We start from the raw sequence: 55,942 nt of genomic DNA, 5'->3' as shown, positions 1-55,942 counted from the left end.
AGGCCTCGAAGCGCTACAAGGTCGGCGATTTCGTGTCCGTGAAGATCACGGGCGCCGACGGCCACGATCTGTGGGGCGAGGTGTAAGCGGTGGCCGCCGTATTCCCGGAGATCCTCGCGCTCGGCGAAGCGATGATCGAATTCAACCAGTCGCAGCCGGGCCGGCCTGAATTCCTGCAGGGCTTCGGCGGCGACACGTCGAACTTCTGCATCGCGGCGGCGCGCCAGGGCGCGTCGACGGGCTTCGTGTCGGCGATCGGTGACGATCCGTTCGGCCGGCTGCTGGCCGACATGTGGCGCGCGGAACGCGTCGACACGACGTACGTGCGGATCGATCGCACGGCGCCGACCGGCGTGTATTTCGTCACGCACGGCGCCGACGGCCACCAGTTCGACTATCTGCGTGCGGGCTCGGCGGCGAGCCGCTATGCGGCGGGCGACCTGCCGCTCGACGCACTGGCCGCCGCGAAGGCCGTGCACCTGTCGGGCATCAGCCTCGCGATCAGCACGGCTGCGTGCGACGCCGCGTTCGCGGCGATCGACCACGCGCGCCGCAACGGTGCGAAGGTCAGCTTCGACACGAACCTGCGCCTGAAGCTGTGGCCGCTGCCGCGCGCCCGCGCGGTGATGCGCGAGGCGCTGCGCCAGACGGATATCTGCCTGCCCAGCTGGGACGACGTGACGGCGATCACGGGCGCGAACGATCGCGACGCGATCGTCGACGCGATGCTCGAACACGGGCCGCAGGTCGTTGCGCTGAAGCTCGGCAAGGAAGGTGCCTACGTGGCGACGCCGAACGAGCGGCGCGTCGTGCCGGGCTTCGCGGTCGAAGCCGTCGACGCGACGGGCGCGGGCGACTGCTTCGGCGGTGCCTTCGTCGCACGGATCGTCGCGGGCGACGATCCGTTCGCGGCGGCGCGTTATGCGAACGCCGCGGCGGCATTGTCGACGACGGGCTACGGCGCGGTCGCGCCGATTCCGCAGCGCGAGGCGGTGGAGCGCCTGATGCAAGGCTGATGCGCAATACGCGCGCCGGCCGCGGCCTGTGTGACGGCCAGCGCATCGCCGCAATTTACGAGCGAATCTGAAGCAAGGAGCAACACAAGGTGGGTCGATATTCGCAATGGCAACGGGCGCTCGTCGTCGCGGGCGCGCTGGCGGCGGGCATGGCGATTCCGGGCGTGGTCGCGGCGCAGGCTGTCGCGCCGGGCGTGCAGCAGGACGAACCGGCACCGGCGCGGCCGCTGAAGCCGAATCCGGAGTTTGCCCGCCTGCCGCGCTACGAAGGCACGCTCGGCGACCGCCCGATCGTCGTGCATCTCGGCCCGAAGACGGACGAGGAAGGCGTGCACGGCGAATACCAGTTCGCCGATACGGGTGAGGTCGTGCTGCTCGCGGGCGATCGCGACGGCGACACGCTGGAAATCGAGGAATCGAACGACGGCACGAACATCACGGGCGTGTGGATCGGCCGCTTCGACGCGACGGGCACCCTGAAGGCCGACCGGATGAATTCGGACGAGTCGGATCCGCAACCCGTCGTGCTGCGTCTCGCGCCGGGCAAGCGCGCGGCGCTGCAGGTGCGCGACGGCCGCGTGCAGGAAATCGAGACGGTGGGCGGCGTCGTCAATCTGCGCACCGACAACTGAACCCGCGCTGGCTCGGCGCGCGCGGCGCGCATTGTACCGGGCCAATCGTGCCGATTTTGGCTAATCTGGCGACTTATTCCGCAACCGAACGGCCTCGTGCCCGGCTTCCTGTCATGACTGCATCCACTCCCAAGCGCGCGCTGCAAACCCGCATCGTTCAACCCGACGACGTGATCCCGGAAGGTTTCCGTTCGTTCGTGCCGCCGGTCGCGCGCGCGTCGACGGTCGTGTTTCCCGATCTCGCGACGATGCGTGCGCTCGTCTGGCACAACGACAACCAGTGGCGCTACGGGCTGCATTCGACGCCGACGTCGCTCGCGCTCGCGCAGCGGCTTGCCGAGATCGAGGGCGGCACGCATGCGCTGCTGCAGCCGTCGGGCCTCGCGGCGATCATGAACGTCTATTTCGGGATCGTGAAAGCCGGCGACGACGTGCTGATTCCGCACAACGTGTACGGGCCGAACGCCGATTTCGGCAACTGGCTCGCGAAGGATTTTGGCATCACCGCGCGCTACTACGATCCGCTCGTCGGTGCCGGCATCGCCGACCTGATCCAGCCGAACACGCGGCTGATCTGGATCGAGGCGCCCGGCTCGGTGACGATGGAAGTGCCCGACGTGCAGGCGATCACGGCGGCCGCGAAGGCGCGCGGCATCGTCACCGCGATCGACAACACCTTTTCGGCCGGGCTCGCGTTCAAGCCGTTCGAGCACGGCGTCGACATCTCGGTGCAGGCGCTGACCAAGTACCAGTCGGGCGGCAGCGACGTGCTGATGGGCGCGACGATCACCGCGAGCGCCGACCTGCAGGCGAAGCTGAAGCTCGCGCGGATGCGCTGCGGGATCGGCGTGTCGGTCGACGATTGCTCGCTCGTGCTGCGCAGCCTGCCGAGCATGCAGGTGCGCTTCGACGCGCACGGCAAGAGCGCGCTCGCGCTGGCGCAATGGCTGAAGGCGCGGCCGGAGATTGCGTCGGTATTGCATCCGCAGATGGCCGATTGCCCGGGGCACGCGTCGTTCATGCGCGATTTCACCGGTGCGGGCGGGTTGTTCTCGGTGGTGTTCGACGAACGCTACAGCGCGGAGCAGGTCGACCGCTTCGTCGAGTCGCTCGAACTGTTCGCGATCGGCTGGAGCTGGGGCGGCGCATGCAGCCTTGCGATGCCTTACGACGTCGCGTCGATGCGTCCGGACTGGCCGCATCGCGGCACGCTGGTGCGTTTCTATGTCGGCCTGGAAGACGAAGCCGACCTGCGCGCGGACATCGAACGCGCGATGCAGGCCGCACTCGGCTGATCGCCGGCCGGTCAGGTTCCCCGGCACGACAAAACGCCGGCGCGATGCAACATCGCGCCGGCGTTTTTCATTTGACGCGCGGCAGGATCAGAACAGCCGCAGCAGCCCGTCGAGGCCGACGTGATCGAACGCGACCGTCGCCGCGTCGCGCACGACGGGTTTCGCGTGGTACGCGACCGACAGCCCGGCTTCGGCCATCATCTTCAGGTCGTTCGACCCGTCGCCCATCGCGATCGCGCGGCTCGGCTCGAGGCCGAGCGACGCGCACGTCTCGCGCAGCAGGCGCGCCTTCACGTCGGCGTTGACGATCTCGCCGAGCACCTTGCCGGTCAGCTTGCCGTCGACGATCTCGAGCGTGTTCGCATGCGCGTAGTCGAGGCCGAGGCGCGCCTTCAGCCGCTCGGTGAAGAACGTGAAGCCGCCCGACACGAGCAGCGTCTTCATGCCGGCGGCCTTCACGCCGGCGAGCATCGTCTCGGCGCCCGGCGTCAATTGCAGCCGTTCCTCGTACACGCGTTCGAGCGCGTGCGCGTCGAGCCCGGCCAGCAGCGCGACGCGGCGCGTGAGGCTTTCGTTGAAGTCGCGGATCTCGCCGCGCATCGACGCTTCGGTGATCTCGGCGACCTGCGTTTTCAACCCGCAAAAATCGGCGATCTCGTCGATGCATTCGATCGTGATCAGCGTCGAATCCATGTCCATCACGGCGAGCCCGAAATCGGCGAGCGTGCGGCCGGCCTCGACGAACGCGAAGTCGAGCGCGTGCGTGCCGCAGTACGCGTCAATGTCGATGCGCTGTGCCGGGCTCGCGTCTTCGATGCGCAGCGCATGATCGTCGGTCTGCACGATGCGGGTGCCGCGCGACAGCGCGAGCAGCGGTTTGTGATGGGCGTCCGACAGCGGCGCAAGGCTCTGGATGACGAGGTTGTGGGTCATGACGGGATGGTTGGGAGACGTATGAAAAGCGTGCGCGGCCAATGGGCGGCCGTCTGCGTGCGCGGCCCCGTTCGACTGCGGGCCATTGCGTCGCGAACGCGCCATTGTAGCCGGTTGGCCGGGCCGGGCGGTCGCGGCAGGGACGAATCCCGAGGCCCGACTCGAACCGGTACGCCCGCGGCGCGAGCCGAATGAAGGCGCCTATCGCCCGTCCGCGCGATCCCAGTACGGTGGATCGCCGAAATGCTCGGCCAGGAACGCGATGAACGCGAGCGTCTTCAGCGGCACGTGTGTGCGGCTCGGGTAGACGGCCCAGATCGCGACGTCGTCGGCGAACGGATAGTCGTCGAGTATCGTGACGAGCGTGCCGCTCGCGAGCAGCGGGCCGACGTCCCAGGTCGACTTGATCGCGATCCCGAAGCCGTCGACGAGCGCTTCGCGGATGGCCTCGCCATTGCTCGCGACGAGCCGGCCGCCGACCCGCACGGTCAGCGGGCCTTGCGGCGTCGTGAACGACCAGTCGCGCTGGTCGCCGAGGATCACGCATTCGTGCTGCGTCAGGTCGGCCGGATGGCGCGGCGTGCCGTGGCCGGCGAGATACGCGGGCGAGCAGCACAGCACGCGGCGGTTGGCGGCAAGCTTGCGCGCGACGAGCGTCGAATCCTTCAGCGCGCCGAGGCGGATCGCGACGTCGTAGCCGTCGTCGACCAGATCGACGATCTCGTCCGACAGTCGCAGGTCGAGCGACACGGACGGATAGCGGCGCAGGAATGCGGGAATCACCGGCGCGACATGCTGCCGGCCGAACGACGACGACATCGACACCTTCAGCCGCCCGTACGGCTCGGTGCGGCCGTGGCCGACCGACGCGCGCGCGGCGTCGGCGGCCGACAGCAGCGTGTCGGCGTGCGCCATGAATACCTCGCCGTCCTGCGTGAGGCTGATACGGCGCGTGGTGCGGTGCAGCAGCCGTGCGCCGAGCTGACGCTCGAGTTGCGCGATGCGCGCGCTCGCGACCGCGGCCGACACGCCGAATTCGCGCCCGGCCGCGGTGACGTTCGCGAGCAGGGCCGCGCGAACGAACAGCGCGACATCGAGCAGGTCGAGCGGCTTGTCGGGGGCCGGAATCGGATCGGAGGCCATTATTCTGAATTTCCTGAAAATGTTTCAGGAAATATAGCGGTTTTCTCGAATGATCGGGTTGCCTACGATGACGTTCATGGGGCTGCGCCGCGGCCCCCAGGTTTCCAGAAGGAGTTTCGTGATGAAGGCCGTTGGACTGACCCGTTATCTGCCGATCGACGATCCGCAAGCCTTGCTCGACGTGGAGCTGCCGCAGCCCGTGCCGGGCCCGCGCGACCTGCTCGTGAAGGTCGAGGCGATTTCCGTGAACCCGGTGGACACCAAGGTGCGCGCGCCGAAGCCGCAGGTCGAGGACACGCCGCGCGTGCTCGGCTGGGATGCGGCCGGCACGGTGGTCGCGGTCGGTGCCGACGTCACGTTGTTCCGGCCCGGCGACGAAGTGTTCTATGCGGGCAGCATCACGCGGCCCGGCGCGAACAGCGAATTCCATACGGTCGACGAGCGGATCGCCGCGCTGAAGCCGCGTACGCTCGATTTCGCCGCGGCGGCCGCGCTGCCGCTCACCGCACTGACCGCATGGGAGGCGCTGTTCGACCGGCTGCGCGTATCGCCGCAGGGTGCGGACGCCGGCAAATCGGTGCTGATCATCGGCGGCGCGGGTGGCGTGGGCTCGATCGCGATCCAGCTCGCGAAGGCGCTCGGCAAGCTGCACGTGATCGCGACCGCGTCGCGGCCGGCATCGGCCGAATGGGTGCGTGCGCTGGGTGCGGATGCGGTGGTCGACCATTTCGGCGACTTGCCTGCGCAGTTGCGCGAGGCCGGGCATCCGAGCGTCGACTACGTGCTGATTTTCAACGATACGGATCGTCATTTCCCCGCCGCTGCGGAGGTAATCCGGCCGCAGGGCGGTATTTGCACGATCGTCGAGAACGACAAGCCGGTGCCGGTCGAACTGCTGAAGGCGAAAAGTGCGGCGTTTCACTGGGAGTTCATGTTCACGCGTGCGATGTTCGAGACGCCGGACATGATCGAGCAGCACCGGATCCTCGGCGAAGTCGCGCGGCTCGTCGACGGCGGCACGCTGCGCACCACGCTCGGCGAACAGCTCGGCACGATCAATGCCGCGAACGTGCGGCGCGCGCACCAGCTGCTCGAGGCCGGGCGCGCGATCGGCAAGCTCGTGCTGAGCGGCTTCTGAGCCGGCATCTCGCGTAAGGTTGCGGCGCCGCGAACGCAAGCGGGGTAACACCCGATGCGTTTGCGGCGCACGGCATGCCGCTTGGCGGTAGACTGGCAGCGCATCATGCATCGAAAACCGCGCGGCACGCGCGTGCCGCCGCATACCAAGGAGGTCAGCATGAGCCAACGCAGCTTGTCAGTCGCCGCATCGTGGTCGGTCGTGTTCGCGGCGGCGTGCGTCAGCGCGAGCGTATTCGCGGCGCCGCCGGTCAAGGGCAGCCTGAAGGGCGGCGGCACCGGACAGCTCGAATACACCGTCAAGGTCGACTCGAAGACCTTCGGCAACACGCAGGAGACCCGCAAGATCCGCTCGGGCGAGACGGACGACTTCAACTGGAAGTCGGTGCCGCCGAGCGGTGCGGTCGCGATGCCGGACGGTTGCCCGAACGCCGACAGCCTGCCGCGCGACGCGAACGGCGCGATGGTCCGCCAGACCCAGGTGCGGCTCGCGCCGTCGATCGACGCGAAGGGCGTCGCCAACGTGCAGATGAGCTTCCAGGCGGCCGCGCCGAAGGGCACGCGCAACGTGACGGTCGGCGGCAAGTCGCTGCAATGCCCGGACGTCGCGTCTGTGAGCCAGGTGAAGTGGGTGTCGATCCCGACCAACGGCGGTTCGAAGTCCGTCACGATGAGCGACGGCACGAAGGTGACGGTGTCGATCAAGCGCTGAACGGCACGCGCGGGCCGCTGCCGGAACCGGTGCGCGCGCAACGGATTCGGCGCACGGGCGGGCCCGGCGGCGCGTGAGCGTTTCGTGTCGCCGTCACGGTGCTTTCCCGCGACCTGCTCGCGGTACCGTGCTGCTGCAACGGTATGGCAGCAGCACGGCGTGCGCCGGCGTTGCGTGTCGACCAGCGTGACGTCATGCGAATGTCACGCTATGCTCGCCCGCATCATCCACTTCCCGTAACGACATCCCGATGAAATGCCGAATCCGCGCATTGCTGTGCGCCATTGCGTTCGCCGCCATGCACGCGCACGCGGCCGACGATTGCGGTTTCGTGAAAAAGGTCGGGCTGCCGTCCCGGCAGCAGGTGGCCGTCGTGTCGAGCGGCGCGCTCGAGCCGTGCTCGACCGGCAGCTACGCGGTGCGGGTGTATTCGACCGCGCATGCCGCCGCCGGCTTCGATACCGACGACTACGTGACGGGCGCGCTGCACGCGCGTGACGGTACGGTCACCGATGCGTTCACGGCCGACCTCGGCGCGCGGGCGCCGCAGGCGCTCGTCGTGACGACACGCTCGGCCGGCAGCGGCGGCTATGTCGGCGCGCAGGCCTATGTGACGACGCCGCGCGCGGTGCGGCTCGTTGCGTCGGTCGACGGGCTCGCAGCGGACGCGGACATCGTGGCCGCATTGCGGCAGGCGATCGGCAAGCGTCGCGGCGCGCGCTGACCGGCGAACCGCGCGAACGCATCGCGCGGCGACTTCCGCGTGTCAGTGCGTGCGTTCCTCGAGCCGCGATGCGAGAAAGCGGTGATCGGCCGAGAACAGCCGGCGATAGGTCATCAGCACCGCGCCGACGGTGCCGAGCGCGGAAGCCGCGGCGATCAGGAACATGATCACGATCTGGTAGCGCACGGCCTGCAGCGGCGACTGGCCGGCCAGCACCTGGCCCGTCATCATTCCCGGCAGGCTCACGACGCCGACGACGGCCATCTGGTTCAGCGTCGGCAGCATGCCTGCGCGCACGGCCTGGCGCGCGGCGTCCTGCGTGGCTTCCCAGCGCGTCGCGCCGAGCGCGAGTGCGGTTTCGACGCGGTCGCGGCGCGCCGTGAGCTCCTCCATCATCCGCTCGACGCCGAGCGACACGCCCGTGAGCGTATTGCCGAGAATCATCCCGAGGATCGGAATCGCGTATTGCGGTGCGTACCACGGATGGATGCGGATCACGACGAACAGGCCGACCGCCGCGACGAACCAGCTGCTGAACCAGATCGACGCGATGCTGTCGATGCGCTGGCCGCGGTAGGTGCGCTTGCCGCGCCCCGCGCCGGCGAACCCTGCGATCAAGGTCATCAGCGCGGTGAGCGGCAGCACGATGTACCAGTGAGGATGACCGAATACCCAGCCGAGCACGTAGCCGATCGCGAGCAACTGCACGACGGTGCGCACGGCCGCGAGCGCGAGCTTGCGGCCGAGGCCGAGCGACAGTGCCATCGAGATCGCGCCGTTGACCGCGACGAGCGCGGCGGCGATGCCGACGTCGACGAGGCTCAGGTCCTGCAGTGCGGGGCTCATTGGGTTGCCTCCGTCGGGTTGGCAACGTGTATCACGCCGGCCTGCATCACGAGCCGCATCGTGCCGATCCGTGCGGCCTGGGCCGGATCGTGCGAAATCCACATGTACGCGCGGGCGTCGGGCGCCGCGTCGAACCATGCGCCGACGAGCGACTCGATCGCGCGCGCCGATTCGGGGTCGAGCGCGGAGGTCGGCTCGTCGAGCAGCAGCACGTCGGGATCGAGCTGCAGCACGCGCAGCAGCGCGGCGATCTGGGCTTCGCCGCCCGACAGGTCGCTCGCGCGCTTGTCGAGAAAGTCGGGGCCGCGGCCGGCCTGCGCGGCGAGCGCTTCGGCGCGCGCGCGATCGAACGCGACGTCGCGATAGATCGCGAGCGAATACGGATAGCGCAACTGCGATTCGACGGTGCCGTCCATTTGCGCGGGGCGCTGGCGTACATAGGCGACGCTGCGCCGGTAACGCGGGATCGCGCTGCGCCGGATCCGTTTGCCGCGCCACAGGATGTGGCCGCCGTCGAGCGGATCGAGTAGCGCGAGCGCGCGCAGCAGCACGCTCTTGCCCGACCCGGACGGTCCCGTGACAGCAATTCGCGATCCCGCTGCGAGGCTTAAATCGGTCGGGGCGAGCAGGGTCTTGCCGCTGCTGGCGTCGCGCCGCGTGATGTGCTGCGCATCGATGAGGCCGGTGGGGGCTGTCATGTCACAAATGAAAAAAAGCGTTAATGGCGCCGAAACGTCACCATGGCGTGCGTCATAATACCGACTGAAAAGCCGCGGGTGTCGCGCGCCGTTCGTCCACGCAAGCGGCCCGGCATGGCGCGGCGACATTTCAGAACAACAACGGAACCGCCATGACGCTTACCCGAGCCATCGGCAAATCGGCTGCATGGATCGTCGGTATCGTCGCGGTGCTCATCGCGGCGGCCGGCGTCTTTCTCTTTACATTCGACTGGAACCGCGCGAAGCCGTGGGTCAACGAACAGGTGAGTGCCGCACTCGGCCGCCCGTTCGCGATCAACGGCGATCTCAAGGTCGGCTGGCGCCGCCCCGACGGCGAAACCGGCTGGCGTGCCTGGGTGCCCTGGCCGAGCTTTTCGGCCACGCAACTCGAGATCGGCAACCCCGACTGGGCGAAGACGCCCAAGTTCGTCACGCTCGATGCCGCGCACTTCGACCTCGCGATCCTGCCGCTGCTCGCGCATGAAATCGTCATTCCGTCGATCGACGTCGTGAATCCGGCCGTCGACCTCGAGCGCCTCGCCGACGGCCGCAACACGTGGACCTTCCAGTTCAAGCAATCGTCACAGCCGTCGCCGTGGAAAGTGCGGCTCGACAGCTTCGGCTTCGCGAAGGGCACCGTCACGTATCGCGACGCGATCACGAAGGCCGACCTGACCGTCGCGATCGATACGCTCGGGCAGCCGATTCCGCTCGGCGATGTGCTGAAGGAGCAGGAGCAGACGTCGCGCGCGGCATCCGCGCAGCGTGTCGGCAAGCGCGGCGCCGCGCAACTGAGCGCGAAGGCCAACGCGGAAGCCGCATCGGGCGCGTCCGCCGCGCAGGCCGCGAGTGCGGCGTCGGGGGTGGGGGCTTCGGCTGCATCTGCGGCGGTATCGGCTTCGTCGTCGTCCGCTTCATCGGCGTCGGTCGCCGCTTCCGCTTCTCCTGCAAGCGGCGCAAGCGGCGTCGCGGCGCCCGCGAAGCCGTCCGGCCCGACCTATGCGTTCGGGCTGAAGGTCGACGGCCGCTACAAGAACGTGCCGATCAGCGGTACCGGCAAGCTCGGCGGCGTGCTGGCGATCCAGGATGCGTCGCGGCCGTTCCCGCTGCAGGCCGACGTGAAGGCCGGCGACACGCGGCTCGCGATCGTCGGCACGCTGACCGATCCGATGCATCTCGCGGCGATCGACCTGCGGCTATGGCTGCAGGGCACGTCGATGTCGCACCTTTACCAGCTCACCGGCATCACGCTGCCCGACACGCCGCCTTACGCGACGGAAGGGCGGCTGATCGGCAACTTCAAGCGGCGCGCGAGCACGTTCCGCTACGAGAACTTCAACGGCCGCGTCGGCGGCAGCGATCTCGGCGGCACGCTGGTGTACGAGCAGCGCGAGCCGCGGCCGAAGCTGTCGGGCGAGCTCGTGTCGAACCTGCTGCAGTTCTCGGACCTCGCGCCGGTGATCGGCGCGGATACGGCCGCAAGCAAGGCCAGGCGCGGCGACACGACACGCCAGCCGCCGGGCCGCGTGCTGCCGGTCGAGACGTTCCGTACCGATCGTTGGCGCGAGATCGACGCGGACGTCAAGTTCACGGGCCGCAAGCTGATCAAGAGTTCGAACCTGCCGATCACGAACCTGTACACGCACATCGTGATGCAGGACGGCGTGCTGTCGCTCGAACCGCTGCAGTTCGGCGTCGCGGGCGGCACGCTCGCGACGACCGCGCACCTCGACGGCAGCGGCGCGCCGCTGAAGGGCCGCTTCACGGTGGCCGCGCGGCACCTGAAGCTCAAGCAGCTGTTCCCCACGCAGAAGGTGATGCAGTCGGCGCTCGGCGAGATCAACGGCGACGCGTCGCTGTCGGCGACCGGCAACTCGCCGGCCGCGCTGGCCGCGACGTCGACCGGCGAAGTGAAGGCGCTCGTCACGGACGGCCGCATCAGCCGCCTGCTGATGGAGGCGGCGGGGCTGAACGTCGCGAACGTCGTGTACGAGAAGCTGTTCGGCAACAATGACGTGAAGATCAACTGCGCGGCAGTCGACTTCGTCGCGACCAACGGGATGCTCGACCCGAAGGTGTTCGCGCTCGACACCGACGACGCGCTGATCAACGTCGACGGCCCGATCAGCCTGCGCGACGAAACGCTCGACCTGAAGATCCATCCGCATACGAAGGGTTTCCGGATCTTCTCGCTGCGCTCGCCGCTGTACGCGAAGGGCACGTTCAAGGATCCGAAGGTCGGCGTCGATGCGGGCGCGCTCGCGCTGCGCGCCGGCGCGATGGTCGGCCTCGGCCTGATCAACCCGTTCGCGGCCTTGATCCCGCTGATCGCGCCGAGCAACAACAAGGACGTGCCGTGCTCGGAGCTGTTCGGGCAGGTGAAGGCGACGGCGGCCCAGAAGGCCGCCGCGAAAGCCGGCAAGTGACGGATGTGCGGCCGATGCAACCACCCCGTGCGCGGCGCAGGCTTGCAACGACCTGCTGCCTGGCCGTATCGCCCCGTCGAACCGTGTCGACCGTTCGTGGCGTGTCAGCTACCCGCGCGCGCCCACAGCAGCACGGCGTCGACTTCCCGGCCGTCGATCCGCACGGGGCCGACGGTGCCGAGCTGCAGGCGATCGCCGTCGAGCCTGAAGACCCGCTGCTGCACGTTGCCGATCCAGTTGGGGAACAGGCTGACGTCCATTTCGTGGGTCAGCGTGCCGTCGTCGTCGAGATGAAAGGGGCCTGAATAGGCAATGTAGCCGCGTGCGGCGGCCGTGCACTCGCTCTCGGTGCCGCGGTGCAGATCGCCGCTCGCGTACGGCGGGCGGCCGGCAGCCATCAGTTGGGCCGACATGTAACCGTCCCGCGTATAGAGAATCCAGCCGCGCGCGTCGCGGCCGAGCGGATAGGTGACGGCGCTGCCGTCGCGCGGGCGGATTTCGTAGGACACGAGGCGCCACGCGCCGACGAGTTGTTCGCGAAGCTGGCTGGCAAGCATGCGGGATTCCTGTCAGGCGGCGGCGGGGCGCGTGCCGTCGTGTTGGCGGGCCGCCGGGCGGCCGTCCAGGGGGCTGGAATGCGCTGCCGGAACGGCGTGGTCGGCAGTTTCTCCGACACCTGCTAAAATACACGGTTTTCCGTCGATTTATCCTTTAACGGGACCTGCCGTGCTTTCTACTGCCAACATCACGATGCAATTCGGGCCAAAGCCCCTGTTCGAGAACATCTCGGTCAAATTCGGCGAGGGCAACCGCTATGGTCTGATCGGCGCGAACGGCTGCGGCAAGTCGACGTTCATGAAGATCCTGGGCGGCGACCTCGAGCCGAGCGCCGGCAACGTCGCGCTGGAGCCGAACGTGCGCCTGGGCAAGTTGCGCCAGGACCAGTTCGCGTATGAGGACGTGCGCGTGCTCGACGTCGTGATGATGGGCCACACCGAGATGTGGGCCGCGATGACCGAGCGCGACGCGATCTACGCGAACCCGGAAGCCACCGACGACGACTACATGCACGCCGCCGAGCTCGAAGGCAAGTTCGCCGAATACGGCGGCTACGATGCCGAGGCGCGCGCGGGCGCGCTGCTGCTCGGCATCGGCATCGAGGAGAAGTTCCACAACGGCACGATGAGCGACGTCGCACCGGGCTGGAAGCTGCGCGTGCTGCTCGCGCAGGCGCTGTTCTCGAAGCCGGACGTGCTGCTGCTCGACGAACCGACCAACAACCTCGACATCAACTCGATCCGTTGGCTCGAGCACACGCTCAACGAGTACAACTCGACGATGATCATCATCTCGCACGATCGTCACTTCCTGAACTCGGTGTGCACGCACATGGCCGACATGGACTACGGCACGCTGAAGGTCTGGCCGGGCAACTACGACGACTACATGCTCGCATCGGCACAGGCGCGCGAGCGCCAGGCCGCGGCGAACGCGCGCGCGAAGGAGCGCGTGGCCGAGCTGCAGGACTTCGTGCGCCGCTTCTCGGCGAACAAGTCGAAGGCCCGTCAGGCAACAAGCCGCGCGAAGCAGATCGACAAGATCAAGATCGAGGAATTCAAGCCGTCGTCGCGTCAGAACCCGTTCATCCGCTTCGAGTTCGAGAAGAAGCTGCACAACGTCGCGGTGGTCGCGGAAGACATCACGAAGAAGTACGAGCGCACGATCTTCCAGAACTTCAACCTGTCGGTGCAGCCGGGCGAGCGGATCGCGATCATCGGCGAGAACGGCGCGGGCAAGACGACGCTGCTGCGTTCGCTGCTCGGCGCGCTCCCGCTCGAGCACGGCACGGTGAAGTGGTCCGAGAACGCGAATGTCGGCTACATGCCGCAGGACACGTACGAGGAGTTCCCGAACGACATCACGCTGATGGACTGGATCGACCAGTACCGCAAGGACGGCGACGACGAAACGATGGTGCGCGGCACGCTGGGCCGCCTGCTGTTCTCGTCGGACGACATCAAGAAGTCGGTGAAGGTGCTGTCGGGCGGCGAGAAGGGCCGCATGATCTGGGGCAAGCTGATGCTCGGCCGCCACAACGTGCTGCTGATGGACGAGCCGACCAACCACATGGACATGGAATCGATCGAGTCGCTGCAGATCGCGCTCGAGCAGTTCGAAGGCACGCTGATCTTCGTGTCGCACGACCGCGAATTCGTGAGCGGGCTGGCGAACCGGATCATCGAAGTGCGTACGGACGGCACGCTGTTCGACTTCGGCGGGAATTACGAGGAGTTCCTGACGAGCCAGGGGCAGGAATAAGTGTCCTGAGGCTTCCTCCGGCCAAGTGCCGCGGCTGGACAGGCAAGCAGTGCCTCCAGCCGTCCCCACGGAGCGAACCGCCGGAAGTAAATCGGGCCCGCATCGACAGCGTTGTCGATGCGGGCTTTTTCATTTCCGCTTGCGGCGCGGCCCGGCAGCGTTTCTCATTCCGGTTTCCTCCCGCGAATCGACTTCGGGTAAATTACCCACCGAACGCCAATCATCATTCCCCATTTCGACCCGGAGCCGCCCCCGATGCCGGACCATCCTCTCCCGCTCGACCTGTCCGGCCTTGCGCAAAGCCTGTACGCGCAGGGCACCGAGGAGGGCATCCTGTCGCGCCTGATGGAGCGGATCGCGCCGGTCAACCGGTTCTGCGTCGATATCGGCGCCAGCGACGGCCTGCGCAACAGCAACACGGCCCGGTTGCTGCGCGAACAGGACTGGGCCGGTGTGCTGGTGGAAGGCAGCGCGTACCGGTTCGGCAAGCTGGCCGCGCACTACGCGGGTGCAGAGCGCATCCGCCTGCATCACGACCGCGTCCAGCCCGACACGGTCGATCATCTGCTCGCCGACGCGAACACGCCGACCGACTTCGACCTGCTGTCGATCGATATCGACGGCAACGACTACTGGGTCTGGCGCGGCCTGCGGGCGTTCAAGCCGCGCATCGTCGTGATCGAATACAACCCGTACTACACGCCGCCCGAGCGTTGGGTCATGTGCTTCAACCCGGATCACGAATGGGACGGCTCGACCTATTACGGCGCGAGCCTCGAATCGCTCGTGCACCTCGGCAGGCAGAAGGGTTATGAACTCGTCTGCTGCGACGACATGGGCAACAACGCATTCTTCGTGCGGCAGGACCTGTATCCGCTGCTCGGCATCGCGAACAACGATCCTTCGGTGCTGTTCCGGCCCGCGATGTACAAGCTGCGCTATGTCGGACACAACACGTTCCTGACCGGTCATCCGTATCGGCACGGGCCGGCCGAGCACATCTGAATGGGCCCGCTCGCCGCGACCTTCGACGAGATCCTGGAAGCCTGCGCGCTCGGCCGTAGCGGGCCGCCGCGCCAGGTCAGCGAACGCGTATGGCATCTGCCGACCGATGACGGCGGCGTAGCGGTCAAGCTCTACGCCGCCGGGCATCAGGCGCGTGCGGCCAGGGAAGCCGCTGTGCTCGCGCACTTCGAGACGCACGGCGATACACGTTTCCATGTGCAGGCGCTGAAACGCACGGCAGCCGGCGCACCGCTGTGGACGGGGGCGAACGCCCACGCGATGCTCACGCGCTGGGAAACCGGGCAGTTCAGAACCTACGACACGTTTTCGCCGGCCGAATGGGAGGCGCTGGGCTCGAGCCTGGCCGCGTTGCATCTGAGTCTCGAACGGCTTCAGCTGCCATCGCTCGACACGATCCGTGCGCGGTTGATCGCGATCGACGCGGATGCGGTGCGGCGCAGTTTGCTCGATGCGCTGAATCACGCACGCTCGAACGAGAACGCCGCGAACCTGCGCCGCTACGTCGATCTCGCGCTGCGCATGCTCGACCGCTGCTATCCGGGCAGCATCGACGCGTTTCCCGCCGACGATCCGCAGCACCCGATCCACAACGACTACAACCAGTTCAACTATCTGTTCACGGGCACGCTGCCGCCGTTGATCCTCGACTGGGAAGCGACGATCGGCGCGCCGCGCGAATATGAACTGGTGCGTTGCCTGAATCATTTGCCGCTGGAAGCGCCGCAGCTGGCGGAAGCGTTCGTGCGCGCATACCTGCGGGTGCGGCCGGTGGATCCTGCACGCATTGCCTGGGCGGTCGATGCCGCATGCCTGCAGCACGCGCTGAAGCTCTGGATTGTTCAAGGCTGGCTCGACGACCCGTCGCGTTTCGCGTCGCATTTGAGCGGCGCGGTGACGATGGCATCCGCGATGGTGGATGCCCGCGACCGCCTGGTCGATTTCTTTTCCCGTTGCATCGAAGCAGGACGCTGAAGTGAATTCGAACCTGAACCGGATGCCGCATCCGACGTCGCCGCCGGGCGAGCGGCAGCACGTATTTCCGCCGCCGCTGGATCGCGACTACCGTGTAGAAGACGGGCGCGTCCTGACGCGCTCGCTGGAAGCGCATATCGTCGACCACTGCAACCTGACGTGCGCGGAATGCTGCTCGCTGTCGCCGCTTCTGCCCGAGTGGTACGCGAGCCCGGCATCGCTCGAGGCCGATCTGCGCCGTGCGGCGAAGGTGCTGCGCCCGCGCGTGTTCAAGCTGGTCGGCGGCGAACCGCTGCTGCATCCGGCGCTCGTCGAGCTCGTCGGGCGCGTGCGCGCCACGGGTATCGCGCCCGTGATCTCCGTCACGACGAATGGCCTGAAGCTCGGCGAGATGACGGACGCGTTCTGGCAGGCGGTGGATGCGCTGACGATCTCGCGCTATCCGAAGCCGTCGCTTTCGGCCGACCTGGTCGCGCACATCGAGCACCAGGCCGCGCGCTTCGACGTGCGCCTGAACTGGAAGGTGCAGGACGTGTTCACGACGATGAACCGTGCACAGCCCGGCACCGACCGGGACGCCGCGCAGCGCCTCTATCACGATTGCTGGATTCGCGAGCGCTGCCATATGATTCGCGACGGCATGTTCTACACGTGCACGCGTCCGGCGCATTTCCACACGCTCTACAAGGGCGAGAAGGATTTTCGATCCGACGGCCTGCCGCTGCGCGACGACGCGGGCATGCTCGACGCGATGCTCGCCTATCTGCAACGCGAGGCGCCGCTCGAAGCGTGCCTGCATTGCCAGGGCGGCAGCGCGCCGGTGGCGCCGCATCGCATCCTCAAACGCATTGAAGTGGACTCCTTGAAGGCTCGTTATCCATGATCGTCGGCACGCGCGACCTGTTCGGCTTCGACCGGCTTCACTACCATCCGCGCAGCGGCACGGCGGCGTCCGGCATCCGGGCCGTCCTGCGCGCGTCGGCGCAACCGGCCGGCGAGCCGGACGCGGCGGCCATCGCGGGCTATCTGAGCGGCGAGCGCCTGGTCGGCCGCACCGTGCTGCGCGACGTGCGCGCGGTGCCGCCCGGCCATGCGCTGATCCGTTCGCCGCAAGGGCTGGCCGTTCAGCCGGCACCCGGGCGGCCGCAGCACGCGGATCTGGAAACCGTGCTGCGCGCGTCGCTGCAACGTGCGCTCGACAGCGGCAAGCGCGTTGCGCTGGCGTTGAGCGGCGGGCTCGATTCGGCGCTGCTGCTTGCGCTGCTGCGCGAACTCGGCGCGCAGCGGCACGTGACGTCCTACATCCTCGTGACCGACATGCCGGACTATTGCGAACGCGATGCGGCACTCGAACTGGCCGGGCAGATGCAGGCGAACGTGAAGCTCGTGCGCGTGAACGAGGCGGATTTCGTCGCGGCGCTGCCGAGAACGACCCATGCGGTCGAGGAGCCGATGTTCAACCTGCATCCGGTCGCGAAGCTGTTGCTGGCCGAGGCGATGGCCGCGGACGGCGTCGAGGTGGCCATCACCGGCGACGGCGCGGACCAGGTGCTGCGCCGCGACCAGTCGGCCAACTATCTGCCGCTGTGCCATGCGTTGTTCGACGCGGCGTCGGTCGACCTGCATCCGCCGTTCGTCGACGATGCCGTCGTCGCGCATCTGACCAGCATCGCCCCCGATCCGGACAAGCAATGCCTGCGCGATCTCGGTGCGCGCCTGAACCTGCCGGACCGGCTCGTGCATGGCCCCAAGCGCGGCCGGCTCGCCCCGGCGATGGATCTCGCGACGCTGCTCGATCGCGACCGCACGCGCGCGCTGGCCGACACGCTCGGTCTGGACGCGCCCACGCTGCAAACGGACAACGAACGCGTGCTGTGGACGACGCTGTCGCTGATCCTCGATCATTTCAACCGCCTCGACACTCCCCTCGATGCCGCGCATCGCCCAACCTGAGCCGCTCATGAAACGCATCCTGTTCTGCGTGGTGCCCGAGAAAGGGCACGTCAATCCGTGCATCGGCCCGGCCCAGCATCTGCGCGCCGCCGGTTGCGACGTCGCGTTCTATGCGCCGGCCGACATCAGCGCCCAGCTCGACGCCGCCGGCGGCTTCGCGTTCGTCGGGCCGCGCGAGACACCCGAGCGTCACGACCTGTCGCGCGGCGCGAGCTTTGCCGCGAACATCCGCGACGCGGACTGGCTGCGGCACTGGATCCGCACGCTGCTGATCGACCTGGCGCCCGCACAGGTGGACGGCATCCGCGCGGTGCTGCGCGACTGGCGGCCCGATGTGGTCGTGATCGATCCGCTGCTCTATGCGGCGGCGATCGCCGCCGAGCTGGAGGGGCTGCCGTGGGTGGCGATGTCGAATTCGCTGAATCCGGTGCTGCCGGACGATCTCGACTCCGAATTGCTGCGCACGGTGCGATGGCTGGCGCCGGAACGCACCCGGCTGTTCGCGCGCTACGGGCTCGATGCGCGCTTTCGCGGTTGCGACATCCTGTCGCCGCACCTGACGCTCGCGTTCACGACCGACGCGCTGGTCGGCGCGCCGCCGCCCGGTGTCGAACTGGTCGGCCCCGCGCTGCCGTCCGGCCCGCGTGGCGACGAGACGCCGTTCCCGTGGGAGCGCCTCGATGCCGATCGTCCGCTCGTCTACATGTCGCTCGGCAGCCAGCTTTATTACCATCCCGATGTGTTCGCGAAAGTCATCAAGGCGGCGCGCGCGACGCCGGCGCAACTGGTGTTGTCGGTGGGCGAGCTCGTCGATGCGGATCTGCTGCCGGCCGACGACGCGCGTGTCATCGCGGTGCGTTACGTGCCGCAACTGGCGCTGCTGCGACGCACGCACGCGTTCGTCAGCCATGGTGGCGCGAATTCGGTGATGGAGTCGCTCGCATGCGGCGTGCCGATGTTGCTGTCGCCGTTCTGCAACGACCAGTTTCATTCGGCGCACTTCGTCGGGCGGGCCGGCGCGGGGCGCGTGCTGGATCTGCAGCACGCCGGCGTGGCCGAGATCGCCGATGCGCTCGCGTGCCTGTTGCGTCCCGGTTCGTTGCGCGAGCAGGCGGCGCGGATCCGTGCGAGCTACGCGCGTGACGGCTCGGCGGAGGCCGCGCGCCTGATCAGCGAACTCGCTTCAGGAAACCGCCTGGCGACAGCGTCATGAGTACGCGGTCTTCGATGTCGTAGTCGACCTCGAACCGGTCGTCGCGGTCGAGATAGTCGCGCACGGCGGTGGCCGGGTTGTTGCCTTTGCCGTACGGCTTGCCGTCGAACATCGACGCGGGCAGGTATTCCATGACGGTATCCATCACGATCGCGTAGCTGCCCGGCGTCACGAGCGGCGCATAGCATTCGAGTTCGCGCAGCACGTGCGCGTGGGTATGCGTGAGGTCGAGGATCGCCATCACGCGCGCATCGTGCGGGATCTGCGCGCGTACCGATGCGAGCGTGTCGGCCGCGCACGATTCGCCTTCGATCAGCACCATGCGATCGGCGAGCCGATGCGACTGCAGGCGCTGCCTGACGTCGTCGCGCAGGCGCGGCTCGATCGCGACGACACGGCCGCGATCGCCGTTCAGCGCCAGCATCGACGCGGAGAACACGACGCCGCCGCCCGCCGCGATGCCGGTCTGCACGATGCAGTCGGGACGCTCGCGCCAGATCAGTTCCTGGAGCGCGAGCATGTCGCCGGGCAAGTGGAAGAAGCGCTCGCCGAGCCAGCGCGTCTGGAACAGGTGGTCGAATTCGGCGGCGCGCGTCAGCCATTCGATGTTGATGTCCCGCATGCGGGCCGAAGGACGCTCTGACATGGTCAATGCAACGAGTAGGAGTGACGTGAAAACGCTGGAACCGTGGCTTCACCGGTATTGGAACATCGGGCCTGCACGCATGCAGGCGCTGGCGTCGGGCCATACTAACAAAACGTATCTCGTCGAGTGCGATGCGGGACGCGCGGTGCTGCGCGTATCGTGGTCCGGCAAGCCGGTCGGACAGGTGGATCGCGAGGCGGCGATACTCGGTCATCTCGGTGATACGCGGACGGCGCCGCTGCTGCCGGCGCTACCGCGCCTGCGGCCGACCGTCGACGCGCAATCCGGCGTGCAACTGCCTGACGGAAGCTGGCTGCATCTGTTCGAGCATATCGACGGCAGCCCCGGCCTGCCGGACGAAGCGGAGGCGGGCGCGATCGACGCGATGCGTGCGCTCGCGCATCTGCATGCGGCGCTGGCGGCGATACCCGTGACCGAATCGGCGCCGCTGGCCTGGCTGTCGGCGCGGCACGCACGCGTTGCCGCGCGTGCCGCGCCGCCGTTGCCGGGAGACCTGAGCGACCGCTACGGGACGATGATCCGTCGGATCGGCGCGCATCTCGACGCTGCCGCACGCTGGCTGACGGGCACGGTGCACTGGCTGCACGGCGACTATCACGCGGGCAATCTGCTGTACCTAGGGGGCGCCGTGAACGGCGTGCTCGATTTCGACGACGTCGGGCAGGGCGCGCAGTGGCTCGAAGCGGCGTTTGCGCTGTTTGCGCTGTCGCGCGATGCGGGCCGGGACGATCGCTTCGTATTCGACGCGCGCCGCTGGGACGCCGGCCTGCGGGCCTATGCGGCGACGCGGCCCGATGCCGTGCCTGACTGGATGCATGACCGCCGCGACGCGCTGATGGCCCTGTTCTGCGCGGACCAGACGCTGATTCACCTGGAAGCCGCGCAGCGCGGCCTGTGGGTGCCGGGGCCCGGCATCGGTTTTCTCGGCGGCTGGCGGCAGTTGCTGGATGGCGCTGCGCCCTGACGCCGGCCGGATGCCACGTCAGCGCGGCCGATTCAGGAACAGGCGCACGGCTTCGACCGTGTTGGGCCGCGCCTCGCCGTGCCGCGATCCGTCGTGCATGCAGAACAGTACGTCGCGCCGCCGTGCCGTGCTGGCGTCGACATGGGCGCACATCGCGTCGAACAGCGCCTGCGGCGACGGCGCCGGCCGCTGCCAGTCGTCGAGGATCGCGGTCCAGCCGGTATGTTCGCGTTGCAGCCGTGCGAGCACGCGGGCGCGACTGTCCTGCGGCATCAGTCCATAAGGCAGGCGCAGCGGGATCGCATCCGGCGCGGGCACGCGGGCCTCGCGATAGGCATCGCGGATCAGCGCGTCGGTCGTCTCGATCTCGTCGATCAACGCGTCGTCCGACAGCGTGCCCGGCTTCGCGTGCGAACGGGTGTGATTGCCGAGCCGGTGGCCTTCGCGCGCCATGCGTGCGGCCACATCGAGCGCGCCTGCCAGATTCCGGCCGAGCAGGAAGAAGGTCGCGCGGCACGACGCGGCATGCAGGACGTCGAGCAGGAGGGGCGTCGACGGGCCGGGGCCGTCATCGAAACTGAGGCAAATGGGCATCGCAGGTGGGTGCGCCGTTCAAGGTGTACCGGGGGAACGATAGCGCAAGTCGCGGCGAGCGGCAGCCGTCGGCCGGCTACTCGCGCGGCTCGATGGCCAATGGACAGGTGCCGACCCGACGCAAGCGCGTACCGGTCCACTCGTAGAAGAACCGGGCCGCCTTCGCGTCGTTGTAGTCGCAATCGTCGTTGAAGCAGCCCGCGACGATCAGCAGCGTACTGCCGGGCCGGAAATCGACGCGTTCCTCGTCGTTGCCCATCACGCCTGCGATGGCCTGTACGCCGGGCATCGTGTACGTCGCGCCCGTGTACTTGTCGACGATCGCGAAATTCCGGCAATCCGTTCCGCAACCCCAGGTCGCGACGCGGTAGTGGCCGGCAAAGTTGGCCGGCTGCGTGAATTCGTCGCGAATGACGGTGCGGTAGAGGCGGGCTTCCCTGGTGGTCAGGCGTGGTGCCGCGGCGGGCTTGCGCGGTGCGCTTGCGGCGGGTGCCGGATAGCGCTCGAACGACGGCGAAGGGCACGCGGCGGCGGCCGTGGGCGTGGCCGCGCCGGCGGTGCCGCCGCCGCAACCCAGCGCGGCCGCTGCGCCGGCGAACAGCAGAAATCGATGGGCAAGCGTCACGCGAGTGTCCTTCATGTTCGGGATCGAGATCGGGCCGGAGGGTCCGGGCGGCCGGCGACGACGATTCTATGACGCTTCGCGCGCGCGGGCGACCCGGGGCGGGCGATCGCGCGCGGATGCAAAACCGGCATGTCCGCACGCGGCTCGCCGTCAAGCTTTGTCAAATCGTGGCGATATCACGATGCCTGACGTTTCAGGCCACCTCCGAAGGCTGTCATGCACGGGTTGATTGAGTATCCTTGGATTCGATTCGCGGTACTTACGCAGTCACAACCGGGAGGCTTCACATGAATGCACGTCTATACCGCGCGACCATTGCCGGTGCGCTGATCGGATTGCTCGCGCCGTTTTCGGTGGCGCATGCGCAGCTGGGCGATGTCCTGAAGCAGGTCGGCGGCGGGGGCGATTCGGGCGGCAGCGCGGGCGGTGCGCTCGGCAACCTCGGCGGCATCGGTGGCGCGTTGACGGGCGGTGGCGGTTCGTCGCTGATGCCGGGCAGCACCGGCAACGTCGCGGGCCTGCTGCAGTTCTGCATCCAGAACAACTATCTCGGCGGGGCATCCGGCAGTGCGTCGTCGGTGAAGGACGCGCTGATGGGCAAGCTCGGCGGCAACGCGTCGTCCGACAGCGGCTATACCAGCGGCGCGAGCGGTGTGCTCGACGCCGGCAATGGCAGCAAGCTCGACCTGAGCGGCGGCGGACTGAAGCAGCAGGTAACCAGGCAGATCTGCGACAAGGTGCTGACGCAGGCGAAATCGCTGCTGTAAGCGCGCCTCGCGGTTCGGGGTGCGGTGCGCGACGTACCGCACCCGTCAGTCTTTCAGGCTGACATTCCCGTCAACGACAGGAGCGCGATGCCGCGCCGCGCGTGCCGTCCCGATCGTCAATCGGCCAGCCGCTTGTCGGCGAGCGCCTTGCAGCAGTCTTCGTAGACCCATTGCACGAGTTTCGCCCGATAGTCGAGGTCGTCGGTATCGACGATTTCCTCGACCGCGTCGCGCGCCCACGACGCATCGACGAACCCGGCGTGCCGCTTGGCGATGTCCTGCGCGAGCGCCGCGAGCTTGGCGATCGCGAGCCAGTCGGCCTGACGGTGATGGCGGTCGAGCCAGCGGTGCGCGGCCTGGACCTGGAACGTGGCGTCCGGCCACGATTCGTTGAGGTAAAACGCGCCGAGGTTGCCGCAGGTGAGCCAGCAAAGCAGCTCGAGGCGGTCTTGCGAGCCGAGGGTATGGGGTGCGTCGGACATGGCAGCGCTCACGAAATACATGGATTCCGGGCGGCGCCGGTTGCAACGGGCCGGTGCCGATAGTAAAAACATAGCACGATGCGGGCCCGGCCGCGCACCCGGGCGGATGCTGACATGGCGGTGGCGAAACGGACGCCGCGCCGGCGCGGATGGCCGACGGAGGAATGAGGGAGCGGCGGGAACGAAAAGTGCGCGAGCGCGTGAGGAACGACACGGGAAGATGCGGCCGGGGAGCGACCGGGAAGCGACCAGAAAGCGGTCGCTTGCGCCGCGAAGTGGGCCCGTCGCCGGGCCCCCGCAGCCCGGCGCGCGGGCTGGCGGATGAGCGGATTCAGGTCGCCGTGTGCGTGGCGCGCGCGATCGAGCGGATGCTGCGCTCGACGCGGATCAGGATGATCAGCACCGCGAGCGACACGAACGAATACAGCGCGACGAGCGCGGCGACGCCGGCGAAGCGCGCGGTCTGGCCGTTCTCGGCGGCCGTTTCTTCGGCGGCCTTCTTCTCATTGTCGATCGCGGTCCGGCGTGCGTCGTAGCGCTCGGAGAAGTCGCGCATGACCGCCGACACGACGTCGGTGTATGCCTGCTCACGCGCATATTCGTCACCGTGCCCGGTGACTTTCTTCTTGACGCTGGCCGCGACGTCCGCGCGTGACAGCACCTTGTCGAGATACGCGATCTGCTGCTCGTAGTACGCGACTTCCGGATGGTCGTCGTCGCCGAGCACGCGCTGGAACGACGGCTCGTACGCGTCGCGATCGACCGCGTAGTCCGGCGACAGGGCCGCCCGGCCGTGCTTCTGCACGATGCCCGACAGTTGCGTCGACAGGCGCAGCGCGGGCGACGCGTTGTCGTCCTTCGCTGCCGCGCCGCCGGCGGCCGGCGTGGCCTTGGCGGTTGCGTCGTTCTCCCACGCGAACGATGCAGGATCGACCTGGATGGCCGAATCGACTTTCGGCGGTTTCGATAGGCGCGCATCGAGTGCGATCGCGCCGAATATGACCCCGCCGATCAGGACCGCGGTCGCGAACAACAGCACGATCACGCGCAATACCTGAAGATAGCCGCCCTCGATTTTGGTCAGGATGCTCAAGGCATTCTCATTTCTTATGATGAATGAGGCGCCGAGGCTAAAGACCTTTCCAATAGCTGTCAATCGTCACACCGGCCGGCCGAAACGCTCGCTAGAATGTCGGCTTTCCTGGAGGCGGAAAACGATGAAAATCTACGACCAGTTCTATATCGACGGCGCGTGGCGCAAGCCGGCCGGCACCGGCACGATCGACGTGATCGACTCGGGCACCGAAGCCGTGATCGGCCGGATTCCGGAAGGCGTCGCGTCCGACGCGCAGGACGCGATCCGCGCGGCGCGCGCGGCCTTCGACGCGTGGGCGGCCACGCCGGCCTCGACGCGCGCGGGCTACCTGCGCAAGCTCGTCGAGCATCTGCAGGCGCGCAGCGAGGAGCTCGCGCAGTCGATCACCGGCGAAGTCGGGATGCCGATCAAGCTGTCGCGCGCGATCCAGGTCGGCGGCCCGATCTACAACTGGAAGGCGTACGCGAAGCTTGCCGAGTCGTTCGAGTTCGAGGCACAGGTCGGCAACTCGCTCGTCGTGCGCGAGCCGGTGGGTGTCGTCGCGGCGATCACGCCATGGAACTACCCGCTCAACCAGGTGACGCTGAAGGTCGCCCCGGCGCTCGCCGCCGGCTGCACGGTCGTCCTGAAGCCGTCCGAAGTCGCACCGCTCAACGCGTTCATGCTTGCCGAAGCGATTCACGAAGCCGGGCTGCCGGCCGGCGTGTTCAACCTCGTGTGCGGCTACGGCCCGGTGGTCGGCGAGGTGCTGGCCACCGATCCGGACGTCGACATGGTGTCGTTTACGGGCTCGACGCGCGCCGGCAAGCGCGTGGCCGAGCTGGCGGCCGCGGGCGTCAAGCGCGTTGCGCTCGAGCTCGGCGGCAAGTCGGCGTCGGTGATCCTCGACGATGCCGATTTCGCGGCGGCGGTGAAGGGCACGGTCAACGCGTGCTACCTGAACGCGGGGCAGACCTGCTCGGCGCATACACGGATGCTGGTGCCGGAAGCCCGCTACGACGAAGCGCGCGCGATCGCGAAGGCCGCGGCCGAATCGTACGTCGCGGGCGACCCGCGGCAGGATGCGACGCGTCTCGGCGCGCTTGCGTCGGCCGTGCAGCAGCAGCGCGTGCAGGACTACATCCAGCGCGGGATCGACGAAGGCGCGGAGCTCGTGACGGGCGGCACGGGCCTGCCGGAAGGGCTCAGGAAGGGCTTCTTCGTGAAGCCGACCGTGTTCGGCCGCGTCGATCCGAAATCGACGATCGCGCAGGAAGAAATCTTCGGGCCGGTGCTGTCGATCATCACGTATCGCGATGAGGACGAGGCCGTGCGGATCGCGAACGATTCGCCGTACGGGCTCGGCGGCGCGGTGTGGGCCGGCAGCGACGAGCGCGCGATGGGCATCGCGCGCCGTATCCGCACCGGGCAGGTGGACATCAACGGCGGCACGTGGAACGGCGCCGCGCCGTTCGGCGGCTACAAGCAGTCGGGGCATGGCCGCGAGAACGGCGTGTACGGGCTCGAGGAATATCTCGAGTACAAGTCGATGCAGCTCAAGCCCGCGAAGCCTGCCTGAGCGCTTCGCGCCGCACGAACCGAAAACGGCACGCTGGTGCCGTTTTTTTATTGACGGTCGTCAAGGTGCGCGGCGGTGGATCGTCGATCATCGCGGTTCCGATGTTCCGACGAGGTTTCAGATGACCGTACGCACTTCCTTTCCGCCGCTGACGATCCGCGGCCGCACCTTGCTGCCTGTCGTGCAGGGCGGCATGGGCGTCGGCATTTCCGCGCACCGGCTGGCGGGCAGCGTCGCGCGCGAAGGCGCGGTCGGCACGATCGCGAGCATCGACCTGCGTCACCATCATGCGGACCTGCTCGCGCGTTGCCGCGCGCAACCCGATCGCGCGACGCTCGAGGCCGCGAACCTCGAGGCGCTCGCCCGCGAGATCCGTCTCGCGAAGACCTACAGCGAAGGACGCGGGATGATCGCGGTCAACGTGATGAAGGCCGTGAGCGCGCATGCGGACTACGTGCGGGTCGCATGCGACGAGGGCGCGGATGCGATCGTGATGGGCGCGGGCCTGCCGCTCGACCTGCCCGATCTCACGCAAGGACACGACATCGCGCTGATCCCGATCCTGTCGGACAGCCGCGGGATCGCGCTCGTGCTGAAGAAGTGGATGAAGAAGGGGCGCCTGCCCGACGCGATCGTGATCGAGCATCCGGCGCATGCGGGCGGCCATCTCGGCGTCACGCAGATCGACGACATGCACGACCGCCGTTTCGATTTCGCACGCGTGCTCGACGAGACCGCGCAGGTGATGGCATCGCTCGGTATCGCACGCGAAACGATCCCGCTGATCGTTGCGGGCGGGATCAACAGTCACGACACGGTGCGCGCGGCGCTCGAGGCCGGCGCGAACGGCGTGCAGGTCGGCACGCCGTTCGCGGTGACGGAAGAGGGCGATGCGCATCCGCACTTCAAGCGCGTGCTGGCCGACGCGACGCCCGACGACATCGTCGAATTCGTCAGCGTGACGGGGCTGCCCGCACGCGCGGTGAAAACGCCGTGGCTCGATCGTTACCTGCGCAACGAGACGCGCATCCGCAACAAGCTCGGCGCGCTGAAGCAGCGTTGCCCGACCGCGCTCGAATGCCTGAGCGTATGCGGCTTGCGCGACGGCATCGAGAAGTTCGGCCATTTCTGCATCGACACGCGGCTGGCGGCGGCGCTGCGCGGCGACGTCGCGAACGGGCTGTTCTTCCGCGGCCGCGAGGCGTTGCCGTTCGGCCGTGCGATTCGCAGCGTGCGCGACCTGCTCGACCTGCTGCTGACGGGCTGTGCGACCGAGCCTGCGGCAAACCGTCCCACGTTTACGCTGGCTTGACGGATATCAAGACGATGAAAAGACCCTACGAGGAAAATGGGAACCATTCTTTGGGGGTCCGTACCATGCATAAAACGATTCGAACTTGTGTCACCGCTGCCGCCGTTGCGGCCAGTTTCGCCGCGATGCCTTCGCTGTCGCACGCGGCCTCGCCGGGCGACGGCATCAACCAGGGCGACGTCCTGGTCCGGCTGCGTGCGATCAGCATCCAGCCGAACGAACGCGCGAGCGACACGCTGGGCGCGCTCAACGTCGGCGTGAACAACGCGATCGTGCCCGAGCTCGACTTCACGTACATGATCCGCGACTACCTCGGCGTCGAACTGATTCTCGGCACGTCGCGGCACCAGCTGACGTCGAGCCTCGGCAATCTCGGCGGCGTGGGCGTGCTGCCGCCGACGCTGCTGCTGCAGTATCACTTCAACCATGCCGGCAAGGTGCGTCCGTATTTCGGCGCGGGCGTGAACTACACGTACTTCTACAACAACGGGCTCAACGTCGGCGGGCAGGGCGTGTCGATCAACAAGAGCAGCTTCGGCCCGGCATTGCAGTTCGGCGTGGACGTGCAGTTGACGAAGAAGGTCTTCATGAACGTCGACGTGAAGAAGATCTGGATGAGCACCGATGCGACGCTCGGCGACAAGGGCATCGGCACGCTGCACATCGATCCGCTGATCGTCGGCGTGGGCGTCGGGATGAAGTTCTAGACGCGGCGGGAAAGGAACAGAAACAGAACAGAGTTGGGGTTGGCGGCATGGCGGTCTGCATGCCGCTTTTTTTTGCGCGGCGGATTTACAGCTTGTCGTACTGGAAGCGCATCGCGGTGCCTTCGCGCTGGATGCGCTCCCATACCGCGCGCTTTTCGTCGTCGCTCAGGAACACCCAGTTCGACACTTCGGCCGCCGTGCGGCCGCAGCCCTTGCAGACTTCGTCGAAGAGGGTCGAGCACACGCCGATGCAGGGGCTGTCGGGCAGGTCGTGGAGATTGGAGGCCATCGGAGGGGTTCACGCAGTTGAATCGTCAGCCGCCATTTTAATGCATCGCGGCCGGTCGGTCGGACGGGCGCGGCCGGCATGCCGTACCGGTGCAGCGGCGTGACAGTACGGCCGGGTTCGGGCGCGGCCGCCGCACGGCTCGCGTCCGGCCGGCGAACGCGGTTTCGTCGCCCCCCGTCTTTCCCGGTGGACAGCCGCCGATTACCCGATAGAATTCCCCGGGAACGTCCCGCCGCACGGGCCGCCTGACCGGCCGGCAGCGGGATATCTGTTCCGTTTGCGCGACACCGGCATGATTTTTTTGTGACGGGGCGCGAATGATGGTAGTTTTCGGGGTTTTCGAGGGGCGGCGCGCCAAAATGCGCCGCCATGACGAGGCAGACGGCAGCCGGGCAACGTGTCCGGCCGGAGGGAGAACGGGATGAAAGCAAAGGTAGTGGGCCGGTTCGCAGCGCTCGCGCTGTGCGTGGGTGCATCGGCGGCAGCGGCGAAGGATACGCAGCTCAATGTCTATAACTGGTCGGACTACATTGCGAAGGACACGATCCCGAACTTCGAGAAGCAGACGGGCGTCAAGGTCCGCTACGACAACTACGACAGCGACGATACGCTGCAGGCGAAGCTGCTGACGGGCAGCTCGGGCTACGACATCGTCGTGCCGACCAGCAACTACGCGGGCAAGCAGATCGCCGCCGGCATCTTCGCGCCGCTCGACAAGTCGAAGCTGCCGAACCTCAAGTACCTCGATCCGCAGCTGATGGCGCTCGTCGCCGGCGCGGACCCGGGCAACAAGTTTTCGGTGCCCTGGGCGTACGGCACGACCGGTCTCGCGTACAACCTGACGAAGGCGCAGCAGGCGCTCGGCAAGGTGCCGCTCGACAACTGGGACATCCTGTTCAAGCCGGAAAACATCTCGAAGCTGAAGACCTGCGGCGTGTCGGTGCTCGACGCGCCCGACCAGATGTTCGCGGCGACGCTGCACTACATCGGCAAGGATCCGATGAGCACGAACCCGGCCGACTACAAGGCCGCGATGGAAGTGCTGAAGAAGATCCGCCCGTACATCACGCAATTCAACTCGTCGGGCTACATCAACGACCTGGTCGGCGGCGACATCTGCTTCGCGTTCGGCTGGTCGGGCGACGTCGTGATCGCGAAGCATCGCGCGATCGAGGCGAAGAAGTCGTACAAGGTCGAGTACTACATTCCGAAGGGCGGCGCGCCGGTGTGGTTCGACGTGATGGCGATCCCGAAGGACGCGAAGAACAAGGAAGCCGCGCTGGAGTGGATCAACTACATCGAGGATCCGAAGGTGCACGCGGCGATCACGAACGCGGTGTACTACCCGAGCGCCAACGCCGAGGCCCGCAAGTACGTGCGGCCCGACGTCGCGAACGACCCGGCCGTCTATCCGCCGGCCGACGTCGTGAAGACGCTGTTCCTGCTCAAGCCGCTGCCGCCTGAAATCCAGCGCCTGCAGACGCGTCTGTGGACCGAGCTGAAGTCGGGCCGCTGACGCGAGCCGGCGTTCCCAGCAGTCATGAAGCCCCTGGTGCCCCCGGGGGCTTTGTTCGTTCAACGCAGGAGAGATGCAGCACATCATGAATAGCCAGTCGGGTGCGCCGGTCGCGGGCGCACCGTCCTCCGTTTCCTCCTCCGGCGCCGATGCGCGCGCCGAGAACTTTGTCCAGATCGTCGACGTCGTCAAGAAATTCGGCGACACCGAAGCCGTGCGCAGCGTCAACCTGACCGTGCGCCAGGGCGAGCTGTTCGCGCTGCTCGGCAGCTCGGGCTGCGGCAAGTCGACGTTGCTGCGGATGCTCGCGGGCCTCGAGACGGTCACGTCGGGCAAGATCCTGATCGACGGCGAGGACCTCGCGCAGATGCCGCCGTACAAGCGGCCCGTGAACATGATGTTCCAGTCGTATGCGCTGTTCCCGCACATGTCGGTCGAGTCGAACGTCGCGTTCGGCCTCAAGCAGGAAGGCACGCCGAAGGCCGAGCTGAAGGAGCGCGTGGCCGCGGCGCTCGAACTCGTGCAGATGACCAAGTACGCGAAGCGCAAGCCGCACCAGCTGTCGGGCGGCCAGCAGCAGCGCGTCGCGCTCGCGCGCTCGCTGGTCAAGCGCCCGAAGCTGCTGCTGCTCGACGAGCCGATGTCCGCGCTCGACAAGCAGATCCGCCAGCGCACGCAGATCGAGCTCGTCAACATCCTGAACAAGGTCGGCGTCACCTGCATCATGGTCACGCACGACCAGGAAGAAGCGATGACGATGGCCAATCGCCTCGCGGTGATGAGCGAAGGCCAGATCGTGCAGATCGGCTCGCCGAACGAAGTGTACGAATACCCGAACAGCCGCTTCTCGGCCGAATTCATCGGTTCGACGAACCTGTTCGAAGGCGTGACAGTCGAGGACGAACCCGACCACGTGTACATCGAATCGCCGGAGCTGCCGAGCCGGTTGTACGTGAGCCACGGGATCTCGGGCCCGCTCGGGATGCCGGTCACGGTGTCGGTGCGCCCCGAGCGGATCGCGCTCACGCGCAAGCCGCCCGAAGGCGCGTTCAACTGGGCGCGCGGCCGGATCGGCAACGTCGCGTACATGGGCGGCTATTCGCTGTATCACGTGAAGCTCGACGGCGGCAAGACGGTGATCGCGAACGTGTCGAGCCTCGCGATTTCGGAGCTCGACACGCCGTCGCTCGGCGACGAGATCTACGTGCGCTGGAGCGCGACTGCCGGCGTGGTGCTGACGTCATGACCTCGTTCAAGTCCATGCTCTCGTGGCCGGTGCGGCGCTTCAACCTGACGGGCGCCACGGCGGTCGTGGCCGGCCCGTTCACGTGGCTCGTGCTGTTCTTCCTCGTGCCGTTCGTGCTGGTCGTCAAGATCAGTTTCGCGGAGCTGCAGCTCGGCATCCCGCCGTACACGGAGCTTGCGTCGTACGCCGACGGCGTCGTGCACGTCGCGCTGAACCTGTCGCACTACGCGTTCCTGTTCACGGACAGCCTGTATTTCGCGACCTACGTGAACTCGGTGTGGGTGGCCGCGATCACGACGCTGCTGTGCCTGCTGATCGGCTATCCGATGGCGTACTACATCGCGCGCTCGAACCCGGCGACCCGCAACCTGCTGATGATGGGCGTGATGCTGCCGTTCTGGACGTCGTTCCTGATCCGCGTGTACGCGTGGATCGGCATCCTGAAGAACAACGGGCTGCTGAACAACTTCCTGATGTGGATCGGCCTCACGCATACGCCGATCGAGCTGTATCGCACCAACTACGCGGTGTACATCGGGATGGTGTATTCGTACCTGCCGTTCCTCGTGATGCCGCTGTACGCGCACCTGGTGAAGATGGACCTGCGCCTGCTCGAAGCCGCGTACGACCTCGGCGCGAAGCCGTGGAAGGCGTTCGTGCAGATCACGCTGCCGCTGTCGAAGAACGGGATCATCGCGGGCTGCCTGCTCGTGTTCATCCCGGCGGTGGGCGAGTACGTGATTCCCGAGCTGCTCGGCGGCGCGAACACGCTGATGATCGGCCGCGTGATGTGGAACGAGTTCTTCAACAACGCAGACTGGCCGATGGCGTCGGCCGTGACCTGCGCGATGGTGCTGCTGCTGCTCGTGCCGATGGCGATGTTCCAGCACTTCCAGGCGAAGGAGCAGGGAGGCCGTCGATGAAGCCGAATCGTTACCTGCAGTTCGCGGCGCTGTTTGCCGGCTTCGCGTTCCTGTACATCCCGATCATCAGCCTGATCGTCTATTCGTTCAACGAGTCGAAGCTCGTCACCGTGTGGTCGGGGTTCTCGTTCCGCTGGTACTCGGCGCTCGTCGAGGACGACGAGCTGCTGACGGCCGCGTGGCTGTCGCTGAAGATCGGCGTGCTGACCGCGTTCGCGTCGGTGATCATCGGCACCTGGGCCGGTTTCGTGCTCGCGCGGATGGGGCGTTTTCGCGGTTTCGCGCTGTTCAGCGGGATGATCAACGCGCCGCTCGTGATTCCCGAGGTGATCCAGGGGATCTCGCTGCTGCTGCTGTTCATCGAACTGGCGAAGTGGATCGGCTGGCCGGCCGAGCGCGGCATCTTCACGATCTGGCTCGGCCACGTGATGCTGTGCATCTCGTACGTCGCGATCATCGTGCAGTCGCGCGTGCGCGAGCTGAACCCGTCGCTGGAAGAGGCCGCGCTCGATCTCGGCGCGACGCCGCTGAAGGTGTTCTTCACGATCACGCTGCCGCTGATCTCGCAGGCGCTGATCGCGGGCTGGCTGCTGTCGTTCACGCTGTCGATCGACGACCTCGTGCTGTCGGCGTTCCTGTCGGGCCCGGGCTCGACGACGCTGCCGCTCGTGGTGTTCTCGCGTGTGCGCCTCGGGCTGAACCCGGAGATGAACGCACTCGCGACGCTGTTCATCGTCGCGGTGACGGCCGGCGTCGTGATCGCGAACTTCGTGATGCTGCGCCAGGAGCGCAAGCGGATGGCGGGATTCGCGACCTGACGCCTGAACGGCGTCTGCCATGAACAACGCCCGGTGCCGACGTCGAGTCGGGCCGGGCGTTTTGTCTGGTGCGACGGGAGAAAGGAATTGAAGATTTCGGAATTGCTTGGTGCAAGCCTGACTGCCGCGATCGTGGCAGGCTTGCTGATCGGCGTTTTGTCCGTCAAGGATTTCGGCGGTGTTTCGATCGTTTTTTCCGCTGCGGCTTTCAAGGTTGCATTTCCCGTGGCAATGCTGCTTTCGTATCCGGTCTATCGGGCCAGCACGCTGCTTCCTCGGAGGGCGGTATTGCCGATGCTGGTCATCGTGGGCGGTGTGGCTGGATCGACCGTTCTTGCGGTTCTGACACAGGCAGCATGGCCGGACATCGCAAGGAACGGAGAAATGGCCTTGCTGTATGCGGCAATCGGAATGATGTGTGCGGTTTCGGCGCTGGGGTATGTCGAGCGATCCGGGATTGCCGGCAGGCTGCGCAAATGGCTCAAAAGGCCGAATTGACGGCCATCCAGCATCTGTCTTGACGACGGGGCGTCGCGCCGTCGGCCGGTGGCGCCCGCGATAAAAAACGCCCGGCACCGACGTCGAGTCGGCCGGGCGTTTTGTCTGGCGGCGCTGCACGTCGATCGGCGCCGGTCGGTACGCGATTACGCGCCGAACGCCGCCTTCGCCAGCAGCCCGAGCGCGACGCACACGAGCACGGCCGCGAACCCGGCCTGCACGTGCCGTGCGGCGAGGTGCCTCGATGCGCCGCGACCGGCGGCCATGCCGAGCGCGGTCGCGACGGTGAACCACAGCGTCACGTCGAGCGGTGCGCGCGTGCCCGACACGAGCGTCGCGAACACGCCGCCGGTGCCGACCAGCGCGATCACCATCAGCGATGTCGCGACCACCCCATGCATCGACACGTTCGTGAACTTGCGCAGCATCGGCACGATCACGAAGCCGCCGCCGACGCCGAGCAGCCCCGTCATCAGGCCCGTCATCGCGCCGGTTGACGCCAGCGCCACACCGACCGGCCAGGACCACACGAGCCGGCCCGTATCGGGATTCACGCGGCCGACGCACAGCGGCGACGCGTCGGCGTCGACCGCCGCATGCCGCAGCGCCTGCCGCAACAGGCGGCCGGCGACGACCAGCATCGTCAGTGCGAACAGCGCGAGCAGCAGGCGCTGCGGCAACACGTGCGCGAGCCGTACGCCGAGCGTGGTCAGCGGCACGCCGGCCACCGCCATCAGCAGTGCCGCGCGATAGCGCACGAGCCCGCGGCGGAAGCCTTCGAGCGCGCCGAGCGCCGCGCTGCCGGCCACCGCGACGAGCGCGACAGGCGTGGCCTGCTGCATCGGCCAGCTCATGCCGACGACGAGCGCGGGCACCGCGAGGATGCCGCCGCCGGCGCCGGTCAGGCCGAGCACGGCGCCGACGAAACCGCCCAGTACGAGGGAAATCAGCATGACGTCATCGGGCTCCGGTCAACGCGCGATCGCGGGTTTCGCGAGCCATTCGCGGCCCTTGAGCATCGCCTTCCAGTAGAGCGGCGGCAGCACGCGTTCCTTGAGCAGCCACGCGAGCCGCGACGGGCGCTTGCCGTCGATCAGCCACGCGGGGAAGGTCGGCGCGACCTTGCCGCCGTACAGGAATTCGGCGAGCACGATCTTGCCGCGCTCGACGGTGAGCGGGCACGAGCCGTAGCCGTCGTATGCGGCGTCGCCGTGCGCGCGGCCGAGCGACACGAGCAGGTTGTGCGCGACGACGGGCGCCTGCTTGCGGGCGGCCGCGGCCGTTTTCGCATTGGTCGTGTTGGTGGCGTCGCCGAGCGCGTAGATGTTCGGGTACTGCCGGTGGCGCAGCGTCGCCGGATCGACGTCGATCCAGCCGACCGCATCGGCGAGCGGGCTCGACCGCACGAAATCGGGCGCCTTCTGCGGCGGCACGACGTGGATCATGTCGAACGAGCGCACCACGGTTTCCTTGCCGCCGTCGGGCAGCGCGCGCGCGAACGTCGCCCGGCGTGCCGGGCCGTCGATCGAGACGAGGTTGTGGCCGAACGACAACGCGATGTCGTAGCTTTTCACGTACTCCATCAGCGCGGGTACGTAGTCGGCGACGCCGAACAGCGCGCCGCCCGCATTCAGGAACTCGACGTTCGCGGCCTCGAGGCGGCCCGCGCGCCGCCAGTGGTCGCACGACAGGTACATCGCTTTCTGCGGTGCGCCTGCGCACTTGATCGGCATCGGCGGCTGCGTGAAGAGCGCGTTGCCGCCGCGGAACGCGCGCACGAGTTCCCACGTGTACGGCGCCAGGTCGTAACGGTAGTTGGACGTGACGCCGTTGCGGCCGAGCGTGTCGGCGAGGCCTTCGATCGCGTGCCAGTCGAGCTTGAGCCCCGGGCACACGACGAGCTTGCGATAGCCGATGCGGCGGCAGCCGTCGAGCACGACCGCGTGCGCGTCGGGCTCGAAGCCCGCGACGGCGGCCTGGATCCGGTGCACGCCGCGCGGCAGCACGTCGGTGATCCGGCGTGCGGTGGTCTCGGGGCGGAACACGCCCGCGCCGACCATCGTCCAGCCCGGCTGGTAGTAGTGGACGTCGGCCGGATCGATCACCGCGATGTCGAGCGACGCGTCGCGCGCGAGCAGGCTCGACGCGACCGCGATGCCGGCCGCGCCCGCGCCGACGATCACGATGTCGTGCCGCGCGTCGACGGCCGGTGCCGCCTGCTTGCCGCCTGGCACGACACGCGACGCGAGCGCGTGCAGGTCGTAGCCGGCCGCGGCGGCCGTCGCGACGATGTCGTTCAGCGGGCGCAGGCCGGCTTGCGACAACGCCCACAGCGTGGCCGAACGCATGCCGCTGCGGCAGTACGCGAGCACCGGGCCGTCGATCGACGCGACGAGTGCGCCGAATTGCGCGGCCTGGTCGTCGGTCACCTTGCCCGTATCGACCGGCAGGTAAAGCACGTCGATGCCGAGCGGCGCGGCGGCCGCGCGGATTTCGGTGACGGTCGGCTGGTCGGCGCCTTCGCCGTCGGGGCGATTGCAGATGATCGCGCTGATGCCGGCCGCGTGAAGCGCGGGCAGGTCGGCCGCCGCGATCTGCGGCGAGACCGACAGCGCGTCGGTCAGTTTGCGGATGGAGGTCATGTCGGGGGTCTCGGTTGAGGCGCCGGCGCTCAGATCGCGTCGAGCGGGATCTTCAGGTAGCGCACGCCGTTGTCTTCGGGCTCGGGCAGGTGGCCGGCGCGCATGTTGACCTGCACGGACGGCAGCATCAGCACGGGCATGGCGAGCGTGGCGTCGCGCGTGGTACGCATCGCGACGAAATCGTCCTCGGTCACGCCGTCCTTCACGTGCACGTTCGCGCGGCGCTGCTCGGCCACGGTCGTCACGAACTGCACGTCGCGGCCGCCCGGCTGGTAGTCGTGGCACAGGTACAGGCGCGTGTCGGGCGGCAGGCCGAGCACGCGCGCGATCGAGCGGTACAGCGTGCGCGCATCGCCGCCCGGGAAGTCGCAGCGGGCCGTGCCGTAGTCGGGCATGAACAGCGTGTCGCCGACGAATGCCGCGCGCTGCGTCGCGTCGTCGACGCAGTAGGTCATGCAGGCGGGTGTGTGGCCCGGCGTATGCAGTGCGCGGATCGTCAGCGTGCCGAGCGCGAGCGTGTCGCCGTCGTCGAGCAGCCGGTCGAACTGGCGGCCGTCCCGCGCGAAGCCGGGGCCCGCGTTGAACAGCGTGCCGAACACGTGCTGCACGCGGCGCACGTGCGAACCGATCGCGATCCGGCCGCCGACGTGTTCCTTCAGGTACGGCGCGGCCGACAGGTGGTCGGCGTGCACGTGGGTTTCCAGCAGCCAGTGCACGTCCGCGCCGAGTTCGGCGACGCGGGCGATCAGCCGGTCGGCGCTGGCGGTGCGCGTGCGCCCGGATGTCGGGTCGTAGTCGAGCACGCTGTCGATCAGCGCGCATGCGCGGCTCGCGGTATCGAGCACGAGATAGCTGACGGTGTGGGTCGCCGGGTCGAAAAAGCCTTCGACCGACAGCGTGGTGGCATCGCTCACGGGGTGTCCTTGATCGGGTTCTGCATCTGCAATCTCGATCTGTAACTCAAGAAGCGTGCCAGTCTGCGCCGGGGCACCGGCCGACCTGCCAGGGATTTGATTCGACTCGGGTTTTCGGCGCAGGAGCGGCGAAGCACGGGCGTCGCCGGCGTTCGGTTGCTGCTGCCGACTGCCACTTCTGGCAGTGTCGTGGCAGAATTGGCAGTCCGCCTGGCAGTGCACCTGCCAGTTCGTCAGGCATCTCCTTCACCGAGCGTCCGCATGAATCCGCACGACACCATCCCGATCGTCCCCGCGCCGCGCCCCGACGTCATGCCCGACGTGCGCGCGCTCGTCGCGTATCTCGAGCAGGATCCGCAGCCGATGATCGTCGTCGATCCCGATTACCGCATCCTCGCGGCGAACGATGCGTACCGACGCCAGTTCGGCGTCGCGGGCGTCGAGCACGTGGGCCGGCACTGCTTCCAGGTGTCGCATCACTACGACGTGCCGTGCGACCAGGCCGGCGAGCATTGCCCGATGAAGCAGGCGCTCGAGTCGCGCGGGCTGAATCGCGTGCTGCACATCCATCACACGCCGCGCGGCCCCGAACACGTCGACGTCGAATTGCGGCCGATCTTCGATGCGCACGGCAACGTGATCGCGTACGTCGAGCGGCTGACCACGGTGCGCAGCGCATCCGCGCAGCCGAGTGCGGAAGGGCTCGTCGGCGGCGCCGACGCGTTCAATGCGGCGCTCGGCGCACTGCAGCGCGTGGCGCCGTCGATGCTGCCGGTGCTGCTGCTCGGCGAATCGGGCACCGGCAAGGAATTGTTCGCCCGCGCGTTGCACGAGGCGAGCGATCGCGCGATGGGGCCGTTCGTCGTCGTCGATTGCTCGGGGATCGCCGAGACGCTGTTCGAGAGCGAACTGTTCGGTTACGAGAAGGGCGCGTTCACGGGCGCGAACCAGCGCAAGCCGGGCCTCGTCGAGACCGCGCAGGGCGGCACGCTGTTTCTCGACGAGATCGGCGACGTCCCGCTGCCGATGCAGGTGAAGCTGCTGCGCCTGATCGAGTCGGGCACGTTCCGCCGCGTCGGCGGCGTCGAGGCGCTGCGCGCGGACTTCCGGCTGGTCGCGGCGACGCACAAGCCGCTGCGCGAGATGATCGACGACGGCCGGTTCCGGCAGGATCTCTACTACCGGATCAACGCGTTTCCGATTCCGCTGCCGGCGTTGCGCGAGCGGCGCGGGGACGTCGCGCTGCTGGCCGAATCGATCCTGCGGCGAATCGCGAACGCGCGTGCCGGCGCGGGCGAGACGGGCGCACGGCCGTTTGTCCTGACCGAACGCGCGCGCGCGTGTCTCGATGCCTATGCGTGGCCGGGCAATATCCGCGAGCTGCGCAACGTGCTCGAACGCGCGTGCCTGTTCGCGGACGACGGGACGATCCGGGTCGAACACCTGCCGGCCGAGCTGGTCGCCGCATCGGCGGCGCCGCAGGACCGCGCGGCCGATGCGCGCGGCGTGTCGGACGCGGAGCTCGTGCGCATCGCGCGCACGTTCGACGGCACGCGCAAGGCGCTCGCCGAGCAGGTCGGGATGAGCGAGCGGACGTTGTACCGGCGGATGAAGGCGCTCGGGCTCGGGGCGCGCGAGCGCTGAACGGGCAGGCGGCTGGCAGAGGCACGCGGCTGTGTCGATAATGGCGCGTTCGATCCTGCTTTCACCTCGCCGATGAAGAGACGCTTCCTTTCGCCTTGCCTGTTTCTTGCCGCCACTGCGCTGTGCAACCTGGCGCAGGCCGCCACCGAATACACGTGGACCGATGCGGCCGGCGCACATGCGGTGACGCTCGCACGCACCGCGTCCGGCGACGACCTCGAGCTCAAGGTCGCCGCGACGCTCGACGGCCGGCCCGACTGGACCGTGCGCGACTACGTGAAGGCATGCCCGGTCGACGTGATTCTCGACGTCGTGCCCGCGTCGATCGAGATGCGCGACCTGCTCGGCAACGGCCGCAAGCAGTTTCTGTTCGCGTACAGGATCGGCTGCCGCGGCGACGTCAGCGCCGACCAGGTCAAGTACTTCCTGATCGACCAGGGCACGAAGTACGTGCTGCGCGGCGAGGAAACCGTCACGGTCAACGGTAAGTTCATGGACGGCGGCGCGGCGCCCGTGCCGAATGCGGACCTGAAAGCCCGACCCGCGTTTCTGCGCTACATGACGAAGCACTGGCACGCGATCAGCGCGCGCGACTACCGATAGGCGCGTGCCCGGCGATCGTGACGGCGCGTGCGACACGCGCCTGTTGGGGGTGAGTCGAACCTGTCGAACAATAAGAAATCATAGTGCAACGGCAATAAATTATCGTTTTACGATAATTTTAATCGTACAATCGACGCTCGTTCATTCGTCGTCGAGGACACGTCATGCATTCCGATCGCATCGCCCGTATCAGCCAGCAGATGGCCACCGTCACGCTGTGGTTCATCGTCGGCATGCTGGTGCTCAACGCCGCGTGCTGGGCGTTCCCGTCGCTGAACGCGGCGTCGGGGCCCGGCCTCGTATTCGGCCTCACCGATTCGGTGATCTCGAACCTGCGCGTGGATGTCGCCGCGTTCCCGTGGTGGCAGAAGGCGGTCGGCATCCTGCTGTCGAGCGTGCCGCTGATCGCGCTCGCGAACGGCCTGCGTCATCTGCGTGCGCTGTTCCGCACCTACGCGCGCCGCGACTATTTCTCCGCGCAGGCGGCCGGCCATCTCGGCAAGACGGGGCGTGCGATCGGGATGTGGGTGCTGCTGAGCCTGCTGTGCGAACCGCTCCTGAGCGTGTGGGCGACGCTGCGCGAACCGGTCGGCCATCGCGTGGTCAGCATCGGGTTCAGCCTGCCGTACGTGGTCGCGCTGTTCACCGCGGCCTGCATCGCGGTCATCGCGCACATCCTCCGGCAGGCGAGCGAACTCGATGCCGAACATCGGCAGTTCGTCTGAGGCGCGCCATGTCGATCGTGGTCAAGCTCGATGTGATGCTCGCGACGCGCAAGGTCCGCTCGAAGGATCTCGCGGCGGCGGTCGGCATCACCGAACAGAATCTGTCGCTGCTCAAGCAAGGGAAGGTCAAGGGCATCCGTTTCGCGACGCTCGAGGCGATCTGCCGTTATCTCGACTGCCAGCCCGGCGACCTGCTCGCGTTCAGCGATGACGGTGTCGGCGAGCCGGACTGACGCATCGCCATCGCGGCTTGCCGGCGTGGCGGGGCGGCGCCGGCCGCGCATCGTCGCGCTGGCTGTCGTCGCGTCCGTATCGATTCACCTGCTCGGATGGTTCGTGCTGCAGCGGACGTCGACGCTGGCCGGCCCGAACGCCGGGGCGCGGCCCCGGCTCGCGCTGCGCGTCGAACTGATTCCCGCGCGGCCGGTGCCCGCGGCGGGCACGCATGACGCCGGGCGAACCGGGCCCGCCGCGAGTGGGCGCGGTGCGGAGGGCGCCGTGTCATCGACGAAACGATCCGCCGCGGTTGCGGTGTCGCGCATGACGAAGCGGGCGTCTTCGAATACGGGGGGCGTTTCGCGTCGGCAAGGTGAAACGCCTGCCGGCGCAATCGTGACCCGACGTGAACCCCATTTCGAGAACGCACCAGGCCCCGATCTCGACTGGCGCCGCGATCTGGACGCGATCGGCTCGCGGCATGCGGCGGCGCGCAGTCCGGCGCAGGCGGCGGTCGGGGCATTGGGCGCGTCGTCCGGCGGCGTGGCCGCGCGCCGTGACACCGTCGATGCGAGGCTGGCCGACGGCATGTCGAATGCCCGCGCACCGACTGCCGGCACGCGTATTCACGCGCGGGCCTGCTGGCGTTGCCGATGCTCGCGCTGGATGCGGTGCGCGACACGGGCTGCAAATGGTGAAGCGGGCGGCACGCGGGAAACCCGCCTGCCGCCCGCACGTTCATGCGCTCAACGCGTTCAGCGCGCGGGCGCAAGCTGCGCCATCGCCTCCCGCACGAAACCGATCAGCGTGTCGTCGACCCACGTATCCTGCGTCAGTGCAGGCTCGTTCATCATCGCCGCGCGGAATTTCGCATGCGTGGCCGGATCGTGGCCGGCATAGCTGCAGAACAGCTCGAGCCAGCGCTGCGCGAGCGCGCGGCCTTCCGGCGAAGCAGGTCGGGCGCCCGCATCGATCGCGTCGCGCACGTCGCCCATCAGTTGCGGCCATTCCATCGCGCGTTCGCCGTAGTGCGCGCGCATGAAGCGGATCTCGTCCGGCGCGAGGTACTTCTCGAAGATCCGCATCTTGTTTTCGGACGATGCACGCAGCACATAGTCGCGCAGCGCGGTCGAAATGCCGATCTTCGACTGCATCGCCGGTTCTTGCTCGTGCATCAGGTTCAGCTTCGCCAGCAGCCGCGGGTCGTTGTTCGTGTCGCGCACGAGCAACTTCATCCAGCGATTGGCGAGCGCACGGGGGCGTTCGTCCTCGGCGGGTACGCCCGCGTCGTGCAGCGCGCGCACTTCGTCGACGAGTGCGATCCATTCGGCGTCGCCCGCCTGGCTTTTCTGGTACATCGGCAGGCGCGCGAGTTCTTCCTCGGAAAAATATTTGTCGTACACGGTCATCAACTCCAGTGTGGTGAGCCAATCGGCCAGCTCCGGCTCCGTGCCCGCGGCGAGCTGCGCATGCAGGCTCACGAGGCGCTCGCGCAGCTGCGCGGTCTGCGCGAGCTGACGGTCGAGCAGCGCGATCTGCTTCGCGACGAGATCGACGAGCGGAGTGCCGGGCCGGTTCAGGTGATCGCCGATTTCGGTGAGCGACAGGCCGAAGCGACGCAGCGCCTGGATCTGGTGGAGCCGGGCGATGTCGTGGCGGTCGTACAGCCGGTAGCCGTTGTCGGCGCGCGCCGAAGGCGTCAGCAGACCGATCGCGTGATAGTGATGAAGCGTGCGGACGGTCAGCCCGCTGCGTTTCGCCAGTTCTCCCACTTTCAGTCGCATTCGTTCCTCCGTTCGGTACGCACACTGGAGTCTCGAACGTTACGCTACGTGAGGGTCAAGCGGAAGATGGGGAGGCGTGCGCGCGGGGATTCCGCGCGCACGCGATGGCGGGCCGGCTTATTGCGGCGAAGGTGGCGTGTAGGTGGCGGCGGTATCGGCGCGCGCTTGCTGGCCGGTCGCGCCGTCGGCGGCTGTGTCGCTGACCTTGCCGGACGGCCCGCCCTTGTCGACCGGCGGCGTGCCCATCGCCTGGTAGAGCCGCGCGGTATCCGCGAACCGCGCGCCGGTCGCGCGGATCTCGTCGAGCCGTGCATTGCGATACTGCAGCTCGCTGGCGCGCGCGGCCGACGGCGGCAGCGCGCCGAGCCGCACGCGGGCCGCCGCGTCGTCGTACGCGCCGCGCGCGGACAGCGCGGCGCGCGACGACGCGTCGAGCGCTTCCGCATCGTGCTCGAGCGCCGCGAGCGAATCGGCGACGTTCTGGAACGCGCCGAGCACGGCCTGCTTGTACTGGTCGACGGCGGCCTCGTAAGTCGCCTTCGCCGCGCGGCGCTGGGCGAGCAGCGCGCCGCCATGGAAGATCGGCTGGCTCAGCGACGCGCCGACGTTCCAGATCGCGCCGGCGCCCGACAGCATCGCCGGCCAGCTGAAGCCGCCTTTGCCCATCGCGGCCGACAGCGACAGCTGCGGGAACATCTGCGCGGTCGCGAGGCCGACTTCGGCCGCGGCCGCCTTCAGCCCCGCGTCGGCGGCCTGGATGTCCGGGCGGCTTTGCAGCAGGTCCGACGGCACGACGACGGGCACCTGTTCGGGCAGGTGCAGATCGGCGAGCGTGAGATCGGCCGGCGGCCGGTCGGGCGTGCGGCCGACCAGCACCGCGAGCGCATGGCGGGCCGAGTCGCGCTGCTGGCGCAGCGCGGGCAGGCTCGCCGCGAACGTGTCGGCGCTTTGCCGCGCGTTCAGCGCGTCGCTGCGCGAGGCGGAACCGAGTGCGTAGCGGCGTTCGGCATCGTGCGCCTGGTCGTTGGCGAGGGCGACGAGCCGCTCGGTCGTGTCGATCTGCGCATTCAGCACCGACACCGTGATCGACGCGGTGACGATGTTCGCGGCCAGCGCGCGCCGCGCGGATTCGAGCTGGAACGCGCTGACGTCGACGCGTCGCGCCAGCGCGCGGTTCGCGAAACGCGACGCGCCGAACAGGTCGATCGTGTAGCTCGCCTGCAACTGGCCGACGAACGTGTCGTACAGCAGCGTCGGCGCGCCGAGCGCGGGAATCGGCACGCCGAGCGCGCGCTGGCGCGCGGCCTGGCCGCTCGCGTCGATCGACGGCAGCATCGAGCTGCCGATCTGCCCGCGCAGCTGTTCGCGTGCGGCATCCAGCGAGTGCGATGCCGCACTGAGCGTCGGGCTGTTGCGCAGCCCTTCGTCGACGAGCGCGTTCAGCGCATCGGAGCGGTACTGCTTCCACCAGTCGGGCACCGGCTGCGCGCCGACCTCGAACTGCTGCGCGACGCCTTGCGCGGACACGGTCTGCTGCACTTGCGGCGTGGTGCCGTAGTGCGCGGGCGAGGGCATCGCGGGCGGCTCGCCGCTCGGCGCGAACCAGGCGCAGCCCGCGAGCGGGCCGGCGAGGCTCGCCACGGCGAGTGCCCGCACGGCTTTCGTTTTCAGGTTCATCGATCGATCCATGGTCAGGCTCCCGACGGCGCGGCCGGCGCGGTGCCGCCGGACGGCGGGCCGTTCTGCGGGTCGCGTTCGTCGCGCTTCACGCGGAACCACGTCGCATACAGCGCGGGCAGGTAGAACAGCGTCAGCACGGTCGCGCTCGTGATGCCGCCCATCAGCGCGGTCGCCATCGGCCCGAAGAAGTTCGAGCGCAACAGCGGGATCAGCGCGAGCACGGCGGCCGCGGCCGTCAGCGTGATCGGGCGGAACCGCCGCACGGTCGCGCCGATGATCGCGTCGACGCGGCCGTGGCCGGCGGCGATGTCCTGTTCGATCTGGTCGACGAGGATCACCGAGTTGCGCATGATGATCCCGAACATCGCGATCACGCCGAGCATCGCGACGAAGCCGAACGGCTGGCCGAACATCAGCAGCGTGGCGACCACGCCGATCAGCCCGAGCGGCGCGGTCAGCACGACCATCAGCACGCGCGAGAAGCTCTGCAGCTGGATCATCAGCAGCGTGAACACCGCGATCGCCATCAGCGGCATCTGCGCATTGATCGATTTCTGCGCCTTCGCGCTTTCCTCGACCGAGCCGCCGATGTTGATCTGGTAGCCGACCGGCAACTGCGCGCGCAATGCGTTCAGCTTCGCGTCGACCGCATGCGTGACGTCGATGCCCTGCGCACCGGCGCGTACGTCCGACTGCACGGTGATGGTCGGCTGGCGGTCGCGCTCCCACACGACGCCGTATTCGAGCGTCGGCTTGAAGCGGCCGAGCGAGCCGAGCGGCACCGGGCCGTTCGGGGTCGGCAGCGCGAGGCCGGCGAGCTTCGCGGGGTCGACGCGATCGGCCTTCGGCGCGCGCAGGTCGACCGCGATCAGCTTGTCGCGTTCGCGGTACTGCGTGACGGTCGTGCCGGACAGCGTCATCGCGAGGAAGCTCGAGACGTCCTGCGACGTGACGTTCAGTTCGCGCGCCTTCTTCTGGTCGATCTCGAAGCGCACCGAGCGCTCGGCCGGCTCGTCCCAGTCGAACTGCACGTTGACCGTGCGCGCGTCGCCGCGCATCGTCGCCGCGACCTTCTCGGCGATCGAGCGGACCGTCGCGATGCTGTCGCCGCTCACGCGGAACTGCACCGGGTAGCCGACCGGCGGGCCGTTCTCGAGCCGCGACAGCCGCCAGCGCACGGCCGGGAACTGCTCGCGCAGCGTGGTTTCGAGCCAGGTCGCGAGCTTCTCGCGATCCTTCACCGATTTCGCGGTGATCACGAACTGCGCGAAGTTCGGCAACTGAAGCTGCTGGTCGAGCGGCAGGTAGAAGCGCGGCGCGCCGCTGCCGACGAAGCTCACCGAATGATCGATCTCGGGGCGCTTGTCGATCACTTTCTCGAGGCGCTCGGTCTCGCGCAGCGTCGCCGCGAACGACGCGCCTTCGGGCAGCCGCAGGTCGACGAGCAGCTCGGGGCGATCGGAACTCGGGAAGAACTGCTGCGGCACGAGCGAAAAGCCCATCATTGCCACGACGAACAGGGCGCCCGTGATCAGCAGCACGACGAAGCGCCGCTCGATGCACCAGTCGATCCAGCCGCGCAGGCGGCGGTAGAAGCGCGTGTCGTAGATGTCGTGCTCGTGATCGTCGGGCAGGTGCGCCTCGTGCGCGTGCCGCTTGCGCTCGGGCAGCATGTGGTAGCCGAGCAGCGGAATCAGCACGACGGCCGCGAACCACGACGCGATCAGCGCGATGGCCGACACCTCGAAGATCGAGCGCGTGTATTCGCCGGTGCTCGATTTCGCGAGCGCGATCGGCAGGAAGCCCGACACGGTGACGAGCGTGCCGGTCAGCATCGGGAACGCGGTGCTCGTATAGGCGAACGCGGCGGCGCGTGCGCGGGTGTAGCCCTGTTCGAGCTTCACGGCCATCATCTCGACCGCGATGATCGCGTCGTCGACGAGCAGCCCGAGCGCGAGCACGAGCGTGCCGAGCGACACCTTGTGCAGCCCGATGTCGAACAGGTACATGAAGAGGGCGGTGACCGCGAGCACGACCGGAATCGAGATCACGACCACCATCCCGGTGCGCAGGCCGAGCGACACGAGGCTCACGACCAGCACGATCGCGACCGCTTCGGCGACGGCTTCGAGGAAATCGTCGACCGAATGCGCGACCGCGTGCGGCATGCTCGACACCTCGACCAGCTTGAGGCCGGCCGGCAGTTGCGCCTGCAGGTCCTTCGATTCGGCGTCGAGCGCCTTGCCGAGCCGGATCACGTCGCCGCCCGGCTGCATCGTCACGCCGATGCCGAGCACGGCCTTGCCGGCCGCGCCTGAGCCGCCCGCGCGCATCTGCGTGACGACCGGGTCGTCGTAGCCGCGCTTCACGGTCGCGAGGTCGCCGAGCCGGAACGTGCGGCCGTTGATGCGGATCAGCGTATCGGCGATCGCATCGACGTTGTCGAACTGGCCGCTCGGGCGCACGAACACGCGATCGTCGGCGGTCGTCAGCACGCCGGCCGACGAGATGTCGTTCTGCGCGTTGATGGCCTGGCCGAGCTGCTGCGGCGAGATGCCGAGGCGCGTGAGCTGCGCGTTGTTCACCTCGATGAAGATGCGCTGGTCGGGGTCGCCGAAATAGTCGACCTTGCCGACGCCCGGCACGCGCAGCAGCACGGTGCGCAACTGATCGGCGTAGTCGTGCAGTTGCGCGGGCGTGAAGCCGTCGCCCTCGAGCGTCCAGATATTCGTGTAGACGTCGCCGAATTCGTCGTTGAAGAACGGGCCCTGCACGCCGGGCGGCAGCGTATAGCCGATGTCGCCGACCTTCTTGCGGATCTGGTACCAGGTCTCGGGCACGTCCTTCACGGGCGCCGAATCCTTCATCGTGAAGAAGATCAGCGATTCGCCGGGGCGCGAATAGCTGCGCAGGAAGTCGATGGCCGGCGTTTCCTGCAGCTTGCGGCCGATCCGGTCGGTCACCTGTTCCTGCACCTGCCGCGCGGTCGCGCCGGGCCAGAACGTGCGGATCACCATCACGCGGAACGTGAACGGCGGGTCTTCGGACTGCGCGAGCCGCGTGTACGCGAGGATGCCCGCGAGCGTCGCGAGCGCGATCAGGTAGACGACCAGCGCCTGGTGGCGCAGCGCCCACGCGGAGAGATTGAAGCGGCCTTCTTCGTACGAAACGCTCACGATGCGAAGTCCTCCGGATGCAGCGGCGCGATCGCGCGTACCTTCTCGCCCGCGCTGACCGTGTGCACGCCCTGCAACACGACGCGCTCGCCGGGCTGCAGCCCGTGCGACACCGTCACCGTGCGCTCGTTGAAGCGCGCGACGTCGACGCGGCGCAGCTCGAGCGTGTCGTCCTTCGTGCGCACGACCCACACGGCCGGCTGCGCGCCGTCGTGGAACAGCGCGGTCGCGGGCAGCGTGATCGACGGCGCGTCGCCGGCGGCCGGTGCGCCGTCGAACGCGACGCTGGCCGTCATCCCGAGCCGGATCGCCGGATCGGGCGCGGCGAGCGTGAGCTTCACGCGATACGTGCGGCTTTGCGGATCGGCGGCCGGCGCGATTTCGCGCACCTTCGCCGCGAACTGGCGACCGGGCAGCGACGGCAGCGTGACGCTGGCCGCGTGGCCGGGCGTGAGCGATGCAAGCGCGGCTTCGGGCACGTCGCTGACGACGTCGACGTCGCCGGACCACGCGAGCTGGTAGACGGGCTGGCCGGCCGACACGTTCTGGCCGGTGTCGGCCTGTTCGGCGGTGATGTAGCCCGCGTGATCGGCGACGAGCGTCGCGTAGCGAAGCTGGTTCCGGGCGAGCGCGAGCTGCTGCTGCGCCTGGTCGCGCTGCGCGAGTGCCGACGTATAGCTGTTCTCGGTCTGTTCGAGCTGGGCGGTCGCGATCAGGTTTTCGCGCGCCTGTGCGCGGTCGCGGTCGAGCTGCTGCTTCGCGAACGCGAGGCTGTGCGTCGCGGCGTCGAGTTGCGCCTGTGCGCTCGCGGCGTTCTTCTCGACGTCGGACGGATCGAGCAGCGCGACGACCTGGCCGACCTTGACCGTATCGCCGAGGCGCACCTTGCGCTCGATGATCTTGCCGGCGATGCGGAACGACAGAGGGGTGGCATAACGCGGCTGGATCTCGCCGGGGAGCGTGCGGGCGACCGCGGCGTCGTCGGCATGGGCGGGCAGTGCGACGACGGGGCGCGGGGCGGGCGGCGCGGATTCTTTTGGATGACAGGCGGCGAGGACGAGCGCGGTGCCGATCAGCAGCACGGCGCGGGAACCGGAGCGATTCACGAAACCCCCAAGTGAGGTGAGAGCGAGAGCGGAACGAAGCCGGCAAGCGCGGCGCGCGCTTGCCCCGAGCGGCGCCGACAGGGGCGCGCGGACAGCATTTTCAGAAACTGTGGCGAATTCTAATACACACCTGTATCTGAGTGCAAAGATGAATTTGAAAGGGAATCGATGCTAGACTGCGCGCCATGAAACCACAGCGCTTAACCCGCGAGCAGAGCAGGGATCAGACGCGCGAACGTCTGCTGAATGCCGCGCATCGCATTTTTCTGAAGAAAGGTTTTGTGGCCGCGAGCGTCGAGGACATCGCGGCCGCGGCCGGCTATACGCGCGGCGCGTTCTACTCGAATTTCCGCAGCAAGTCGGAACTCCTGCTGGAGTTGCTGGAGCGCAACCATGCGCAGGTGCAGGCCGATTTCCAGGCGATCTTCGACGAGGGCGGGTCGCGCGAACAGATGGAATCGATGACGCTCGCGCATTACCGCACGCTGTTCGCCGACGACGAATTCTCGTTGCTGTGGGGCGAGGCGAAGCTGCAGGCCGCGCGCGATGCGAAGTTCCGCGTGCGCTTCAACCAGTTCCTGCACGCCAAGCGCGTGCAGATGGCCGAATTCATCCGGCGCTTCTCCGAGCGCTCCGGCACGCCGCTGCTGTTGCCGGCGGAGACGCTCGCGTTCGGGCTGATGTGCCTGTGCGACGGCGTGCAGTCGTATTACGCGGCCGATCCGCAGCACGTGCCGGCCGAGGTGGCCGAGTCGGTGCTCGCGGGATTCTTCGCGCGTGTCGTGCTCGGGCGTGCGCCGGACTGACGCGGCAGCGGATTCGTCGTGCCGCGTGCGATGCGCGGCAAAGGCGGGGTGCGATGAAGCATGCGGCATGCGCCGCGCCTCATCGCGTCGTGCGAATCAGCGCTCCCCGGTCATCCGCCGGTACGCGTCGAGCAGGGACGTCTTGTAGACGACGCCCGCGAGCGTCGGCTCGGTTTCGCTTTCGATCACCGGCAGGCGTTCGCCCTGGAACGCCATGAAGCGTTCGAGCGCGGTGGCGAGCGGCATGTCGGGCGTGAGGAGCGGAAACGGCGTGTGCGCGTAATGCGCGGCCGTCTTGTCGGTCGTGTCGCGCTTGTCGAGCAGGTCCGACGTGATGTCCTTCAGCGCGACCGCGCCGCGAAAGCGCCCGGCATCATCGGTGACGTACAGGTACTTCACCGGATATTCGAGAAACACGCGCGTCATGTCGGCGACGCTCGCCGTGAGCGGCACGACCGTCTGCGCGGGCTGGATCAGCTCGCGCATCTGCGTGGTGCGCAGGCGCAGCTTCTCCTGCGCGTCCTGGTAATGGTGCTGCGTGATTTCGTACATCGACGTCGTGCCGGTCGCGCGCGCGACGAAATACGCGAATACGCACGACACCAGCAGCGGCAACACGACCTGATAGCTCAGCGTCATCTCGAAGATCATCAGGATCGCCATCAGCGGCGCCTGCGTGGCGCCCGCCATGAACGCGCCCATCCCGACGATCGCGTACGCGAAGTAAGCCGACGTATGGCCGGGCCACAGCGCTTCCATCGCGAGCCCGAACAGCGAACCGAACACCGCGCCGACGAACAGCGTCGGCGTGAACACGCCGCCGATCGCACCCGAGCCGACCGTGGCGGAGGTTGCGATGACCTTGAACACGAGCACCGCGACCAGCGCTTGCCAGGTCCACGGCGAATGCAGGATCTGGTTGACGACGCTATAGCCGTTGCCCCATACGTCGGGCGTCCACACCGAGATCACGCCGACGACGAGACCGCCGAGCGCGAGCCGCACCGGCAGCGGCACCGGCAGCCGCTTGAAATGGTGCTTCGACGCGTCGAGCAGGTGCAGGAACTGCGGCGCGAGCACGCCGCACAGCGCGCCGAGCACGACGAACAGCAGCACCTCGGGGCCGGTGACGGCCGGAAACACCGGCATCTCGTACGGCGGCCGATAACCGGCGAATTCGCGCATCACGATGTTCGCGACGACCGACGCGACGACCATCGGGCCGAAGCTCTCCATCGCGATCGTGCCGAGCACGATTTCCGACACGAAGAATGCGCCGGCGATCGGCGCGTTGTAGGCGGACGTGATGCCGGCGGCCGCCCCGCAGGCGACCAGCAGGCGCAGGCGCGGCGGGTCGAAGTGCACGAAGCGGCCGACGAGCGACGCGGCGAGCGCCGCGAGCTGCACCATCGGGCCTTCGCGGCCGATCGAGCCGCCGCTGCCGATCGTCAGCAGCGACGACACGCTGCGCCACAGGCTCTGGCGTACCGGCACGACCCCGTTGCCGAGCGCGACCGATTCCATGTAGTCGGTATTGCCCGCCTTCTTGTCGCCGCGCGTCGCAAGCAGCAGCACGCAGCCGGCGAGGAAGCCGCCCGCGGCCGGCATCCAGAATCGCACGTACCACGGCAGGCGCTTCGCCATCTGCACGAAGCTGCCGCTTTGTCCGGAGATCAGGTGCTGCATCAGGTCGATGCCTTCGCGGAACGCCATCGTCGCAAAGGCGCCGCCGACGCCGACGATGGCCGACCAGATCAGCATCGTATGGGCGTCCGACAGGCGGAACAGCGTTTGGGCGCGAGTGCGCAGCTTCAGCAGGAACGAGAGCACGGCTGAAAGAGGGCGATGGAAAACGACGCGAAGCATAGCACTGCGCCGCGCCCGCGGGACCTTCCCGGCGGGCGCGGCGCGCGACGTGTCACTGGCGGGCAACTCAGCCAAGCCAGTGCTGCACGGCCCAGGTGATCCCGTAGCCGCCGGCGATCAGCCACACGTACAGGATCAGGCCGGTCATCAGCGCGCGCGGGCCGGCCGCCCGGATCTGCGCCACGCGGGTTTCGATGCCGAGCGCGGTCATGGCCATCGTCAGTGCGAAAGTGTCGAGCACGTTCAGCGTGTGCGTGACGTCCGTCGGCAGCACGTTCAGCGAGTTGACGATCACGAAGCCGAGGAACCCGAGCGCGAACCAGGGCACGGCCACCTTGCGCTTGCCTTGCGCGCCGCCGGCGGTGGCGCGGGCCGAGCGGGCGAGCCACCAGCCGAGCACCAGCAACACCGGCACCAGCAGCATCACGCGCGTCATCTTGACGATCGTCGCGATGTGCGCGACCTGCGGGCTGATGTCGCTCGCCGCGCCGACCACCTGCGCGACCTCGTGGATCGTGCCGCCGAAGAACAGGCCCAGGCCGGCCGGGTCGAGGTTCAGCAGACCGGCGTGATAGGCGATCGGGTACAGGAACATCGACAGCGTGCCGAACAGCACGACGCTGCCCACGGCCATCGCGCTCTGGTGCGGCTTCGACTGCAGCGTCGACTCGAACGCGAGCACGGCGGCCGCGCCGCAGATCGCGCTGCCGGCGGCGGTCAGCAGCGCGGAATCGCGGTCGAGCTTCATCAGCTTCATGCCGGCCCAGGTGCCGATCGCGAGCGTGCTGACGACGACGAGGACCGACACCGTGAGGCCCGGCAGCCCGACCTGCGCGATTTCCTGCAGGCTCACGCGCAACCCGAAGAACGCGACCGCGATGCGCAGCAGCTTGCGCGCGGAGAAGTTGACGCCGGCCGCCCAGCTCGCCGGCATGCCGTCGCGCAGCGCGTTGCCGTACAGCGCACCGGCGACGATGCCGACGATCAGCGGCGACAGGCCGAGCCCCGCGATCGCGGGAAGCTGGGACAGGCTCGTGACGGCGGCGGCGAACAGCGCGACGAACAGCACGCCGTTCAACTGGCCGCGCATCGACGGCGCGGCGGGGCTGAGATGGGGAATCGGGGCAGTGGACATGGAAGCACCGTGATGGAGCGTGTTGCGATGCTGTAATCCTAATTTTGTTATATCGATATGAAAAATTGTGATTTGTGACGTAAACTATCCGGAAAGCCGATAATTTATCCCCATGACCCCGGATCAACTGATAACGTTCGCAGCCGTCGCCGAACACCTGAACATCAGCCACGCCGCCGTGGCGCTGCATCTGTCGCAGCCGGCCGTGTCGGGCCAGTTGCGGCTGCTGCAGGACGAATTCGGCGAGCCGCTGTACCAGCGCGAAGGCCGCGGCATCCGCCTGACCCCGATCGGCGAACAGCTCGCGCAGTACGCGAAAGCGCAGCGCGACACGTTCGCGCAGGCGCGCGCGTTTCGCGACGCGGTGCGCGGCCTGGAAGCCGGCACGCTGCGCATCGGCGCGAGCACGACACCCGCGAGCTACCTGTTGCCTTACCTGATCGCGGCGTTCCAGCCGCGCGCTCCGCGCGTGGCGATCCACACGATGAGCGGCAACACGGCCGACGTGGTCGCGGCGCTGCCGTCGCTCGACATCGCGATGATCGAAGGGCCGCCCGGCGAGGCGCTGCCGCCGGGCACCGCGGTGCACGCGTGGCGCGAGGACGAGATCGTGGCGATCGTGCCGACCGGGCATCCGCTGGCCGCGCCCGAATACGCGCCGGGCGTCACGCTCGACGCGCTGGCGGCCCATCCGCTCGTCCTGCGCGAGGCGGGCTCCGCCGTGCGGCAACTCGTCGAGCGCGCGTTCGCGCAAGGCGCGGCGCCGATGCGTGTCGCATTCGAGATCGCGGGTGTCGAGGCCGTGAAGGAAGCCGTGCGTGCCGGGATGGGCGTCGGGTTCGTGTCCGCGATGTCGCTGCGTCATGACGATGCCGCGCTCGTCCTGCGCTCGCTCGCGCCCGCGCCGCTCACGCGTCATTTCTCCATCCTCGTGCCGCACGGCGGCGCGCCGTCGCGGGTCGCCGCACAATTCCTCGAAATGAGCCTCGCGCACGATATCGCCTGAACCTCGCCGGAACGGCCGAAGCCGGCCCGGGCATGCGTGATGCGTACCGTCGGAACGTGCGTTCGCGCCATGCCCCAACTTAGGGATTTCCTCTATGGCGTGGGTTCGAGGCGAAGCGCACCATCCGTCTCAAGCAAATGGAACCGGTTCCATTCCGGGGAAAAGAGGGCAGAATGACAGACATCGTGATCGTGGCGAGCGCATTCGGGATGGACCGCGTGCGTCAGGAGGGCCACAGCGCATTCGTCGCGACCGCGGCGGCGTCGGGTGCGACGGGTTTCGAGGTGCGGCGCGAACTGTTCGCGTCGGAAGCGGACGCTGCGCCCGGCGCGCTCGCCGCGCTGGGTGCGCTACTGGCCGGCCACGGGCTGTGGTCGGTCTATTCGACGCCGGCCAACCTGTACACGGAAACGGGCGCGCTCGATGCGGATGCATTGCGCGGCGCGCTTGCGGAAGCCGACGCGCTCGGCGCGCGCTTCGTGAAATTCCAGCTCGGCGGCTTCGCCGGCGACGCGCACGCGGCCGACATCGTCGCGCTGTCGCGCGGCGCGAAGGCCCGCGTGGTGGTCGAGAACGGCCAGCTTCCGGTCGGCGGAGCGCTCGCGCAGTTCCGCGGCCTGTTCGATGCGTTGGCCGCCGCGGGCATGCCCGATGCGCTCGGGATGACGTTCGACATCGGCAACTGGCAGTGGCCGGGCGAAGCGCCGCTTGATTGCGCACAAGTGCTCGCGTCCCATGTGGAATACATTCACTGCAAGGCCGTCGAGGGCGAGGGCGCGCGCCGTTTCGCCGCCGCGCCGGCGCCGAACGACCCGCTCGTGACCGGCGTGCTCGCGGCGCTGCCGCAGCAGGCGCCGCGCGGCATCGAGTTTCCGTTCGACGCGGCCGACCTGGCGGGCGATGCATGCCGGCGAGTCGCGTGGCTCGCAACCGCGTGACGGCGGAAGGATCCTGGAGAGTTCATTCATGAAAGCAGCACTCGATGTCGTGACCTACGGCGAAGCGATGGCGATGTTCGTCGCGACCGAGCCCGGTCATCTCGCGCATGCGACGCAATTCGCGAAGCGGATCGCGGGCGCCGACCTGAACGTCGCGATTGGCCTGTCGCGGCTCGGCTTCCGGGTGGGCTGGATGAGCCGCGTCGGCCGCGATTCGTTCGGCGGCTACGTGCTCGACACGCTGGCGCGCGAGGGCATCGACGCATCGTGCGTGACCGTCGATCCGCGCTACCCGACCGGCTTTCAGCTCAAGTCGCGCAACGACGACGGCAGCGACCCGACCGTCGAGTATTTCCGCAAGGGTTCGGCCGCGAGCCACCTGTCGTGCGACGACTACGTGGCCGACTACGTGCTCGGCGCGCGCCACCTGCACCTGACGGGCGTCGCGCCGGCGATCTCCGCGACGTCGTGCGAGCTTGCGTTCAAGCTGGCGCGCGAAATGCGCGCGGCCGGCAAGACGATCTCGTTCGACCCGAACCTGCGCCCGACGCTGTGGCCGTCCGCCGACGTGATGGCGAAGACGCTGAACGCGCTCGCGTCGCTCGCCGACTGGGTGCTGCCGGGCATCGCCGAAGGGCGGCAGTTGACCGGGCACGACACGCCGGCCGATATCGCGGGCTTCTATCTCGCGCAAGGCGCGCGCGGGGTGGTGATCAAGCTCGGTGCCGAAGGGGCGTATTACCGGACGGCTGACGGCCGTGACGGAACGGTGGCGGGCGAGCGTGTGCGGAACGTCGTCGACACGGTCGGCGCCGGTGACGGCTTCGCGGTCGGCGTGGTCAGCGCGCTGCTGGAAGGGAAGACGATCGAGCAGGCCGTGGCGCGCGGCAACCGCATCGGCGCGCTTGCGATCCAGGTGATCGGCGACTCGGAAGGGCTGCCGACCCGTGCCGCGCTCGATCGATTCGAAAACGTCACCAATCACGCCGATCGCTTAGAGGAAACCTTCACCGCGCAATGAGAGGCCGGACACGGCACAATCCGCGGACTCATTTAGTCGTGCATGTATGGGATCGGAGTAAGCGTTAAAGCACTAACTCTGGTCGACCGCGAAGCATGGGATCGGAGTAAGCGCTGAAGTGCGAGCTCTGATCGACCGCGAAGCATGGGACCAGAGTAAGCGCTAAAGCACTAACTCTGATCGACCGCGAAGCATGGGATCGGAGTAAGCGCTAAAGCGCTAACTCCGATCGACACAGGAGACATTCTGATGGCCAATACACTCGCTGCCCGCCGCTGGTGGACGATCATGCCGATCGTCTTCATCACCTACAGCCTCGCCTACCTCGACCGCGCGAACTACGGGTTCGCCGCCGCAGCCGGCATCAACCAGGACCTCGGGATCAGCAAGGGCCTGTCGTCGCTGATCGGCGCGCTGTTCTTCCTCGGCTACTTCTTCTTCCAGATCCCCGGCGCAATCTATGCGGAACGCCGCAGCGTGAAGAAGCTCGTGTTCGTCAGCCTCATCCTGTGGGGCGCCTGCGCGGCACTCACGGGCGTGGTCAGCAACATCCCGTCGCTGATGGCGATCCGCTTCGTACTCGGCGTCGTCGAGGCGGCCGTGATGCCCGCGATGCTGATCTACATCAGCAACTGGTTCACGAAGAACGAACGCTCGCGCGCGAACACGTTCCTGATCCTCGGCAACCCGGTCACCGTGCTGTGGATGTCGATCGTCTCGGGCTATCTCGTGCACGAATTCGGCTGGCGCCACATGTTCATCGCCGAAGGCGTGCCGGCCGTCCTCTGGGCCGTGTGCTGGTGGTTCCTCGTGCAGGACAAGCCGGCCGATTCGCCGTGGCTCAACGCGCAGGAAAAACGCGACCTCGACGCCGCGCTCGCGGCCGAGCAGGCAGCGATCAAACCCGTGCGCAACTATGGCGAGGCATTCCGCTCGCCGGCCGTGATCAAGCTGTGCGCACAGTATTTCTGCTGGAGCATCGGCGTGTACGGCTTCGTGCTATGGCTGCCGTCGATCGTCAAGAACGGCTCCGACCTCGGGATGGTCGCGACCGGCTGGCTGTCCGCGCTACCGTATCTCGCCGCGACGATCGCGATGCTCGCCGCGTCGTGGGCGTCCGACAAGGTCGGTTCGCGCCGTGGCTTCGTGTGGCCGTTCCTGCTGATCGGCGCGGCCGCGTTCGCCGCATCGTACGCCCTCGGCTCGTCGCATTTCTGGATCTCGTATGCGCTGCTGGTCGTGGCCGGTGCCGCCATGTACGCGCCGTACGGCCCGTTCTTCGCGATCGTCCCGGAACTGCTGCCGAAGAACGTGGCCGGCGGCGCGATGGCGCTGATCAACAGCATGGGCGCGCTCGGCTCGTTCGTCGGCTCGTACTTCGTCGGCTACCTGAACGGTGCGACCGGCTCGCCCGTCGCGTCGTACGCGTTCATGAGCGCCGCGCTCGTCGCCGCGGTGATCCTCACGCTGTCCGTCAAACCCCAGGCGCCCGATACGCATCCGCTCGCGGCGCCGCTGCAAGGAAAATGAATCAGATGAAGCCCCGTATCGT

The 55,942-nt window shown here is 67.9% G+C and carries 54 protein-coding genes (2 of these 54 only partly in view); 34 read left to right on the top strand and 20 right to left on the bottom strand.

Annotated features, from left to right (window positions below):
• The 4 genes from rimO to APZ15_RS13770 all read left to right on the top strand — a co-directional run.
• On the top strand, positions 1-86 hold the end of the coding sequence (gene rimO / locus APZ15_RS13785; protein WP_027787268.1) for a 30S ribosomal protein S12 methylthiotransferase RimO. It extends 1,276 nt beyond the left edge of the window; only the last 86 of its 1,362 coding nucleotides appear in the window; the start codon falls outside the window, past its left edge; its stop codon occupies positions 84-86.
• A 3-nt stretch (positions 87-89) separates the two neighbouring features.
• Positions 90-1,016 (top strand): sugar kinase, encoded by a 927-nt coding sequence (locus APZ15_RS13780; RefSeq protein WP_027787269.1) that lies wholly within the window; start codon positions 90-92, stop codon positions 1,014-1,016.
• An 89-nt stretch (positions 1,017-1,105) separates the two neighbouring features.
• Positions 1,106-1,648 (top strand): hypothetical protein, encoded by a 543-nt coding sequence (locus APZ15_RS13775; RefSeq protein WP_027787270.1) that lies wholly within the window; start codon positions 1,106-1,108, stop codon positions 1,646-1,648.
• A 113-nt stretch (positions 1,649-1,761) separates the two neighbouring features.
• Positions 1,762-2,943: a cystathionine beta-lyase gene (locus APZ15_RS13770; RefSeq protein WP_027787271.1), complete on the top strand. Its 1,182-nt coding sequence runs from the start codon at positions 1,762-1,764 to the stop codon at positions 2,941-2,943.
• 87 nt (positions 2,944-3,030) lie between these two features.
• On the opposite strand, the gene serB is transcribed toward APZ15_RS13770, so the two are convergent.
• Both serB and APZ15_RS13760 read right to left on the bottom strand, forming a co-directional pair.
• Positions 3,031-3,876 (bottom strand): phosphoserine phosphatase SerB, encoded by an 846-nt coding sequence (serB, locus tag APZ15_RS13765; RefSeq protein ID WP_027787272.1) that lies wholly within the window; start codon positions 3,874-3,876, stop codon positions 3,031-3,033.
• Between the two features lie 201 nt (positions 3,877-4,077).
• Positions 4,078-5,019 (bottom strand): LysR family transcriptional regulator, encoded by a 942-nt coding sequence (locus tag APZ15_RS13760; RefSeq protein ID WP_027787273.1) that lies wholly within the window; start codon positions 5,017-5,019, stop codon positions 4,078-4,080.
• Between the two features lie 121 nt (positions 5,020-5,140).
• On the opposite strand from APZ15_RS13760, the gene APZ15_RS13755 reads away from it, so the two are divergent.
• The 3 genes from APZ15_RS13755 to APZ15_RS13745 all read left to right on the top strand — a co-directional run bounded on the left by APZ15_RS13755 (position 5,141) and on the right by APZ15_RS13745 (position 7,592).
• Positions 5,141-6,157, top strand: coding sequence for a zinc-binding alcohol dehydrogenase family protein (locus APZ15_RS13755; protein ID WP_027787274.1), 1,017 nt, complete (start codon positions 5,141-5,143; stop codon positions 6,155-6,157).
• Positions 6,158-6,316: 159 nt separating this feature from the next.
• A complete protein-coding gene (locus APZ15_RS13750; protein ID WP_027787275.1) occupies positions 6,317-6,868 on the top strand; it encodes a DUF6013 family protein in 552 nt (183 codons plus the stop codon).
• A 250-nt stretch (positions 6,869-7,118) separates the two neighbouring features.
• Positions 7,119-7,592: a PliI family lysozyme inhibitor of I-type lysozyme gene (locus APZ15_RS13745; RefSeq protein ID WP_027787276.1), complete on the top strand. Its 474-nt coding sequence runs from the start codon at positions 7,119-7,121 to the stop codon at positions 7,590-7,592.
• Positions 7,593-7,634: 42 nt separating this feature from the next.
• Here APZ15_RS13745 and APZ15_RS13740 read toward each other — a convergent pair whose 3' ends face one another.
• Positions 7,635-8,438: an ABC transporter permease gene (locus tag APZ15_RS13740; protein WP_027787277.1), complete on the bottom strand. Its 804-nt coding sequence runs from the start codon at positions 8,436-8,438 to the stop codon at positions 7,635-7,637.
• Positions 8,435-9,136: an ABC transporter ATP-binding protein gene (locus APZ15_RS13735; RefSeq protein ID WP_027787278.1), complete on the bottom strand. Its 702-nt coding sequence runs from the start codon at positions 9,134-9,136 to the stop codon at positions 8,435-8,437. The genes APZ15_RS13740 and APZ15_RS13735 overlap by 4 nt, the downstream gene beginning before the upstream one ends.
• A gap of 152 nt (positions 9,137-9,288) precedes the next feature.
• Here APZ15_RS13735 and APZ15_RS13730 point away from each other — a divergent pair, with 152 nt between their 5' ends.
• The gene (locus APZ15_RS13730; protein ID WP_027787279.1) at positions 9,289-11,583 is read left to right on the top strand and encodes an AsmA family protein; all 2,295 of its coding nucleotides are present in this window, start codon (positions 9,289-9,291) and stop codon (positions 11,581-11,583) included.
• A gap of 104 nt (positions 11,584-11,687) precedes the next feature.
• Here the strand turns inward: APZ15_RS13730 and APZ15_RS13725 are convergent, their stop codons facing one another.
• Entirely contained in the window at positions 11,688-12,140 is a 453-nt protein-coding gene (locus APZ15_RS13725) for a lipocalin-like domain-containing protein (protein WP_027787280.1), read from the bottom strand.
• Positions 12,141-12,309: 169 nt separating this feature from the next.
• Between APZ15_RS13725 and APZ15_RS13720 the strand changes: the two genes are divergently transcribed.
• The 6 genes from APZ15_RS13720 to APZ15_RS13695 all read left to right on the top strand — a co-directional run bounded on the left by APZ15_RS13720 (position 12,310) and on the right by APZ15_RS13695 (position 19,066).
• Entirely contained in the window at positions 12,310-13,902 is a 1,593-nt protein-coding gene (locus APZ15_RS13720) for an ABC-F family ATPase (protein WP_027787281.1), read from the top strand.
• A gap of 255 nt (positions 13,903-14,157) precedes the next feature.
• Complete coding sequence (locus APZ15_RS13715; protein WP_027787282.1) at positions 14,158-14,907, top strand: FkbM family methyltransferase; 750 nt, start codon at positions 14,158-14,160, stop codon at positions 14,905-14,907.
• Complete coding sequence (locus tag APZ15_RS13710) at positions 14,908-15,900, top strand: phosphotransferase enzyme family protein (RefSeq protein ID WP_027787283.1); 993 nt, start codon at positions 14,908-14,910, stop codon at positions 15,898-15,900. It abuts the gene before it with no gap.
• A 22-nt stretch (positions 15,901-15,922) separates the two neighbouring features.
• On the top strand, positions 15,923-16,783 hold the full coding sequence (locus APZ15_RS13705; RefSeq protein WP_264173766.1) for a 4Fe-4S cluster-binding domain-containing protein: 861 nt from the start codon (positions 15,923-15,925) through the stop codon (positions 16,781-16,783).
• Positions 16,780-17,853, top strand: a complete 1,074-nt coding sequence (locus tag APZ15_RS13700) for an asparagine synthase-related protein (protein WP_027787285.1) — start codon at positions 16,780-16,782, stop codon at positions 17,851-17,853. The genes APZ15_RS13705 and APZ15_RS13700 overlap by 4 nt, the downstream gene beginning before the upstream one ends.
• A gap of 7 nt (positions 17,854-17,860) precedes the next feature.
• Complete coding sequence (locus APZ15_RS13695; protein ID WP_027787286.1) at positions 17,861-19,066, top strand: glycosyltransferase; 1,206 nt, start codon at positions 17,861-17,863, stop codon at positions 19,064-19,066.
• Here APZ15_RS13695 and APZ15_RS13690 read toward each other — a convergent pair.
• Complete coding sequence (locus APZ15_RS13690; RefSeq protein WP_027787287.1) at positions 19,023-19,712, bottom strand: cephalosporin hydroxylase family protein; 690 nt, start codon at positions 19,710-19,712, stop codon at positions 19,023-19,025. The genes APZ15_RS13695 and APZ15_RS13690 overlap by 44 nt on opposite strands.
• Here APZ15_RS13690 and APZ15_RS13685 point away from each other — a divergent pair.
• Complete coding sequence (locus tag APZ15_RS13685) at positions 19,711-20,697, top strand: phosphotransferase (protein ID WP_172535153.1); 987 nt, start codon at positions 19,711-19,713, stop codon at positions 20,695-20,697. The genes APZ15_RS13690 and APZ15_RS13685 overlap by 2 nt on opposite strands.
• An 18-nt stretch (positions 20,698-20,715) precedes the next feature.
• On the opposite strand, the gene APZ15_RS13680 is transcribed toward APZ15_RS13685, so the two are convergent.
• Both APZ15_RS13680 and APZ15_RS13675 read right to left on the bottom strand, forming a co-directional pair.
• Complete coding sequence (locus APZ15_RS13680) at positions 20,716-21,291, bottom strand: polysaccharide deacetylase family protein (RefSeq protein WP_027787289.1); 576 nt, start codon at positions 21,289-21,291, stop codon at positions 20,716-20,718.
• A gap of 76 nt (positions 21,292-21,367) precedes the next feature.
• Positions 21,368-21,916, bottom strand: coding sequence for a hypothetical protein (locus APZ15_RS13675; protein WP_027787290.1), 549 nt, complete (start codon positions 21,914-21,916; stop codon positions 21,368-21,370).
• 287 nt (positions 21,917-22,203) lie between these two features.
• On the opposite strand from APZ15_RS13675, the gene APZ15_RS13670 reads away from it, so the two are divergent.
• A complete protein-coding gene (locus APZ15_RS13670) occupies positions 22,204-22,683 on the top strand; it encodes a YjjA family protein (RefSeq protein WP_027787291.1) in 480 nt (159 codons plus the stop codon).
• 116 nt (positions 22,684-22,799) lie between these two features.
• Here the strand turns inward: APZ15_RS13670 and APZ15_RS13665 are convergent, their stop codons facing one another.
• Both APZ15_RS13665 and APZ15_RS13660 read right to left on the bottom strand, forming a co-directional pair.
• Positions 22,800-23,165 carry a hypothetical protein gene (locus APZ15_RS13665; RefSeq protein WP_027787292.1) on the bottom strand — a complete coding sequence of 122 codons (366 nt, stop codon included), beginning with the start codon at positions 23,163-23,165 and terminating at the stop codon, positions 22,800-22,802.
• Positions 23,166-23,496: 331 nt separating this feature from the next.
• On the bottom strand, positions 23,497-24,258 hold the full coding sequence (locus APZ15_RS13660; protein WP_027787293.1) for a hypothetical protein: 762 nt from the start codon (positions 24,256-24,258) through the stop codon (positions 23,497-23,499).
• Positions 24,259-24,382: 124 nt separating this feature from the next.
• Between APZ15_RS13660 and APZ15_RS13655 the strand changes: the two genes are divergently transcribed.
• From APZ15_RS13655 to APZ15_RS13645, 3 genes are all read left to right on the top strand, one after another.
• A complete protein-coding gene (locus tag APZ15_RS13655) occupies positions 24,383-25,819 on the top strand; it encodes an aldehyde dehydrogenase family protein (protein WP_027787294.1) in 1,437 nt (478 codons plus the stop codon).
• 121 nt (positions 25,820-25,940) lie between these two features.
• Positions 25,941-27,131, top strand: coding sequence for an NAD(P)H-dependent flavin oxidoreductase (locus APZ15_RS13650; protein WP_027787295.1), 1,191 nt, complete (start codon positions 25,941-25,943; stop codon positions 27,129-27,131).
• A 65-nt stretch (positions 27,132-27,196) separates the two neighbouring features.
• Positions 27,197-27,838 carry an OmpW/AlkL family protein gene (locus tag APZ15_RS13645; protein ID WP_027787296.1) on the top strand — a complete coding sequence of 214 codons (642 nt, stop codon included), beginning with the start codon at positions 27,197-27,199 and terminating at the stop codon, positions 27,836-27,838.
• A gap of 85 nt (positions 27,839-27,923) precedes the next feature.
• Here the strand turns inward: APZ15_RS13645 and APZ15_RS13640 are convergent, their stop codons facing one another.
• Positions 27,924-28,127, bottom strand: coding sequence for a DUF1289 domain-containing protein (locus APZ15_RS13640; protein ID WP_021159754.1), 204 nt, complete (start codon positions 28,125-28,127; stop codon positions 27,924-27,926).
• Between the two features lie 421 nt (positions 28,128-28,548).
• On the opposite strand from APZ15_RS13640, the gene APZ15_RS13635 reads away from it, so the two are divergent.
• The 5 genes from APZ15_RS13635 (at position 28,549) to APZ15_RS13615 (ending at position 33,128) form a co-directional block, all read left to right on the top strand.
• Complete coding sequence (locus APZ15_RS13635; RefSeq protein WP_027787297.1) at positions 28,549-29,643, top strand: polyamine ABC transporter substrate-binding protein; 1,095 nt, start codon at positions 28,549-28,551, stop codon at positions 29,641-29,643.
• Positions 29,644-29,728: 85 nt separating this feature from the next.
• Positions 29,729-30,889, top strand: coding sequence for an ABC transporter ATP-binding protein (locus APZ15_RS13630; protein ID WP_027787298.1), 1,161 nt, complete (start codon positions 29,729-29,731; stop codon positions 30,887-30,889).
• Positions 30,886-31,812, top strand: coding sequence for an ABC transporter permease subunit (locus APZ15_RS13625; protein WP_027787299.1), 927 nt, complete (start codon positions 30,886-30,888; stop codon positions 31,810-31,812). The genes APZ15_RS13630 and APZ15_RS13625 overlap by 4 nt, the downstream gene beginning before the upstream one ends.
• Entirely contained in the window at positions 31,809-32,630 is an 822-nt protein-coding gene (locus APZ15_RS13620; protein ID WP_027787300.1) for an ABC transporter permease subunit, read from the top strand. Before APZ15_RS13625 ends, APZ15_RS13620 begins: the two co-directional genes overlap by 4 nt.
• Positions 32,631-32,717: 87 nt before the next feature.
• Positions 32,718-33,128, top strand: coding sequence for a hypothetical protein (locus APZ15_RS13615; protein WP_027787301.1), 411 nt, complete (start codon positions 32,718-32,720; stop codon positions 33,126-33,128).
• A 146-nt stretch (positions 33,129-33,274) separates the two neighbouring features.
• On the opposite strand, the gene APZ15_RS13610 is transcribed toward APZ15_RS13615, so the two are convergent.
• From APZ15_RS13610 to APZ15_RS13600, 3 genes are read right to left on the bottom strand one after another with little or no spacing between them, the layout of a single operon-like run.
• Complete coding sequence (locus APZ15_RS13610; RefSeq protein WP_027787302.1) at positions 33,275-34,081, bottom strand: sulfite exporter TauE/SafE family protein; 807 nt, start codon at positions 34,079-34,081, stop codon at positions 33,275-33,277.
• A gap of 18 nt (positions 34,082-34,099) precedes the next feature.
• Entirely contained in the window at positions 34,100-35,770 is a 1,671-nt protein-coding gene (locus APZ15_RS13605) for a bifunctional protein tyrosine phosphatase family protein/NAD(P)/FAD-dependent oxidoreductase (RefSeq protein WP_027787303.1), read from the bottom strand.
• Positions 35,771-35,799: 29 nt separating this feature from the next.
• On the bottom strand, positions 35,800-36,684 hold the full coding sequence (locus APZ15_RS13600; RefSeq protein WP_027787304.1) for an MBL fold metallo-hydrolase: 885 nt from the start codon (positions 36,682-36,684) through the stop codon (positions 35,800-35,802).
• 261 nt (positions 36,685-36,945) lie between these two features.
• Between APZ15_RS13600 and APZ15_RS13595 the strand changes: the two genes are divergently transcribed.
• The 4 genes from APZ15_RS13595 (at position 36,946) to APZ15_RS13580 (ending at position 39,889) form a co-directional block, all read left to right on the top strand.
• Entirely contained in the window at positions 36,946-38,328 is a 1,383-nt protein-coding gene (locus tag APZ15_RS13595; protein ID WP_027787305.1) for a sigma-54 interaction domain-containing protein, read from the top strand.
• Between the two features lie 72 nt (positions 38,329-38,400).
• On the top strand, positions 38,401-38,931 hold the full coding sequence (locus APZ15_RS13590) for a M949_RS01915 family surface polysaccharide biosynthesis protein (protein WP_027787306.1): 531 nt from the start codon (positions 38,401-38,403) through the stop codon (positions 38,929-38,931).
• A 164-nt stretch (positions 38,932-39,095) separates the two neighbouring features.
• Positions 39,096-39,656, top strand: a complete 561-nt coding sequence (locus APZ15_RS13585; protein ID WP_027787307.1) for a DUF2975 domain-containing protein — start codon at positions 39,096-39,098, stop codon at positions 39,654-39,656.
• A gap of 8 nt (positions 39,657-39,664) precedes the next feature.
• Positions 39,665-39,889 (top strand): helix-turn-helix domain-containing protein, encoded by a 225-nt coding sequence (locus APZ15_RS13580; RefSeq protein ID WP_027787308.1) that lies wholly within the window; start codon positions 39,665-39,667, stop codon positions 39,887-39,889.
• 738 nt (positions 39,890-40,627) lie between these two features.
• Here the strand turns inward: APZ15_RS13580 and APZ15_RS13570 are convergent.
• The 4 genes from APZ15_RS13570 to APZ15_RS13555 all read right to left on the bottom strand — a co-directional run bounded on the left by APZ15_RS13570 (position 40,628) and on the right by APZ15_RS13555 (position 47,618).
• Positions 40,628-41,656 (bottom strand): MerR family transcriptional regulator, encoded by a 1,029-nt coding sequence (locus APZ15_RS13570; RefSeq protein ID WP_027787310.1) that lies wholly within the window; start codon positions 41,654-41,656, stop codon positions 40,628-40,630.
• A gap of 117 nt (positions 41,657-41,773) precedes the next feature.
• Positions 41,774-43,345 carry an efflux transporter outer membrane subunit gene (locus APZ15_RS13565; RefSeq protein WP_057056462.1) on the bottom strand — a complete coding sequence of 524 codons (1,572 nt, stop codon included), beginning with the start codon at positions 43,343-43,345 and terminating at the stop codon, positions 41,774-41,776.
• A gap of 2 nt (positions 43,346-43,347) precedes the next feature.
• Positions 43,348-46,512, bottom strand: coding sequence for an efflux RND transporter permease subunit (locus APZ15_RS13560; RefSeq protein ID WP_027787311.1), 3,165 nt, complete (start codon positions 46,510-46,512; stop codon positions 43,348-43,350).
• On the bottom strand, positions 46,509-47,618 hold the full coding sequence (locus APZ15_RS13555) for an efflux RND transporter periplasmic adaptor subunit (protein WP_027787312.1): 1,110 nt from the start codon (positions 47,616-47,618) through the stop codon (positions 46,509-46,511). The genes APZ15_RS13560 and APZ15_RS13555 overlap by 4 nt, the downstream gene beginning before the upstream one ends.
• 185 nt (positions 47,619-47,803) lie before the next feature.
• Here APZ15_RS13555 and APZ15_RS13550 point away from each other — a divergent pair, with 185 nt between their 5' ends.
• Positions 47,804-48,424, top strand: a complete 621-nt coding sequence (locus tag APZ15_RS13550) for a TetR/AcrR family transcriptional regulator (protein ID WP_027787313.1) — start codon at positions 47,804-47,806, stop codon at positions 48,422-48,424.
• A 96-nt stretch (positions 48,425-48,520) separates the two neighbouring features.
• Here the strand turns inward: APZ15_RS13550 and APZ15_RS13545 are convergent, their stop codons facing one another.
• Positions 48,521-50,254 (bottom strand): ClcB-like voltage-gated chloride channel protein, encoded by a 1,734-nt coding sequence (locus APZ15_RS13545; RefSeq protein WP_027787314.1) that lies wholly within the window; start codon positions 50,252-50,254, stop codon positions 48,521-48,523.
• A gap of 103 nt (positions 50,255-50,357) precedes the next feature.
• A complete protein-coding gene (locus APZ15_RS13540; protein ID WP_027787315.1) occupies positions 50,358-51,425 on the bottom strand; it encodes a YeiH family protein in 1,068 nt (355 codons plus the stop codon).
• A 112-nt stretch (positions 51,426-51,537) separates the two neighbouring features.
• On the opposite strand from APZ15_RS13540, the gene APZ15_RS13535 reads away from it, so the two are divergent.
• From APZ15_RS13535 to APZ15_RS13515, 5 genes are all read left to right on the top strand, one after another.
• A complete protein-coding gene (locus APZ15_RS13535) occupies positions 51,538-52,431 on the top strand; it encodes a LysR family transcriptional regulator (RefSeq protein ID WP_027787316.1) in 894 nt (297 codons plus the stop codon).
• A 173-nt stretch (positions 52,432-52,604) separates the two neighbouring features.
• Entirely contained in the window at positions 52,605-53,369 is a 765-nt protein-coding gene (locus APZ15_RS13530) for a xylose isomerase (protein ID WP_027787317.1), read from the top strand.
• 28 nt (positions 53,370-53,397) lie between these two features.
• Positions 53,398-54,390: a sugar kinase gene (locus APZ15_RS13525; RefSeq protein WP_027787318.1), complete on the top strand. Its 993-nt coding sequence runs from the start codon at positions 53,398-53,400 to the stop codon at positions 54,388-54,390.
• A gap of 249 nt (positions 54,391-54,639) precedes the next feature.
• Positions 54,640-55,920 (top strand): MFS transporter, encoded by a 1,281-nt coding sequence (locus APZ15_RS13520; RefSeq protein ID WP_021160915.1) that lies wholly within the window; start codon positions 54,640-54,642, stop codon positions 55,918-55,920.
• Between the two features lie 5 nt (positions 55,921-55,925).
• Positions 55,926-55,942: the 5' end (the start) of an NAD(P)-dependent oxidoreductase gene (locus APZ15_RS13515; protein ID WP_021160916.1), read on the top strand. Its footprint extends 949 nt past the window's final position; the window shows 17 of its 966 coding nt (coding positions 1-17); it begins with the start codon at positions 55,926-55,928; the stop codon falls past the right edge of the window.

This window comes from Burkholderia cepacia ATCC 25416 (genome assembly GCF_001411495.1).
Taxonomy (GTDB): domain Bacteria; phylum Pseudomonadota; class Gammaproteobacteria; order Burkholderiales; family Burkholderiaceae; genus Burkholderia; species Burkholderia cepacia.
Note: the sequence above shows the minus strand (reverse complement) of the source record. Positions and strands in the feature narration are given on the sequence as shown.

Bases quoted from the DNA above. Each gene is read 5' to 3' on its own strand.
- APZ15_RS13595 (WP_027787305.1), top strand. From the start codon at position 36,946: ATGAATCCGCACGACACCATCCCGATCGTCCCCGCGCCGCGCCCCGAC.
- APZ15_RS13645 (WP_027787296.1), top strand. From the start codon at position 27,197: ATGCATAAAACGATTCGAACTTGTGTCACCGCTGCCGCCGTTGCGGCC.
- APZ15_RS13610 (WP_027787302.1), bottom strand. From the start codon at position 34,081: ATGCTGATTTCCCTCGTACTGGGCGGTTTCGTCGGCGCCGTGCTCGGC.
- APZ15_RS13540 (WP_027787315.1), bottom strand. From the start codon at position 51,425: ATGTCCACTGCCCCGATTCCCCATCTCAGCCCCGCCGCGCCGTCGATG.
- APZ15_RS13525 (WP_027787318.1), top strand. From the start codon at position 53,398: ATGAAAGCAGCACTCGATGTCGTGACCTACGGCGAAGCGATGGCGATG.
- APZ15_RS13605 (WP_027787303.1), bottom strand. From the start codon at position 35,770: ATGACCTCCATCCGCAAACTGACCGACGCGCTGTCGGTCTCGCCGCAG.
- APZ15_RS13630 (WP_027787298.1), top strand. From the start codon at position 29,729: ATGAATAGCCAGTCGGGTGCGCCGGTCGCGGGCGCACCGTCCTCCGTT.
- APZ15_RS13585 (WP_027787307.1), top strand. From the start codon at position 39,096: ATGCATTCCGATCGCATCGCCCGTATCAGCCAGCAGATGGCCACCGTC.
- APZ15_RS13755 (WP_027787274.1), top strand. From the start codon at position 5,141: ATGAAGGCCGTTGGACTGACCCGTTATCTGCCGATCGACGATCCGCAA.
- APZ15_RS13685 (WP_172535153.1), top strand. From the start codon at position 19,711: ATGGTCAATGCAACGAGTAGGAGTGACGTGAAAACGCTGGAACCGTGG.
- APZ15_RS13770 (WP_027787271.1), top strand. From the start codon at position 1,762: ATGACTGCATCCACTCCCAAGCGCGCGCTGCAAACCCGCATCGTTCAA.
- serB (WP_027787272.1), bottom strand. From the start codon at position 3,876: ATGACCCACAACCTCGTCATCCAGAGCCTTGCGCCGCTGTCGGACGCC.
- APZ15_RS13705 (WP_264173766.1), top strand. From the start codon at position 15,923: ATGCCGCATCCGACGTCGCCGCCGGGCGAGCGGCAGCACGTATTTCCG.
- APZ15_RS13565 (WP_057056462.1), bottom strand. From the start codon at position 43,345: ATGGATCGATCGATGAACCTGAAAACGAAAGCCGTGCGGGCACTCGCC.
- APZ15_RS13580 (WP_027787308.1), top strand. From the start codon at position 39,665: ATGTCGATCGTGGTCAAGCTCGATGTGATGCTCGCGACGCGCAAGGTC.
- APZ15_RS13750 (WP_027787275.1), top strand. From the start codon at position 6,317: ATGAGCCAACGCAGCTTGTCAGTCGCCGCATCGTGGTCGGTCGTGTTC.
- APZ15_RS13640 (WP_021159754.1), bottom strand. From the start codon at position 28,127: ATGGCCTCCAATCTCCACGACCTGCCCGACAGCCCCTGCATCGGCGTG.
- APZ15_RS13735 (WP_027787278.1), bottom strand. From the start codon at position 9,136: ATGACAGCCCCCACCGGCCTCATCGATGCGCAGCACATCACGCGGCGC.
- APZ15_RS13690 (WP_027787287.1), bottom strand. From the start codon at position 19,712: ATGTCAGAGCGTCCTTCGGCCCGCATGCGGGACATCAACATCGAATGG.
- APZ15_RS13670 (WP_027787291.1), top strand. From the start codon at position 22,204: ATGAATGCACGTCTATACCGCGCGACCATTGCCGGTGCGCTGATCGGA.
- APZ15_RS13550 (WP_027787313.1), top strand. From the start codon at position 47,804: ATGAAACCACAGCGCTTAACCCGCGAGCAGAGCAGGGATCAGACGCGC.
- APZ15_RS13625 (WP_027787299.1), top strand. From the start codon at position 30,886: ATGACCTCGTTCAAGTCCATGCTCTCGTGGCCGGTGCGGCGCTTCAAC.
- APZ15_RS13745 (WP_027787276.1), top strand. From the start codon at position 7,119: ATGAAATGCCGAATCCGCGCATTGCTGTGCGCCATTGCGTTCGCCGCC.
- APZ15_RS13535 (WP_027787316.1), top strand. From the start codon at position 51,538: ATGACCCCGGATCAACTGATAACGTTCGCAGCCGTCGCCGAACACCTG.
- APZ15_RS13635 (WP_027787297.1), top strand. From the start codon at position 28,549: ATGAAAGCAAAGGTAGTGGGCCGGTTCGCAGCGCTCGCGCTGTGCGTG.
- APZ15_RS13620 (WP_027787300.1), top strand. From the start codon at position 31,809: ATGAAGCCGAATCGTTACCTGCAGTTCGCGGCGCTGTTTGCCGGCTTC.
- APZ15_RS13650 (WP_027787295.1), top strand. From the start codon at position 25,941: ATGACCGTACGCACTTCCTTTCCGCCGCTGACGATCCGCGGCCGCACC.
- APZ15_RS13665 (WP_027787292.1), bottom strand. From the start codon at position 23,165: ATGTCCGACGCACCCCATACCCTCGGCTCGCAAGACCGCCTCGAGCTG.
- APZ15_RS13740 (WP_027787277.1), bottom strand. From the start codon at position 8,438: ATGAGCCCCGCACTGCAGGACCTGAGCCTCGTCGACGTCGGCATCGCC.
- APZ15_RS13655 (WP_027787294.1), top strand. From the start codon at position 24,383: ATGAAAATCTACGACCAGTTCTATATCGACGGCGCGTGGCGCAAGCCG.
- APZ15_RS13715 (WP_027787282.1), top strand. From the start codon at position 14,158: ATGCCGGACCATCCTCTCCCGCTCGACCTGTCCGGCCTTGCGCAAAGC.
- APZ15_RS13730 (WP_027787279.1), top strand. From the start codon at position 9,289: ATGACGCTTACCCGAGCCATCGGCAAATCGGCTGCATGGATCGTCGGT.
- APZ15_RS13695 (WP_027787286.1), top strand. From the start codon at position 17,861: ATGAAACGCATCCTGTTCTGCGTGGTGCCCGAGAAAGGGCACGTCAAT.
- APZ15_RS13710 (WP_027787283.1), top strand. From the start codon at position 14,908: ATGGGCCCGCTCGCCGCGACCTTCGACGAGATCCTGGAAGCCTGCGCG.
- APZ15_RS13590 (WP_027787306.1), top strand. From the start codon at position 38,401: ATGAAGAGACGCTTCCTTTCGCCTTGCCTGTTTCTTGCCGCCACTGCG.
- APZ15_RS13530 (WP_027787317.1), top strand. From the start codon at position 52,605: ATGACAGACATCGTGATCGTGGCGAGCGCATTCGGGATGGACCGCGTG.
- APZ15_RS13520 (WP_021160915.1), top strand. From the start codon at position 54,640: ATGGCCAATACACTCGCTGCCCGCCGCTGGTGGACGATCATGCCGATC.
- APZ15_RS13725 (WP_027787280.1), bottom strand. From the start codon at position 12,140: ATGCTTGCCAGCCAGCTTCGCGAACAACTCGTCGGCGCGTGGCGCCTC.
- APZ15_RS13700 (WP_027787285.1), top strand. From the start codon at position 16,780: ATGATCGTCGGCACGCGCGACCTGTTCGGCTTCGACCGGCTTCACTAC.
- APZ15_RS13760 (WP_027787273.1), bottom strand. From the start codon at position 5,019: ATGGCCTCCGATCCGATTCCGGCCCCCGACAAGCCGCTCGACCTGCTC.
- APZ15_RS13570 (WP_027787310.1), bottom strand. From the start codon at position 41,656: ATGCGACTGAAAGTGGGAGAACTGGCGAAACGCAGCGGGCTGACCGTC.
- APZ15_RS13680 (WP_027787289.1), bottom strand. From the start codon at position 21,291: ATGCCCATTTGCCTCAGTTTCGATGACGGCCCCGGCCCGTCGACGCCC.